This window comes from Streptococcus oralis, assembly GCF_019929345.1.
Taxonomy (GTDB): Bacteria; Bacillota; Bacilli; order Lactobacillales; family Streptococcaceae; genus Streptococcus.
This window is the reverse complement of sequence record NZ_JAHZPJ010000001.1, coordinates 287,780-344,312: the sequence shown is the minus strand read 5'-3', so window position 1 is coordinate 344,312 and position 56,533 is coordinate 287,780. Positions and strand designations below refer to the sequence as shown.

General features: G+C 38.3%; 63 protein-coding genes and 3 pseudogenes (2 of these 66 cut by a window edge). 57 read left to right on the top strand and 9 right to left on the bottom strand.

Going from position 1 to position 56,533, the window contains the following annotated elements; all coding sequences use genetic code 11:
- The 3 genes from K1I97_RS01800 to K1I97_RS01790 form a co-directional block, all read left to right on the top strand.
- Positions 1–2,544 carry the 3' end of a DEAD/DEAH box helicase family protein gene (locus K1I97_RS01800; protein ID WP_223332283.1) on the top strand. 3,681 nt of this gene lie to the left of the window's left edge, so 2,544 of the gene's 6,225 nt are visible here — the last part of the coding sequence; its start codon lies off the left edge, out of view; the stop codon is at positions 2,542–2,544.
- A gap of 74 nt (positions 2,545–2,618) precedes the next feature.
- Positions 2,619–2,903: a DUF5962 family protein gene (locus K1I97_RS01795; protein WP_000969636.1), complete on the top strand. Its 285-nt coding sequence runs from the start codon at positions 2,619–2,621 to the stop codon at positions 2,901–2,903.
- Positions 2,904–2,916: 13 nt separating this feature from the next.
- Positions 2,917–3,213: a DUF5966 family protein gene (locus K1I97_RS01790; protein WP_000998893.1), complete on the top strand. Its 297-nt coding sequence runs from the start codon at positions 2,917–2,919 to the stop codon at positions 3,211–3,213.
- Positions 3,214–3,226: 13 nt separating this feature from the next.
- Here the strand turns inward: K1I97_RS01790 and K1I97_RS01785 are convergent, their stop codons facing one another.
- Complete coding sequence (locus K1I97_RS01785) at positions 3,227–3,424, bottom strand: hypothetical protein (RefSeq protein ID WP_001841477.1); 198 nt, start codon at positions 3,422–3,424, stop codon at positions 3,227–3,229.
- A 159-nt stretch (positions 3,425–3,583) separates the two neighbouring features.
- On the opposite strand from K1I97_RS01785, the gene K1I97_RS01780 reads away from it, so the two are divergent.
- The 21 genes from K1I97_RS01780 (at position 3,584) to gtfB (ending at position 20,880) form a co-directional block, all read left to right on the top strand.
- Complete coding sequence (locus tag K1I97_RS01780; RefSeq protein ID WP_000933084.1) at positions 3,584–4,225, top strand: hypothetical protein; 642 nt, start codon at positions 3,584–3,586, stop codon at positions 4,223–4,225.
- A gap of 9 nt (positions 4,226–4,234) precedes the next feature.
- Positions 4,235–5,320, top strand: a complete 1,086-nt coding sequence (locus K1I97_RS01775; protein ID WP_048773356.1) for a toprim domain-containing protein — start codon at positions 4,235–4,237, stop codon at positions 5,318–5,320.
- Positions 5,321–5,370: 50 nt separating this feature from the next.
- On the top strand, positions 5,371–5,604 hold the full coding sequence (locus tag K1I97_RS01770) for a DUF5965 family protein (RefSeq protein ID WP_000152422.1): 234 nt from the start codon (positions 5,371–5,373) through the stop codon (positions 5,602–5,604).
- Positions 5,601–5,984, top strand: coding sequence for a DUF5945 family protein (locus K1I97_RS01765; protein ID WP_002933294.1), 384 nt, complete (start codon positions 5,601–5,603; stop codon positions 5,982–5,984). Before K1I97_RS01770 ends, K1I97_RS01765 begins: the two co-directional genes overlap by 4 nt.
- A gap of 37 nt (positions 5,985–6,021) precedes the next feature.
- A complete protein-coding gene (locus tag K1I97_RS01760; protein ID WP_048773358.1) occupies positions 6,022–6,294 on the top strand; it encodes a hypothetical protein in 273 nt (90 codons plus the stop codon).
- A 67-nt stretch (positions 6,295–6,361) separates the two neighbouring features.
- Entirely contained in the window at positions 6,362–6,838 is a 477-nt protein-coding gene (gene pezA / locus K1I97_RS01755; RefSeq protein ID WP_048773360.1) for a type II toxin-antitoxin system antitoxin PezA, read from the top strand.
- Positions 6,838–7,608: a type II toxin-antitoxin system toxin PezT gene (pezT, locus tag K1I97_RS01750; protein WP_048773362.1), complete on the top strand. Its 771-nt coding sequence runs from the start codon at positions 6,838–6,840 to the stop codon at positions 7,606–7,608. The genes pezA and pezT overlap by 1 nt, the downstream gene beginning before the upstream one ends.
- 254 nt (positions 7,609–7,862) lie before the next feature.
- Positions 7,863–8,546, top strand: a complete 684-nt coding sequence (locus K1I97_RS01745) for a LexA family transcriptional regulator (protein WP_048773364.1) — start codon at positions 7,863–7,865, stop codon at positions 8,544–8,546.
- A 2-nt stretch (positions 8,547–8,548) separates the two neighbouring features.
- Positions 8,549–9,964 carry a Y-family DNA polymerase gene (locus K1I97_RS01740; protein ID WP_125353086.1) on the top strand — a complete coding sequence of 472 codons (1,416 nt, stop codon included), beginning with the start codon at positions 8,549–8,551 and terminating at the stop codon, positions 9,962–9,964.
- Positions 9,961–10,326, top strand: coding sequence for a hypothetical protein (locus K1I97_RS01735; RefSeq protein WP_048773369.1), 366 nt, complete (start codon positions 9,961–9,963; stop codon positions 10,324–10,326). Before K1I97_RS01740 ends, K1I97_RS01735 begins: the two co-directional genes overlap by 4 nt.
- On the top strand, positions 10,316–10,606 hold the full coding sequence (locus K1I97_RS01730; protein WP_001080187.1) for a DUF5960 family protein: 291 nt from the start codon (positions 10,316–10,318) through the stop codon (positions 10,604–10,606). Before K1I97_RS01735 ends, K1I97_RS01730 begins: the two co-directional genes overlap by 11 nt.
- 294 nt (positions 10,607–10,900) lie before the next feature.
- Positions 10,901–11,260: an SAG1252 family conjugative relaxosome accessory protein gene (locus tag K1I97_RS01725; RefSeq protein ID WP_048773372.1), complete on the top strand. Its 360-nt coding sequence runs from the start codon at positions 10,901–10,903 to the stop codon at positions 11,258–11,260.
- 1 nt (position 11,261) lies between these two features.
- Positions 11,262–11,627, top strand: coding sequence for a MobC family plasmid mobilization relaxosome protein (locus tag K1I97_RS01720; RefSeq protein WP_048773374.1), 366 nt, complete (start codon positions 11,262–11,264; stop codon positions 11,625–11,627).
- A complete protein-coding gene (locus K1I97_RS01715) occupies positions 11,614–13,443 on the top strand; it encodes an SAG1250 family conjugative relaxase (RefSeq protein WP_125353084.1) in 1,830 nt (609 codons plus the stop codon). Before K1I97_RS01720 ends, K1I97_RS01715 begins: the two co-directional genes overlap by 14 nt.
- Before the next feature lie 103 nt (positions 13,444–13,546).
- Positions 13,547–13,774, top strand: a complete 228-nt coding sequence (locus tag K1I97_RS01710) for a helix-turn-helix domain-containing protein (protein ID WP_020998542.1) — start codon at positions 13,547–13,549, stop codon at positions 13,772–13,774.
- A 269-nt stretch (positions 13,775–14,043) separates the two neighbouring features.
- On the top strand, positions 14,044–14,313 hold the full coding sequence (locus K1I97_RS01705; RefSeq protein WP_000450956.1) for a DUF3173 family protein: 270 nt from the start codon (positions 14,044–14,046) through the stop codon (positions 14,311–14,313).
- A complete protein-coding gene (locus K1I97_RS01700; RefSeq protein ID WP_048773378.1) occupies positions 14,285–15,472 on the top strand; it encodes a tyrosine-type recombinase/integrase in 1,188 nt (395 codons plus the stop codon). Before K1I97_RS01705 ends, K1I97_RS01700 begins: the two co-directional genes overlap by 29 nt.
- A gap of 225 nt (positions 15,473–15,697) precedes the next feature.
- Positions 15,698–16,636, top strand: a complete 939-nt coding sequence (locus tag K1I97_RS01695; protein ID WP_223330918.1) for a hypothetical protein — start codon at positions 15,698–15,700, stop codon at positions 16,634–16,636.
- 609 nt (positions 16,637–17,245) lie between these two features.
- The gene (locus tag K1I97_RS01690; protein ID WP_223330919.1) at positions 17,246–17,977 is read left to right on the top strand and encodes a hypothetical protein; all 732 of its coding nucleotides are present in this window, start codon (positions 17,246–17,248) and stop codon (positions 17,975–17,977) included.
- Positions 17,978–17,991: 14 nt separating this feature from the next.
- Positions 17,992–19,521, top strand: coding sequence for an accessory Sec system glycosyltransferase GtfA (gene gtfA, locus K1I97_RS01685; protein ID WP_223330920.1), 1,530 nt, complete (start codon positions 17,992–17,994; stop codon positions 19,519–19,521).
- Between the two features lie 30 nt (positions 19,522–19,551).
- The gene (gene gtfB, locus K1I97_RS01680; protein ID WP_223330921.1) at positions 19,552–20,880 is read left to right on the top strand and encodes an accessory Sec system glycosylation chaperone GtfB; all 1,329 of its coding nucleotides are present in this window, start codon (positions 19,552–19,554) and stop codon (positions 20,878–20,880) included.
- A 234-nt stretch (positions 20,881–21,114) separates the two neighbouring features.
- Here the strand turns inward: gtfB and K1I97_RS01675 are convergent, their stop codons facing one another.
- On the bottom strand, positions 21,115–21,474 hold the full coding sequence (locus K1I97_RS01675; RefSeq protein ID WP_223330922.1) for a DUF3397 domain-containing protein: 360 nt from the start codon (positions 21,472–21,474) through the stop codon (positions 21,115–21,117).
- A 91-nt stretch (positions 21,475–21,565) separates the two neighbouring features.
- Between K1I97_RS01675 and K1I97_RS01670 the strand changes: the two genes are divergently transcribed.
- The 9 genes from K1I97_RS01670 to K1I97_RS01630 all read left to right on the top strand — a co-directional run bounded on the left by K1I97_RS01670 (position 21,566) and on the right by K1I97_RS01630 (position 30,601).
- Positions 21,566–22,522, top strand: coding sequence for a TIGR01212 family radical SAM protein (locus tag K1I97_RS01670; RefSeq protein WP_223330923.1), 957 nt, complete (start codon positions 21,566–21,568; stop codon positions 22,520–22,522).
- Entirely contained in the window at positions 22,506–23,063 is a 558-nt protein-coding gene (locus K1I97_RS01665) for a tRNA (mnm(5)s(2)U34)-methyltransferase (protein WP_223330924.1), read from the top strand. Before K1I97_RS01670 ends, K1I97_RS01665 begins: the two co-directional genes overlap by 17 nt.
- Positions 23,056–23,310, top strand: coding sequence for a hypothetical protein (locus tag K1I97_RS01660; protein ID WP_000361094.1), 255 nt, complete (start codon positions 23,056–23,058; stop codon positions 23,308–23,310). Before K1I97_RS01665 ends, K1I97_RS01660 begins: the two co-directional genes overlap by 8 nt.
- Positions 23,311–23,321: 11 nt before the next feature.
- Positions 23,322–25,376 carry a cation:proton antiporter gene (locus tag K1I97_RS01655; RefSeq protein WP_223330925.1) on the top strand — a complete coding sequence of 685 codons (2,055 nt, stop codon included), beginning with the start codon at positions 23,322–23,324 and terminating at the stop codon, positions 25,374–25,376.
- Positions 25,377–25,405: 29 nt separating this feature from the next.
- Positions 25,406–26,266 (top strand): YihY/virulence factor BrkB family protein, encoded by an 861-nt coding sequence (locus K1I97_RS01650; RefSeq protein WP_223330926.1) that lies wholly within the window; start codon positions 25,406–25,408, stop codon positions 26,264–26,266.
- A 362-nt stretch (positions 26,267–26,628) separates the two neighbouring features.
- Positions 26,629–27,888, top strand: coding sequence for a UDP-N-acetylglucosamine 1-carboxyvinyltransferase (locus K1I97_RS01645; RefSeq protein WP_223330927.1), 1,260 nt, complete (start codon positions 26,629–26,631; stop codon positions 27,886–27,888).
- Between the two features lie 15 nt (positions 27,889–27,903).
- Positions 27,904–28,455 carry a GNAT family N-acetyltransferase gene (locus K1I97_RS01640; RefSeq protein ID WP_223330928.1) on the top strand — a complete coding sequence of 184 codons (552 nt, stop codon included), beginning with the start codon at positions 27,904–27,906 and terminating at the stop codon, positions 28,453–28,455.
- Complete coding sequence (gene spxR, locus K1I97_RS01635; RefSeq protein WP_223330929.1) at positions 28,448–29,725, top strand: CBS-HotDog domain-containing transcription factor SpxR; 1,278 nt, start codon at positions 28,448–28,450, stop codon at positions 29,723–29,725. The genes K1I97_RS01640 and spxR overlap by 8 nt, the downstream gene beginning before the upstream one ends.
- A gap of 15 nt (positions 29,726–29,740) precedes the next feature.
- Positions 29,741–30,601, top strand: a complete 861-nt coding sequence (locus K1I97_RS01630; RefSeq protein WP_000631551.1) for a methionyl aminopeptidase — start codon at positions 29,741–29,743, stop codon at positions 30,599–30,601.
- A 71-nt stretch (positions 30,602–30,672) separates the two neighbouring features.
- Here the strand turns inward: K1I97_RS01630 and K1I97_RS01625 are convergent.
- Positions 30,673–31,358: pseudogene (locus K1I97_RS01625) on the bottom strand (transposase).
- Between the two features lie 344 nt (positions 31,359–31,702).
- On the opposite strand from K1I97_RS01625, the gene K1I97_RS01620 reads away from it, so the two are divergent.
- The 3 genes from K1I97_RS01620 to ftsY are packed head-to-tail and all read left to right on the top strand — an operon-like array spanning position 31,703 to position 34,599.
- Positions 31,703–32,494: a Cof-type HAD-IIB family hydrolase gene (locus K1I97_RS01620; protein ID WP_223330930.1), complete on the top strand. Its 792-nt coding sequence runs from the start codon at positions 31,703–31,705 to the stop codon at positions 32,492–32,494.
- A complete protein-coding gene (locus tag K1I97_RS01615) occupies positions 32,494–33,312 on the top strand; it encodes a Cof-type HAD-IIB family hydrolase (RefSeq protein WP_223330931.1) in 819 nt (272 codons plus the stop codon). The genes K1I97_RS01620 and K1I97_RS01615 overlap by 1 nt, the downstream gene beginning before the upstream one ends.
- Before the next feature lie 3 nt (positions 33,313–33,315).
- Positions 33,316–34,599, top strand: a complete 1,284-nt coding sequence (gene ftsY / locus K1I97_RS01610) for a signal recognition particle-docking protein FtsY (RefSeq protein WP_223330932.1) — start codon at positions 33,316–33,318, stop codon at positions 34,597–34,599.
- A 44-nt stretch (positions 34,600–34,643) separates the two neighbouring features.
- Here the strand turns inward: ftsY and zwf are convergent, their stop codons facing one another.
- From zwf to K1I97_RS01595, 3 genes are all read right to left on the bottom strand, one after another.
- The gene (gene zwf / locus K1I97_RS01605; protein ID WP_223330933.1) at positions 34,644–36,131 is read right to left on the bottom strand and encodes a glucose-6-phosphate dehydrogenase; all 1,488 of its coding nucleotides are present in this window, start codon (positions 36,129–36,131) and stop codon (positions 34,644–34,646) included.
- A gap of 149 nt (positions 36,132–36,280) precedes the next feature.
- Positions 36,281–37,021 (bottom strand): amino acid ABC transporter ATP-binding protein, encoded by a 741-nt coding sequence (locus K1I97_RS01600; protein ID WP_223330934.1) that lies wholly within the window; start codon positions 37,019–37,021, stop codon positions 36,281–36,283.
- Positions 37,021–38,469 (bottom strand): amino acid ABC transporter substrate-binding protein/permease, encoded by a 1,449-nt coding sequence (locus K1I97_RS01595; protein ID WP_223330935.1) that lies wholly within the window; start codon positions 38,467–38,469, stop codon positions 37,021–37,023. Before K1I97_RS01595 ends, K1I97_RS01600 begins: the two co-directional genes overlap by 1 nt.
- A 178-nt stretch (positions 38,470–38,647) precedes the next feature.
- On the opposite strand from K1I97_RS01595, the gene K1I97_RS01590 reads away from it, so the two are divergent.
- From K1I97_RS01590 to K1I97_RS01545, 10 genes and pseudogenes are all read left to right on the top strand, one after another.
- Positions 38,648–39,274: a hypothetical protein gene (locus K1I97_RS01590; RefSeq protein ID WP_223330936.1), complete on the top strand. Its 627-nt coding sequence runs from the start codon at positions 38,648–38,650 to the stop codon at positions 39,272–39,274.
- Entirely contained in the window at positions 39,264–41,252 is a 1,989-nt protein-coding gene (uvrB, locus tag K1I97_RS01585) for an excinuclease ABC subunit UvrB (protein WP_223330937.1), read from the top strand. The genes K1I97_RS01590 and uvrB overlap by 11 nt, the downstream gene beginning before the upstream one ends.
- A 14-nt stretch (positions 41,253–41,266) precedes the next feature.
- Complete coding sequence (locus K1I97_RS01580) at positions 41,267–41,893, top strand: NAD(P)H-dependent oxidoreductase (RefSeq protein ID WP_223330938.1); 627 nt, start codon at positions 41,267–41,269, stop codon at positions 41,891–41,893.
- An 8-nt stretch (positions 41,894–41,901) separates the two neighbouring features.
- Positions 41,902–42,465, top strand: coding sequence for a GNAT family N-acetyltransferase (locus K1I97_RS01575; RefSeq protein ID WP_223330939.1), 564 nt, complete (start codon positions 41,902–41,904; stop codon positions 42,463–42,465).
- Positions 42,431–42,934 carry a GNAT family N-acetyltransferase gene (locus K1I97_RS01570; protein WP_223330940.1) on the top strand — a complete coding sequence of 168 codons (504 nt, stop codon included), beginning with the start codon at positions 42,431–42,433 and terminating at the stop codon, positions 42,932–42,934. The genes K1I97_RS01575 and K1I97_RS01570 overlap by 35 nt, the downstream gene beginning before the upstream one ends.
- An 89-nt stretch (positions 42,935–43,023) precedes the next feature.
- Complete coding sequence (locus tag K1I97_RS01565) at positions 43,024–43,527, top strand: hypothetical protein (RefSeq protein ID WP_223330941.1); 504 nt, start codon at positions 43,024–43,026, stop codon at positions 43,525–43,527.
- A 495-nt stretch (positions 43,528–44,022) separates the two neighbouring features.
- Complete coding sequence (locus K1I97_RS01560; RefSeq protein WP_223330942.1) at positions 44,023–44,598, top strand: hypothetical protein; 576 nt, start codon at positions 44,023–44,025, stop codon at positions 44,596–44,598.
- On the top strand, positions 44,595–45,119 hold the full coding sequence (locus K1I97_RS01555; protein WP_223351601.1) for a hypothetical protein: 525 nt from the start codon (positions 44,595–44,597) through the stop codon (positions 45,117–45,119). Before K1I97_RS01560 ends, K1I97_RS01555 begins: the two co-directional genes overlap by 4 nt.
- Positions 45,097–45,541: pseudogene (locus tag K1I97_RS01550) on the top strand (hypothetical protein). The gene K1I97_RS01555 and the pseudogene K1I97_RS01550 overlap by 23 nt, the downstream one beginning before the upstream one ends.
- 23 nt (positions 45,542–45,564) lie before the next feature.
- Positions 45,565–46,032 (top strand): 8-oxo-dGTP diphosphatase, encoded by a 468-nt coding sequence (locus K1I97_RS01545; RefSeq protein ID WP_223330944.1) that lies wholly within the window; start codon positions 45,565–45,567, stop codon positions 46,030–46,032.
- On the opposite strand, the gene K1I97_RS01540 is transcribed toward K1I97_RS01545, so the two are convergent.
- Entirely contained in the window at positions 46,029–46,544 is a 516-nt protein-coding gene (locus K1I97_RS01540; protein WP_000159158.1) for a transcription repressor NadR, read from the bottom strand. The genes K1I97_RS01545 and K1I97_RS01540 overlap by 4 nt on opposite strands.
- Before the next feature lie 11 nt (positions 46,545–46,555).
- On the bottom strand, positions 46,556–47,083 hold the full coding sequence (locus tag K1I97_RS01535; protein ID WP_000354644.1) for an ECF transporter S component: 528 nt from the start codon (positions 47,081–47,083) through the stop codon (positions 46,556–46,558).
- Between the two features lie 135 nt (positions 47,084–47,218).
- On the opposite strand from K1I97_RS01535, the gene K1I97_RS01530 reads away from it, so the two are divergent.
- Positions 47,219–47,578, top strand: coding sequence for a hypothetical protein (locus K1I97_RS01530; RefSeq protein WP_223330945.1), 360 nt, complete (start codon positions 47,219–47,221; stop codon positions 47,576–47,578).
- Between the two features lie 529 nt (positions 47,579–48,107).
- Here the strand turns inward: K1I97_RS01530 and K1I97_RS01525 are convergent.
- A pseudogene (locus K1I97_RS01525) lies at positions 48,108–48,182 on the bottom strand (AraC family transcriptional regulator); the annotation flags it as partial.
- Here K1I97_RS01525 and K1I97_RS01520 point away from each other — a divergent pair.
- The 10 genes from K1I97_RS01520 to rsmI all read left to right on the top strand — a co-directional run.
- Positions 48,175–49,083 (top strand): LysR family transcriptional regulator, encoded by a 909-nt coding sequence (locus K1I97_RS01520; protein ID WP_223330946.1) that lies wholly within the window; start codon positions 48,175–48,177, stop codon positions 49,081–49,083. The pseudogene K1I97_RS01525 and the gene K1I97_RS01520 sit on opposite strands and share 8 nt — an antisense overlap.
- Positions 49,080–49,547, top strand: a complete 468-nt coding sequence (gene lspA / locus K1I97_RS01515) for a signal peptidase II (RefSeq protein WP_061453520.1) — start codon at positions 49,080–49,082, stop codon at positions 49,545–49,547. The genes K1I97_RS01520 and lspA overlap by 4 nt, the downstream gene beginning before the upstream one ends.
- Positions 49,531–50,430 (top strand): RluA family pseudouridine synthase, encoded by a 900-nt coding sequence (locus tag K1I97_RS01510; RefSeq protein ID WP_223330947.1) that lies wholly within the window; start codon positions 49,531–49,533, stop codon positions 50,428–50,430. The genes lspA and K1I97_RS01510 overlap by 17 nt, the downstream gene beginning before the upstream one ends.
- A 100-nt stretch (positions 50,431–50,530) precedes the next feature.
- A complete protein-coding gene (gene proB / locus K1I97_RS01505; protein WP_223330948.1) occupies positions 50,531–51,640 on the top strand; it encodes a glutamate 5-kinase in 1,110 nt (369 codons plus the stop codon).
- Positions 51,641–51,649: 9 nt separating this feature from the next.
- Entirely contained in the window at positions 51,650–52,912 is a 1,263-nt protein-coding gene (locus K1I97_RS01500) for a glutamate-5-semialdehyde dehydrogenase (protein WP_223330949.1), read from the top strand.
- A gap of 3 nt (positions 52,913–52,915) precedes the next feature.
- Positions 52,916–53,713 carry a pyrroline-5-carboxylate reductase gene (gene proC, locus K1I97_RS01495; protein WP_223330950.1) on the top strand — a complete coding sequence of 266 codons (798 nt, stop codon included), beginning with the start codon at positions 52,916–52,918 and terminating at the stop codon, positions 53,711–53,713.
- Positions 53,714–53,832: 119 nt separating this feature from the next.
- The gene (gene tmk / locus K1I97_RS01490) at positions 53,833–54,471 is read left to right on the top strand and encodes a dTMP kinase (protein WP_084853996.1); all 639 of its coding nucleotides are present in this window, start codon (positions 53,833–53,835) and stop codon (positions 54,469–54,471) included.
- Positions 54,468–55,358 (top strand): DNA polymerase III subunit delta', encoded by an 891-nt coding sequence (locus tag K1I97_RS01485; RefSeq protein ID WP_223330951.1) that lies wholly within the window; start codon positions 54,468–54,470, stop codon positions 55,356–55,358. The genes tmk and K1I97_RS01485 overlap by 4 nt, the downstream gene beginning before the upstream one ends.
- A gap of 36 nt (positions 55,359–55,394) precedes the next feature.
- The gene (gene yabA, locus K1I97_RS01480; RefSeq protein ID WP_000358229.1) at positions 55,395–55,712 is read left to right on the top strand and encodes a DNA replication initiation control protein YabA; all 318 of its coding nucleotides are present in this window, start codon (positions 55,395–55,397) and stop codon (positions 55,710–55,712) included.
- Between the two features lie 2 nt (positions 55,713–55,714).
- A protein-coding gene (gene rsmI / locus K1I97_RS01475) for a 16S rRNA (cytidine(1402)-2'-O)-methyltransferase (protein ID WP_223330952.1) crosses the window boundary here: on the top strand, positions 55,715–56,533 show its 5' portion. The gene runs 60 nt beyond the window's last position; only the first 819 of its 879 coding nucleotides appear in the window; its start codon is at positions 55,715–55,717; its stop codon lies beyond the right edge, outside the window.

The following is a 56,533-nucleotide window of genomic DNA, read 5'->3' as shown; positions in this document are numbered from 1 at the left end:
TATAATCGAACAGTTAGTCGAGAGTATGACGGTAGCCATCTAGTCATTGATGGCTTGGCACAAAACATCAGCCTTCGCCCTCATCAAGAGAATGCCATTCAAAGAATCGTAGAAGAAAAAAGAGCTTTATTAGCTCATGAGGTAGGTTCAGGAAAGACCTTGACCATGCTTGGTGCTGGGTTTAAATTAAAGGAGTTGGGGATGGTTCATAAGCCCTTGTATGTGGTGCCCTCTAGTTTGTCTGCTCAATTTGGCCAAGAGATCATGAAATTTTTCCCTACTAAAAAGGTCTTTGTGACTACTAAGAAAGATTTTGTGAAGGCGAGAAGAAAACAATTTGTGTCACGTATTATTACAGGAGATTACGATGCCATTGTCATTGGGGATTCTCAATTTGAAAAAATCCCTGTCAGTAAAGAAAGACAGATGAACTATATTGAGGATAAACTCAATGAACTACGAGAGATTAAAACACATTCTGAAAACAAGTATACCGTTAAAGAAGCGGAGCAATCAATAAGTGGTCTAGAGAAACAATTGGAAGAACTCCAACGCTTTAATCGTGATAGTTTTATTGATTTTGAGAACTTAGGAATTGATTTTCTCTTTGTGGATGAAGCACATCACTTTAAAAATATTCGTCCAATTACTGGACTTGGGAATGTAGCAGGGATTACTAATACAACTTCTAAGAAGAATGTGGATATGGAGATGAAGGTTCGACAGATTCAGGAAGAACATGATTTTAAAAATATTGTCTTTGCGACAGGAACACCTGTTTCCAATTCTATTAGTGAGTTGTATACTATGATGAACTACATTCAACCGGATATCTTAAAACGCTATCAAGTTGATTATTTTGACTCTTGGGTAGGTGCTTTTGGAGAAATTCAAAACTCTATGGAATTAGCTCCTACAGGAGATAAGTACCAACCTAAGAAACGATTTAAAAAGTTTGTCAATCTACCTGAGTTGATGAAAATCTATAAAGAAACAGCCGACATTCAAACACAAGATATGTTGGATTTACCTGTTCCAGAAGCTCATATTATCCCTATTGAGAGTGAGTTAACTGAAAACCAGAAACTCTATCTAGAAGAATTGGTTATGAGGTCAGATATGGTCAAATGTGGAACAGTTGATCCGAGTCAGGATAACATGTTAAAAATTACGGGTGAGGCACGAAAACTAGCAATTGATATGCGTTTATTGGACTCTAGTTATAGTCTAGCAGATAATCATAAACTGCTTCAGGTAGTGGATAATGTTGAAAGAATTTATCGTGAGGGAATGGAAAATAAGGCTACTCAGATGATTTTTTCAGATATTGGCACACCTAAGAAAAAAGATAATGGCTTTGATGTTTATTCTGAGATTAAGGCTTTATTAGTTGATAGAGGAGTCCCTAGTAAGGAAATTGCCTTTGTACATGATGCCAATAGTGATGAAAAGAAGAATAGTTTGTCTCGAAAGGTCAATGCAGGAGAGGTGCGGATTCTCCTTGCCTCAACTGAAAAAGGAGGAACAGGTTTAAATGTTCAGAGCAAGATGAAAGCAGTTCATCATCTGGATGTACCGTGGAGACCAAGTGACATTCAGCAGCGCAATGGACGGATTATCCGACAGGGAAATGAAAACAAGGAAGTGGATATTTACCACTATATTACCAAAGGTTCGTTTGATAATTATCTATGGGCAACTCAGGAGAACAAACTCCGTTATATTAAGCAAATTATGACTTCTAAGGAGCCGATTCGTGCTGCAGAAGACATTGATGAGCAGACTATGACAGCTTCTGATTTTAAGGCACTAGCAACAGGTAATCCTTATCTCAAATATAAGATGGAACTAGAGAATGATCTAACTCTATTAGAAAATCAAAGACGCGCCTTTCAACGCAGCAAGGATCACTATCGTCATACAATCTCTTACTGTGAAGAAAATATGCCCATTCTTGAGAAACGATTAAGCAAGTATGAAGGCGACATTCAACAGTCTGAAATGTCGAAAGACCAGGCATTTTCTATGACGATAGGCAAGCAAGCTTTTGACCAACGAGCTGAAGCAGGGGAATCCCTACACCGTCTTATCCGTCATAATCAATCTGACAGCAAAGAATTCCGTACCCTGGCAAGTTATCGAGGATTTGACATTAAAATGCTTAGTCTTCCAACAAATCAACCTCTTCCTGAAACCTTCTCTGTTAAGATTGTAGGAGAAAATCAATATTCTGTCAGTTTAGATTTGTATTCTCCTTTGGGGACAATTCAAAGGCTCCAACATACGATTGATCATATTAAAGAGGACCAAGTGAAAACTCAGAACTTATTAGATGAATTAAAGGATAAATGGACTACTGCTGAGGTAGAAATTGAGAAAAATTTTCCAAAGGAAGAGGATTATCAAACTAAAAAGGCCGAATACGATGTACTCGCGCCATTGATTGAAACAGAAACGGATTTAGATATTATAGATCAAGCCTTAAGACAATTCCATGAAAAAGGAAACGAAAAACAGGAACAACTTTCTTTTGAATTGGATTAAAAAATAGATACAAATAGCGGACAAGAAATGAAAAGCGCGGTAGAATAAAGATAGAAAGAAACGAGGTAACGATTATGATGGAAGATACCTATTATCAATTAGAAGAGGCTTTGGTACAGGGATTTCAAACGCCTGAAGAATACCAAGCCTACAAGGAGTTAAAAGAACATTATGAGGAAGTGACGGGGGATTACAGCTTTTCTATACGAGAACTCACTAGCCAATTGGAAATCTCTCTTCAGAATCATCGAGGTGTGGACTTTGAAGAGCATGAAAAAGAGGAGTATTTGGACTTAGTTCAAAAGCTAGAGGAATTTGATTCCTCTCTTGCCACCCATTATCGTCAATTGATTGATTAGGAAGGAGAAAGTCATGAATGATTTACTCCTTATCCCAGTAATTTTTTTAGCAGTAGGAGGAATTCTCATTCTTTTATGGAGACTCTTTCTTATTGCCAGTGGACTTTTCCTTATTGGTTTTATCAGTTTTCTTATTTTCGTGGAGGTCTATGGAATTTATTTGTTCTTTACTGAACCGACTTTATACTTTGATGATATCAGGCAACATGGTTTAACTAGTTTTACGGCTGTGTACCTTTTCATCAATCTGATGTTGGTTCTAGGATTCAGTTGGCGTTTCATAAACTCCAAAACTAAGGAAAGTATGTAAACTTGTTAGATGGTTAAAAAACTTTATCTGAATCTAAATTCGGATAGGGTTTTTTATTTGCCTTGATTCTTTCATATACATCATAGCTAAATTGGAGTAATAATTTATGAAAATCATTATCCTCACTATTATTACTTGTATTTATGGCTTGTTTATGGCGTTCAATATGAGAAAGAGCTCTTCTCAAATTTTCTTCTTTTAATTTGTTCATATTTATATTATAAACTGAAGACAGCTAATTTTGATATTTTTCTCTGAACTGTACGATTTTTCGCCTGAAATGTAGGAATTACCTTTCGTTGTGATGTGATAAAACTTACAAGTTCTTTTTGTTATTCTTGACCTAGTTTTTATAGAAAGAAGGTCTAAGATGTTAAATAAAGTCAAAACTAAAGCCTTAATTAGTGTTGGAGCAGTAGCCGCAACTAGCTTTATTCTCATGATGGGATATACTGCTGGTCAACATTCTACTGCTAAACAAAGTCGCAAAGAAATCGAATTGGCTGCAGCTAAACTTGTAGAGGACAAACAAGCAGAAGATAAAGCCAGCATTTTGTCATCGGATACTGTAAAAGAATTTTTGACTCAGTACTATACGAAAGAAAAACTAGGAGAAAATAATACACGCATTCAACCTTATATGACTGAATCGGCTTATTCTCAAGAATTGACAAGTCAAAACGATGCCATGAACCAAGTGTATAAGGACTATATTTTGGATTATCATTTTGAAAAAGCTGATATCTTTGTCAATCAGACTACGAATCAAGCCATTGCCATGGTCTCTTATAATGTAACCTATGTATCTGATTTAAAGAATGCCAACCAATCAAAGACCAATCAGACAGAAACAAGAACTGTTAAATTGTCCTATTCTAAACTACCTGGTAAGTTATTGGTCAATCAAGTGCAGGTTTGGAAATCTGGGTTAGATGATTTAGATAAGGCCACTCCCAAAACTTTGGAAGAATCCTCATCTGTTCCATCACTGCCAAATACTACGACAAAATGATGATATTGCATGGAAATAGAAGAATGTAAGCAAATTTCAATTCTTGATGTAGCAAGTCGTTTAGGTATCTCCTTTAAACAAGTTTCTAGCAGTGTCTATGAACATCCTGAACACGATTCATTTCGGATTTTTTCAACTACCAATACTTTTAAATGGTTTTCAAGAGATATTCAAGGTGATGTCATTGATTTTGTTCGACTTGTTCAGGGAATTTCCTTTAAAGAAGCTCTATCCTTTCTTTCTGAAGAACCTTTTCAAAAAGAAGCTGTTCAAGAAAAAAGAGAGAGACCATTTTATTATCCTTTAAAGAGAGTAGAAGATTCTAACTGTAGTCTGGCCAGATATTACTTAACAGAATGTAGAGGAATTTCAGACGAAATTATACAAAAGATAATTCAACAAGGTTTGATAGCACAAGCTAGTTGGAAAACAAATGAAACTGTTGAACCTGTTATTGTTTTTAAAAGCTTTGATCATCGTCACAAGCTGCAGGCAGCAAGCTTACAAGGGATTTATAAGAATCCCGCTCTTTCTAGAAAGAGGTTAAAAACGATTCTAAAAGGAAGCCATGGACATATTGGAATATCCTTTGACATTGGTAAACCAAATAGACTGGTCTTTTGTGAATCGTTCATCGACTTGATGAGCTATTACGAACTGCATCAACAAAGTCTATCAGATGTTCGCTTGGTATCTATGGAAGGATTAAAAAGGTCTGTTGTTGCTTATCAAACTTTACGACTGATAGCTGAAGAAAATCAGAAGTTGGAATTTTTGGATACAGTAATACCTTCAAAGTTATTGCCTTTAATCAATACAATTCGTGATACCACCAGCTATTTTGATAATCATCCTGATTTATTGACACTTGCGGTAGATTGTGATGATGCAGGAAAAGATTTTTCTGATAAGTTATCTCAATCAGGATTTCCTGTTTTCCTGGATTTACCTGATAATGAATCTGGGAAAGAAAAAGTAGACTGGAATGATGTCCTTAGAGAAAAGAAATCAGATTTACAATTGATGATCGAGAATGCAAAAGATACATTGAGGAATCAACCAGTAAGACAAACCTCTCAATGTTTAGAATTGTGATAACAAAATCAAGACGTTTTAGCTAATATTAGAATGAAGGAGGATCGTATATGACCATTATTGAACGCTTAGAAGAAAAGGTCACTAGGCAAGAAAGTAAGGTAGCAAGAGAGACAGAAAAACTAGCTGCTTACAAAGAGCAACTGGAGACAGCGATGTTTGCGACGTTCAAAAGACGTCAAAGCATTAGTCACATGAGTTTTGAAGAAGCTCTTGACCATGCCTTCGGTAGAGAAAGACAATTCGATGATTCTGAATTTAGAAAGGATGAAATGAGTGAATGACAAAAGATTGGAATTTTAATCAACCATTAGAAAGTAAATCAGAAAATCAAGAAGATCCAGATAAAATTGCGGCCTTATTTGGTAATCATCAAGGAGGTAATGATGTAAATTATGAAGCAGCTTTTCAAAAGCGTAAACAAGCACCTGTGACGGAATCAAATTCTAGTTCTAAACCCAAAGTTACAGAGGTTAGAACAGGAAAAGAGACAGATATCACTACAAGTTATCAGCAACATCTTAAAAGACTGATTGCGGATAACAATAGCGATATTCAAAGTAGTCAAAAGAAAATTGAAGAGCTACATACGTTGATTGACACAAAGAATAAAGACAATAAGAAATTGCAGTCCATTTACGATGCGATTTCCGAATTACACTAAGCAGTCCTGATAGGCTGCTTTTTTTGAGAGGTTATAGATGTTTACAACATTTTTTAAGAAAAATCAAGACAATAGTGATGTATTTAAGAAGCTAATTCATCGACTATCTGATATGTCTGTCCAAGATCTTGAAAAAATAGACCGACTGCTAGATATCATTTTCACTCCAGAACAAGAATCAGAACAACTAAAAACAGAATCAATTTATAGGGAAGAAACATTGGACGACACATTAAAGGAAGCTAAGAATCAACTTCATAAGGAACAATTGGAGAAGAATTTAGAGAGATTTAGGAAAAATAGTCAATAATGCACCAAAATTGGTGCGTTATACTTTTTTATGCTATAATTGAATTATAAAAATAAAGGAGTTTGCCATGATTGGAAAGAACATAAAATCCTTACGTAAAACACATGACTTAACACAAGACGACTTTGCCCGAATTGTAGGAATTTCTCGAAATAGCTTGAGCCGGTATGAAAATGGAACGAGTTCAGTCTCTACGGAACTAATAGATATCATTTGCCAGAAGTTTAATGTATCTTATGTCGATATTGTTGGAGAAGATAAAATGCTCAATCCTGTTGAAGATTATGAATTAACTTTAAAAATTGAAATTGTGAAAGAAAGAGGTGCTAATCTATTATCTCGACTCTATCGTTATCAAGATAGTCAGGGAATTGGCATTGATGATGAATCTAATCCTTGGATTTTAATGAGTGATGATCTATCTGATTTGATTCATACGAATATCTATCTAGTAGAAACTTTTGATGAAATAGAGAGATATAGTGGCTATTTGGATGGAATTGAACGTATGTTAGAGATATCTGAAAAACGGATGGTAGCCTAATGGAAATCCAAGATTATACCGATAGTGCATTCAAACATGCTTTAGCTCGGAACGTTCGCTCACTGACAAGAGGAAAAAAATCCAGTAAGCAACCTATAGCGATTTTGCTTGGAGGGCAAAGTGGAGCTGGTAAGACTACAATTCATCGTATTAAACAGAAAGAATTTCAAGGAAATATTGTTATCATAGATGGCGATAGTTTTCGCTCTCAACATCCACACTATTTAGAACTGCAGCAAGAATATGGCAAAGATAGTGTTGAATACACCAAAGATTTTGCGGGTAAAATGGTAGAGTCTTTAGTAACAGAATTGAGTCATTTGGGATACAATCTTTTGATAGAGGGAACTTTACGAACGGTTGATGTTCCAAAGAAAACAGCACAACTCTTGAAAAATAAGGGATATGAAGTACAATTAGCCTTGATTGCGACAAAGCCTAAGCTGTCCTATCTGAGCACCCTTATCCGATACGAAGAACTGTACGCTATCAATCCAAATCAAGCACGCGCAACTCCAAAAGAACATCATGATTTCATTGTAAATCATTTAGTTGATAATACACGACAATTGGAAGAAGTAGCTATCTTTGAAAGAATTCAAATTTACCAACGAGATAGAAGTTGTGTATATGATTCAAAAGAAAATACAACTTCAGCAGCAACCGTTCTTCATGACTTACTATTTGGAGAATGGAATCAAGTAGAGAAGGATATGCTTAAATCAGGAGAAGAAAGATTGAAAGATTTAACTAATCGAAATGGTTTGTAGAGTTAGATTTTTAAAATAAAGTCTATTGGATCGTCAATTAAAAAATAACGATCCTTTTTTATATTCTCTATCTTCTTGTTCTTCATATTTTTTCAAAAGTTTTAGCATTCTTCAGTGATGATTTCCTAACAATATAAGTACGAATTTAGAGTAGTTTATGATTATTTTAAATCTTGGGGATTATTAAACTCTTGATTTTTTCCAGCAGCTATGGTATTCTTTTGTTAGTTAATAAACTTACAAAAGGAGAACAAATGTTTTCACCTATTAAATTAAAAGAAAAAAGAGAAAGTCAGGGGTTATCACAATCTCAACTTGCATCCAGTTTGGGAATCAGTAGAGCTTCATACTTTAATTGGGAATTAGGTAAAACAAAGCCTAATCAAAACAATCTAACCAAATTGAGTCAGATTTTGAATGTTGATCCTCGATATTTTGAATCAGAGTATGAAATAGTTGAAACTTATCTCAAGCTAACTGAAAAGAATCAAAAAGCGACACTTCATTATGCAAAAGAATTATTGAACAATCAAAACTCTAAAGTTGTAGAAGTTTCTGAACGATTTGCTTATAAGGTCTATGAAAAATTATCAGCTGGTACAGGAACAGCTTACTTTGATGATGGTAATTACGATACAGTTTACTTCAATCATCAATTTGATTATGACTTTGCATCATGGGTGTTTGGTAATTCAATGGAACCGACATATGAAAATGGTTCTGTAGCCCTTATTAAGCAAACAGGATTTGATTATGATGGAGCTATCTATGCCATCGATTGGGATGGTCAAACCTATATCAAGAAAGTGTATCGTGAAGAAAATGGACTTCGTTTAGTTTCACTCAATCGAAACTATTCAGATAAGTTTGCGCCTTATGATGAGAATCCTCGTATCATAGGGAAAATTGTTGGAAACTTTATGCCTTTAGAGGACTGAGTATGACTTGGTTTGATTATAGTCTCGAACCTAAAAGCGACATTGCCTTTATTGATATGAAATCTTTTTACGCAAGTGTAGAATGTGTAGATAGAGGCCTGCATCCACTTAAGACTTCACTTTGTGTTATGAGTCGTGCAGATAATTCTGCGGGTTTAATTCTTGCCTCCTCTCCTATGTTTAAGAAGGTATTTGGGAAATCAAATGTTGGACGTTCCTATGATTTACCATTTGATGTAAAGACTAGAAAGTTCTCTTACTATAATGCTAGAAAGCAAGGGTTACCGACAACGATAGACTATGTCCGTTATATAGAAGAGTGGGCAAAATCAACAGTGATTGTTCCTCCGAGAATGGATACTTATATTGCAGTCAATATGGAGATTCAAAAAATCTTTCAAGATTTTGCAGCACCAGACGATATTTATCCCTACTCAATTGATGAAGGTTTTATTGATTTAACAAGTTCATTAAATTATTTTGTGCCTGATAAAAGTATTAGTCGAAAAGATAAGTTAGACATCATCTCAGCTGCTATTCAAAAAAAGATTTGGAGAAAAACAGGAATCTATTCAACGGTTGGTATGTCTAATGCCAATCCCTTATTAGCAAAGTTAGCACTAGATAATGAAGCTAAAAAGACTCCGACAATGAGAGCCAATTGGTCCTATGAAGATGTTGAAAAGAAAGTATGGTCTATCCCTAAAATGACAGATTTCTGGGGAATTGGGAATCGGATGGAGAAGAGATTACATAGTTTAGGTATCTTTTCGATTAAAGAATTAGCTAAGGCTAATCCTGACTTGATTAAAAAAGAGCTTGGTATCATGGGCTTAGAGTTATGGTTTCATGCTAATGGGATTGATGAAAGTAATGTTCATAAACCTTATAAGCCAAAGTCAAAAGGAATAGGGAACTCTCAAGTTTTACCTAGAGATTATGTCAAACAAAGAGATATTGAAATCATACTTCGTGAGATGGCAGAACAAGTTGCAGTTAGATTGAGAAGAGCTGGTAAGAAAGCAACTGTAGTTTCTATACACTTAGGGTATTCTAAAGTGGAACAGAAACGATCTATTCATACTCAAATGAAGATTGAACCAACCAATCAAACAGCACTACTTACAAACTATGTTTTAAAGTTATTTCACACTAAATATACTTCAGGAGCTATCAGAAGTGTTGCAGTGAGCTATTCAGGTTTAGTAGATGAATCATTTGGATTGATTTCATTATTTGATGATGTTGAGAAAATAGAAAAAGAAGAAAGGCTCCAGTCCGCAATTGATGCTATTCGAACAGAATTTGGTTTTACTTCACTATTGAAAGGGAATGCCCTGGATCAAGCTTCTAGAACAATCGCAAGAAGTAAACTCATTGGTGGTCATTCAGCTGGAGGATTAGATGGACTAAAATGATGAATCGTTCTTATTTACCTTTTTTGTCTGCAAGAGAGTATCAAGACCGTGGGATGGCTAAGTGGATGGGATTCTTTTTGTCAGAACATTCCAGTTCTCTTTGGGAAGAAAAAAATAGAGAAGACATCTCCATTTCCCTATCAATGGAAGAGAAAGTTCTATTTGTTCGTCAACTTTATACGAATGTATTCCCAGCAACTTTTGTTTGTAAGCTCTCAAATAGAAGAAAAGTAGTATCGGGTATTGTTAAAGAGATTGGGAGAGAGTCTATATCCATTAAATCAGACTCTGGTTTTCTTCGATTAAGATGGGGAGATATACTCGATATACAGATAGAAGGGGTAGATTTATATGAATCGTAAAGAATTATATGATGATAAATTACAGCTAGATTATTTTTCTGATTCTTATTTAAGGTTTGAGTCAGATTTTTACAAGTATTCTGCTTTAGATATACCATTAACATTTATCACTGATGATATTTTACGCACCATGGCTATGTCTCAGAAACATTATTTTAAATTAAACAAAAGCAAATCTTTAGACAATCGTGATCATTACTTTGTTTTTTCTATCAAGATGAACAAAGATAGTAGTGGGATTAGGCAGTATGAATATCAGAGACATTGTTTTAATTTGTAAGAGTCCGATAGGGCTCTTTTTTCTGTGATAATTTTATCAAAAAGTATTTGTTATACTTTTTTTAATTTAGATTTATCTTGGGGGTTTGGGGGCGTGCCACCACATTTTCATATCGTTTGTTTTTTAAACCGTGAGGTTTGAAATGGCAGGCGATATGATTTTTGGGATATTGTGGACACAATATCTGAGCTCGCAAAGCCTTACAAAAATGTTGAATCTATTTTGAAAAATATACTGACAGTGTCTGTAAGCTTACATTGTCAGTACAGGTATCAATGAGGGAGGAAAAGTCATATGAAAAGAGATATACGTAGTATTCGGAAACAATTTCGCTTAACAGAAACGGAAGAAAAACAAATATTAGATTTAATGAGAGAGAAAGGAGAGGATAATTTTTCTGATTTTCTCCGTAAAAGCTTACTATTGTCTGATGGACAAAAACAGATGGAAAAATGGTTCAACATTTGGAAAAATCAAAAGTTGGAACAAATTAGCCGTGATGTTCATGAAATATTAATAATTGCTAAAATAAATCATCAGGTTACTCAAGAACATGTTTCTATTCTGTTAACTTGTATTCAAGAATTAATTAAAGAGGTAGAAAAAACAAGTCCTCTTAGTGAAGATTTTAGTAACAAATACATGAGGTGGTAGAGTGGAACACCGATATAGAACAAATTTAAAAAAAGTCTTTTTATCTGATCTCGAATTAGTCAAATTAAATGAAAATATCTCAAAAAGTAACTGCTTATCCTTTTCAGAATATGCTAGACGAACTCTATTAGATCCTGGTATGAATTTCATCACCATTGATACGAATAGTTATCAAGATTTAATTTTTGAATTAAAACGAATAGGAAATAATATTAATCAAATCGCCAGAAGCATAAATTATTCGAACTTAATAACGGAAGTTGAATTAGATGAATTGAGAAAAGGTATAGAAGAGTTAATAGTAGAAGTGGAGAAAGATTTTCTTATCCAATCTGAAAAATTGAGGAAATTTTATGGTCGTCACTAAACACTTTGCGATACATGGAAAAAATTATCGTAGTAAACTAATCAAATATATTTTGAATCCAAGTAAAACAAAAAACCTAACACTAGTTTCAGATTTTGGCATGAGAAATTATTTAGATTTTCCTAGTTATAAAGAACTAGTGAAGATGTACAATGATAATTTTTTAAGCAATGATACTCTTTATGAAATTCGTCATGATAGGCAAGAAGCAAATCAAAGAAAAATTCATTCTCATCATATCATTCAGTCCTTTTCTCCAGATGACCATCTTACTCCAGAACAAATCAATCAGATTGGTTATGAGACAGTTAAAGAGTTAACAGGTGGTAGATTTCGATTTATCGTGGCAACTCATGTTGATAAAGATCATATCCACAATCACATCATACTAAATTCAATTGATAAGAATTCTGATAAAAAGTTTCTATGGGATTATAAAGCAGAACGTAATCTAAGAATGGTTTCAGATCGTCTTTCAAAAATTGTAGGCGCAAAAATTATAGAAAATCGTTATTCTCATCATCAGTATGAAGTTTATCGAAAAACAAATTACAAATACGAAATAAAACAACGAGTATATTTTCTAATCGAGAACTCGAAAAATTTTGAAGATTTCAAGAAAAAAGCAAAAGCTTTACATTTAAAAATTGATTTTAGACACAAGCATGTTACTTATTTTATGACTGATTCAAATATGAAACAAGTCGTACGTGATAGTAAATTGAGTAGAAAACAACCTTATAATGAAACTTATTTTAAGAAAAAGTTTGTTCAAAGGGAAATCATAAACATCTTAGAATTTTTACTTCCGAAAATGAAGAATATGAATGAATTGATTCAACGAGCAGAATTTTTGGGCTTAAAAATAATTCCGAAAGCAAAACATGTTCTATTTGAATTTGATGGGATTAAGATTTCAGAGCAGGAATTGGTAAAAACGAATCAGTATAGTGTTAGTTATTTTCAAGACTATTTTAATAACAAAAATGAAACTGTTGTCTTAGATAATAAAAATTTAGTTGAACGTTACAATGAAGAAAAGCTAATTAAAGAAAAAAAGTTGCCGACAGAAGATGGGATATGGAAATCATATCAAGATTTCAAGAGAAATAGGGATGCTGTTCATGAGTTTGAAGTAGAGTTGAATCTTAATCAAGTTGAAGAAGTGGTAGAAGATGGAATTTACATTAAGGTACAGTTTGGAATCCGACAAGAAGGACTTATTTTTGTACCAAATATTCAAATCAATATGGAAGAAGAAAAAGTTAAAGTATTTCTCAGAGAAACTAGTTCTTACTATGTATATCATAAAGATTCAGCAGAAAAAAATCGCTTTATGAAAGGTAAAACTTTGATTAGACAATTTAATCTTCAGTATGAATCGCAGTATATGTATAGAAGAATTCCTCTTAGCAAAATTAAAGAAAAAATAGAACAATTAGATTTTCTTATATCTTCAGAAACTAGTTCGAATACTTATGAAGACATAACAAAAGATTTCATTGACCAAATATCATATCTAGAGAATATGATTCAACAAGTCCAAGATAAAATTGATAATTTGTCTAGTTTAGAGGAAATATTGTTGAATGATATGGAAAATGGTTCAGGAAATTTAGAAGATAATATTAATGTCAAAATATCAGTGGACACAATAGAGAAAGATTTGTTCATTTATAAAGGAAGGCTTGAAAAACTGAAGGAACAACATAGGGAAGCTATAAATTTATTTGAGATGTTTAATCGTACGATAAAGAACTACCAGAAAACAAAAAATACGAAATCTATCAAGGAAAATGAGATACATATAGAGTAAACAATTTCCTAAAAAGTATATCTAGAATAGTTTCATGTTCCAATTTGTCACATATTTAAAAATAAGAAAATAACTATATTATACTTGTTTTAGGAGACATTGGATGTTGAAAAGGATTAGAGATTTACGCGAGGATGATGATTTGACACAAGAATATGTTGCAAAAACAATCTTAAATTGTACAAGATCAGCGTATTCTAAAATGGAATCAGGTACCAGGTTAATCTCTATAGATGACCTTATCAAACTTGCAGATTTTTATAATGTAAGTTTAGATTACCTTGTAGGTCGAGTGGATAATAAAGAAGACTATTACTCTAAAAAGTATTAGGTTAAGAAAGCACATTGACAATTGAATAGTCCAAAATGGTACTTTCCTCATTTGTGGAGCAGTTTTGAATGGCTCGCCATGATAAGAGCGATATTAAAACCATCAATAAAATAGAGCGATACTTTATATGCCATGATACAAATGATATACAATGATACTTCTGACCGTTCAGGCTGCCACCGTAAAAGAGCAGCAAGTGAAATTCTTATGATGACTTCATCAGTCATGCCATGGAGGTGAAAAAATCTAAGAAAGGAAGTAGTAAAATCATGGAAACAGTAAACTATAAAGATTTAGTTGCGATTGGTTTTCCAGAGCACACATCGAGAAATATTATTAGACAAGCAAAAAAAATTGCTGTAAAAAAGTTTGAAGAAGCTAGAAAAAATGATAAGAATGCGGTACAATTAGGTTGTTCACCTTTCGATAATAAAAGGTTAGGCATTGCTCCTAAAAATATTGTAGAAAATTTAATTGGTATTTCTTTTTCAGATATAGAAGGTGAGAAAAATGGTTATATCAAAGACAAAGAAATATAAAGGTGTATACAAAGATTCAAAAGGAAAAATTTACTTTCAAATTGAATTAGGAGTTGATCCAATAACTGGGAAAAGAATTCAAAAGAAAGGAAGGAAAAATCAACAGGGACTACCGTTTAATTCTTTTAAGGAAGCTTATGAAGAGATACTTCGTTTAAAACATGAATTTGTGAACTCTACTATTAATAATAGTTTTCTAACTTTTAGAGAGTTTATGGAAGAGATTTATTTAAAATATTATCAACAAAAAGTTCAATTTGTAACTTATCAGACCGCTTTACCACATCATCAGTTATTTATTAAGCAATTTGGTAGTAAAAAATTATCAGATATTAGTACTATTGACTGTGAAAGATTTCGCTTAGCTATTATAGACAAGTATTCTAGTAACTATGCTAAAAATATGTGGTCTAGATTTAAAGCGTGTCTGGGCTATGCAGAAAGATTGGGTTATATTGATAGAGTTCCTTTTAAAGGATTAGATAATCCTAGAGGAAAGCACCCTGATACAAAATTTTGGACATTTGATGAATTTAAGAAGGTAATAAACTCTTTTGATATTAGTGAGTATGAGGGACTCCATAATTACATGACAATCTGGTTATATTTTATGACTGGCTTAAGAGTTAGTGAGGGTATTGCTCTTAAATGGGAAGATATTGATTTTGAACGTAAATGGATTCATGTTCATTCGACAATTGAGAAAGACAAAAACGGTGTATGGTATGCTAAACAACAAACAAAGACAGTAGCAGGGAATCGTAAAATTGATTTAGATGATTTTACGATTACAATACTTAAAAAATGGCGAGAAGTTCAAATAAAGAATGATGATAAAGATTATGTAATATCACGTTTTGGTGCCCCCTTGTGTAAGTCTACAATTTCTAGGATAATAAAAAGGCATGCTAGAGTTGCGGGTGTACCAGAAATTACGGGGAAAGGTTTAAGACATAGTCACGCTTCCTACCTTATAAATGTATTGCATAAGGATACCTTATATGTTTCATATCGATTAGGACATGCTGATAAGTCAACCACGTTGAATACATATAGTCACTGGTATTATTCAGGTGATTCAACAATTTCAGAAGAGATTACAGACAGTTTAGATAATCTTGGATTATCAATTTACCTACCAAATTCCTGCCAAAGTTGAAAATGGAGGAATTAACCCACTAATACTGGGAGAAAATAAGATTAGCAAATTGTTACTCTTAAATAATCGTTTATCGGTTGCTTAGGACTGAAAGTCTAGTATTAAAGCCTTTTCGTATTTGCAAAAGGTGATAAAAAGGGTTTCATTTTAATTGAAAGACCCCTGCAAATACCCCCACAAAAATTTGTGGGGGTATTTGTGAATTTCATTGAGGAATATTAAATTATGGTTAATGTTTATTTTTATAGAAGTGTTCAAGATTATCATAATAATGTCAAAAGTCACAATACTATAAATTATTCAAAAAAAGATTTTATTAGATATCTTATAAATGCAGGCAGATTTAGGAAGCAAAGAATTAGTTTTAATGGAATCAGATTTTATTTGAATTTAGTTCGAATGGCCTTAGCAGAAAATAATGGAAAATTTTATATTACTAGTGATTTTTCAAATTCTGAATCATCAATAAAAACAGCAATTTCATATTTCATAGGTATATTGTCAGCGTATGCCATTGCAGATAAACATTACAATATTCCTTATTTATTTCATTTAAAAGATCCAATTATTACAAACATAACTCGATACAAAGGTTATAATAATATTCCTGATTTTTTTGGTTTTAAAAATGGTTCTAACAATTCTCCTGTTCTACTTGAGGCGAAGGGGACAGTTAAAAGCAAATTAGGAAAAGATGTCATTTCTAATGCAAAAAAACAACTAAATGCAATCAATTCAATTAACTTTATAACTTCTAATGCTTCACATACAATATCAACCTTTGAGAGACATATAACAGGTTCTTATTTTAAAAAAGGAGAGTTACATTTTTGTGATATTGACCCTAAATATACGGGTGATTTAGTGTATAATTTTGATGCTAATTTAGCAATACAGGCATACTATCAAAACATCATGTTACTTTTACAGTCTGGAGAAAGTCATGTCAGAGTTGTAAATGGTATAAAATATCATCTTGTAGATTTTGAAGGCTATACTGTTGGTTTGAATGAATTTGTATTTAATAAGTTACAGAATAGGTCTGAAATTACAGGATTATATGATTCAATTTATAGAAGAGTAGTGGAAACTTATGACTCAAACATTGAGTTTTTAAAGGAGGAATCCATCTCTCTCGGAAGAGATGGAATAATTGTTTTATAACATTTTATAACATTGTTTATAGAAATGATTTTGAAAGATTTATCTCTAAGCCACCATTTCTAATTTCACATAACCATGTAAAGACACAATTATATAAAATCAATATGCTGATTGGTAATCTCCTCCACTTTCTAAATTGAAATGAGGAGTTTGGCTAAAGGATAGAAATTTTTAATTATCGTTGATTTGGCACTCTAAGAATACTCTAGTTAGTATTAAAAGACTTAGAGACTCTATTATTTTTGTGGAGATTTTTCGATACTAGGTACTCAAGAAGAAATCGCCTGGTGTACCGTTTCCAAAATGTTAGACAGCTTTTAAGTAAAAAATTTAGTTCTAAATTGCACAGAGCTAAATTTTTTAGTTTACTTTTAATTCGTTTGTTTGAGTTGAACTATATAAAGTAGCATCGTATTTTTGATATATATTATTTTATAAATTTTGTTTGATTTAGTTGATATTATTTATTGACAAAAAATGGATTATGAAGTATCTCATTGAGTAATGTTATTTAGGAATAGAGGCTAGAAAATAATGGCAATACGTGCTATTTTATGCTACAATGAGTATCAAGGTATATATAGATAAACGAAGAATAGAGGGAGTAAAATGAAGCTAAAAAAAACATTGTTCGGTTATTATCGTGCTAAAGAAGTTGACGATACTATCGAATCTTTAGAGGAAGGTTTTTACAATGAGATTCAGAAAAAAAATGATAAAATTGAATCATTGCGTAAAAAACTAGACTCTATGAGAGAAAAGGAAAAAGAGATAGGTGAGGCTGTTGTTTATGCAAAATCACTTATTATCTCAGCGCACAAAAGCGCTGAGCAAGAAGCAAAAGAAGTTTTAGAAAAAGCGCAAAAGGACTATCTGGATATACGCGAATCTATTCTGGAAGAGATTGATATCTTGACAAAAAAACGCATAGAAGCTGAAAGACTTTATCAATTACAAAGGGAAAAAATAAAAAATCTTCTAAATCAGGTTGATGATTTTCTTGATGATGAAAACTTAAATGAAGAGAGTGAAGTGATCACTCCGATTGATGACTCTTTTGAAGTTGATAACGAAGCTACACCTAATGAACAAGAAAACCAGAGCTTGTTTGAGAAAAAAGAAGAGACACCAAACACTTCCGTATCTCAAATCGAAGTTGTAAAAATTGAGAATATTGTTGCCAAGACAGGTACAGATAACTCAACTCCTGTTAATTATTTTATATCTTCTGACAAAGATATAGTTAAAGAAGATAATATCAAGGAAGACAATAGCAAAGAAGAACAAGCAGTGGAGAATACCAAGCATCTTTCAAGAGTTGAAGAGGATATCTTTTTATAAGAGGGATATGGTTTATGACGATATATAACATCAACTTAGGAATAGGTTGGGCAAGTAGCGGGGTTGAGTATGCACAAATTTATCGTGCAAAATTGCTTCGCAGCGTGGGCTTAGATGCAAAATTCATCTTTATGGATTTTATTTCAGCCGATAATATTGAACATTTGACGAAGAACATCGGCTTTGAGGATTCGGAGGTTATTTGGCTCTATCAGTATTTTACAGACGTTAAAATTGCTCCAACAACCTATACTCTAGCACATGTTTTAGCTAGTTTTGATAGAGAACCTCTAGAAATCGTCCGTAATCCTGAGAATAAGACCTTTCGAGTCATGTTTGGTGATAATGATTTCGTAACGTGCTATTCTTGCGATATGGATAATGAACTGATTGAGCGGGCAGAGATTGTTTCGCGTGGCTGTCTCATTCAGAAAGAATATTATACTTATACCAAAAACTTTATTGAATACTATAGTCCTGTAGATGGTCGGGCTCGTCTTTACCAACGGACTTGGCTCAATGAAGATGGTAGTGTGGCTTACGAAGAGATTATCGATGAAGTAGACGGTAAGCAAGAAACGCAAGTTTATCGTTTTCCAGATCAGGTCTTCTACTCCAAGCAGGAGTTTGTTGCTCATTTCATGAGAAGTTTGAAGTTAACAGACAAGGATTTACTGATTCTAGACCGAGAGACAGATATTGGCCAGCCAATCTTCGCCAATAAGGGGGCTGCCAAACTAGCTGTCATCGTTCATGCAGACCACTTCAGTGAAAATCCCGCAGAAAAAGAGTATATCTTATGGAATAATTACTACGAGTATCAATTTGAATACGCAGAAGAAGTGGACTACATCATCAACTCGACGGATGCTCAAACAGAGCTGCTGAAAGAGCAGTTTGCTCAGTATACCGACATCAAACCGAAGAATATTTTAACTATTCCTGTGGGCAGCTTGGATCAGCTGCGTCAACCAGAAGGTCAGCGTAAACCTTTTGGTTTGATGACAGCTTCTCGTTTGGCCAGTGAAAAGCATATCGATTGGCTGATTCACTCTGTAGTGAAGGCGCATGAGCAATTACCGGAAATCACCTTTGATATTTATGGCACCGGTGGTGAGGAAGCTATGCTGCGGAAGCTGATTGCGGATCTGCAAGCAGAAGAGTATATTCGACTGATGGGGCATCATCATATGGCGGATATTTACAAAAATTATTCCGCTTATCTAACGGCATCTACAAGTGAAGGTTTTGGTCTGACTCTGTTGGAAGCAGTAGGTTCTGGCCTGCCCATCATTGGCTTTGATGTTCGTTATGGTAATCCGACCTTTATCCGCGATGGAGAAAATGGCTACCTGATTCCTAAGGCTCGTCCAGATGATCTAGAGGCCATGACGACAGAGTACGCAGAAAAGATTGTTCAGCTATTAACTCAACATTCTCAGGAAGATTTGTCCCGTGTATCCTATGAGGTAGCTGAGCCTTACCTTGATGAGCATATTGCCCAGCGCTGGTCTGATCTTGTCCAATCGGCTCAGACCAACTAAGTAGGATTCAGAAAGAAAGGCATAACCACTATGATTTGTTTGTTTGACCGCTATGATCAAGCAAGTTTTGATTTGTTACGTTCATTAAAAGCAACAGGACTTGATTGTCCTGTTGTTGTTGTACAAGACGATGGCTATCTTTCACCAGATGTCGAGTCTCCTTACAGTTATTTCACGGGAGATTTGGATACACCAGAAGGCCGGCCGATTTATTTTAATCTTGTCCCTAAACCGCACCTATGGGAGATTCGCTCCAGCAATGTAAATGGCGAAATCTTGGATATGGGCAAGAAGCGTGCCAATATTTTCTATCGCCAACCGACACATGAAAGACGTGTTCGGGCTGTCGAATGGCTGGATACAGAGGGGCAGGTTCGAGCAGCAGATATCTACAATCGTAAAGGACGGCTTTTTGCACAAATAACCTACGACCAGACACAACGTCCGACCCATACTCGTTATTTTGACCAGAGCAATGTCGTGGTCATTATGGAGAATCATCTGACTGGTGATATCATCCTGACACTGGAGGGCAAGCGTCATATTTTTAAATCCAAACAAGAATTTGTCATCTTTTATTTGCAATATCGTGGATATGATACAGATCGTATTATTTATAATTCGCTAGCAACCCCCTTCTTGGTGGCCTATTCTCTTTCTCCTAAAAATGGTCGTGCAGAGGATGTTCTTTTCTGGCAAGAGCCTATCGGAGAAGAGTTACCAGGTAATATGGTAGCGGCTATGAAGCTGAATGATCGAAATGTTCGTATTGTTGTCCAAGACAAGCAGGTATATGAAAAAATTCAAAACTTGGTGGCTCCTGAAGAAAAAAGTTATTTCCACAATCTTGGTTATATTTATGATTACCAACGCCTTAATAACATGAATCCGGAAGCTCTGATTTTGACCAATAGCGATCAGCTTGAGAAGATTGAAGAGCTTGTGACCAAGTTACCAAATGTTCATTTTCATATTGGAGCGATTACAGAAATGTCCAGCCATCTAATGGAACTAAATCATTTCGTAAATGTTTCGCTCTATCCAAATATTCGTCCGGGCAAGGTTGCAGAGCTTTTTGAGAGATGTGACTTGTATCTAGATATCAATATCAGCGATGAAATCCTCAATGCTTGTCGCACAGCTTTTGAGAACAACATGCTGATTCTCAGTTTCACAAATACTTGTCATAGTCGTCGATTTATTGCGGATGATCACATTTACGCGCCAGAAAATGTTTCAGGCATGGTGGATAAGATTCAAAGTGTCCTTGCCCACTCATCAGAGATGGAAGCAGCACTTACTAGACAGAAACAGGCTGCTAATCAGGCTAGTTTGGAGCAATATAGAGCTATCTTTTAATTGTAAGATACCTTATATTGGCTGCAAAATGGATTTTAGAGAGGATGATGGTCCTCTCTTTTTTGTGTGAAGAAACGAGAAGAGTTTTTAGGATTATTTTATTTGAAAGGCTTCATAAATGGACGAGGAGGCAGCTGTTATTCTTTTGGGAATATACGAAAATTCCCCGCACGGCCACTAGGGAAATAATTTCCTAGTAGCTATACGAGGAGTAGGATAATGAGATTTGAGAAATCATGTTAGCAAGATTAACTCTATAATCATAGCGATATAGAGAACTAAGGTTAGGAGAAAACCGGCTCTCCAGAAGAATTTGATAAATTTAGGGTAGTAAAAGCTTCGTTTTTTGACGAGGAAAAAGACTACAAGGAGGATGGCTAGGAGAGAAAGTGCAACACCAAGTCGCGGTAAAAAGTTGTGGGTAAAGGCTTTGGCAGTGATAAGGTAATACTCAAATACCAAAAGTGGAAAAGCTAGATCCGCAAAGTTCAGTCCTATTTTTTTCACTTTAAAAAGTTTTGTTACAATGATGGAGACCACGAGGGTTAATACCAACAATAAAGTAGCTGCTATTTTCATTAAAATCATACCCATATTGTATCATAAAAAAACGCTAAAGGAAATGGGAAACAAGGGAATTTATAGGAAAGTCAAGCTTTTGAGATTGTGGGTGTTTTTTGTTATAATGAAAGTTATGAAATCTTACAATACCTTGAATGATTATTATCGAAAACTTTTTGGAGAAAAGACTTTTAAAGTTCCTATCGATGCGGGGTTTGACTGTCCAAATCGCGATGGAACTGTGGCTCATGGGGGCTGTACCTTTTGTACGGTTTCTGGTTCTGGAGATGCCATCGTGGCACCGGATGCCCCTATCCGTGAGCAATTTTATAAGGAAATTGACTTTATGCACCGTAAGTGGCCAGACGTTAAAAAGTATCTAGTTTATTTCCAAAACTTTACCAACACCCATGAAAAGGTGGAAGTGATTCGGGAGCGATATGAGCAGGCTATCAACGAGCCAGGTGTAGTAGGGATCAATATCGGAACACGGCCAGACTGTTTACCCGATGAAACCATCGAATATTTGGCTGAGTTGTCGGAGCGTATGCATGTGACGGTAGAATTGGGCCTGCAGACCACTTATGAAGCAACCTCTGACCTGATTAACCGTGCCCATTCTTATGAATTGTACGTGGAAACGGTCAAGCGCTTGAGGAAATATCCCAAGATTGAGATTGTTTCCCATTTGATCAACGGGCTGCCTGGGGAAACTCATGAGATGATGGTTGAAAATGTTCGTCGCTGTGTCACAGATAATGATATTCAAGGAATTAAACTGCACTTGCTTCACCTCATGACCAATACACGGATGCAGCGAGATTACCATGAGGGACGCTTGCAACTGATGAGTCAGGATGAGTATGTCAAGGTCATTTGTGATCAACTGGAAATCATCCCCAAGCATATCGTCATCCATCGAATCACAGGAGATGCACCTAGAGATATGCTGATTGGTCCCATGTGGAGCCTCAATAAATGGGAAGTTTTGAATAGCATAGAGAATGAGATGCAACGCCGCGGAAGTGTGCAAGGATGCAAGGCTGTAAAACAGGAGTTTAAAAATGAAAAGACCACTTGAGATGGCACATGATTTTTTGGCGGAAGTTGTGACTCAGGATGATATCGTAGTGGATGCGACCATGGGCAATGGCCATGATACCCTTTTTCTAGCCAAGTTAGCCAAGCAAGTCTATGCCTTTGATATCCAGGAGCAGGCTTTGGAGAAAACCCAAGAGCGTTTGGATCAGGCTGGAATGACAAATGTCCAGTTAATCTTGCAAGGTCATGAGACACTAGACCAGTTTGTGACAGAAGCTAAGGCAGGGATTTTTAATCTGGGTTATCTGCCTTCTGCTGACAAATCCGTCATCACCCAACCTCAGACTACTATCGAAGCATTAGAGAAGCTGTGCCATTTGCTTGTCAAGGGGGGACGGATTGCTATCATGATCTACTATGGTCATGAAGGAGGAGATACTGAGAGGGATGCTGTATTGGATTTTGTTAGCCAGTTGAACCAACAAGAGTATACAGCTGCCATTTATCGGACTCTCAACCAAGTTAACAATCCACCGTTTTTAGTTATGATTGAGAAATTAGAAAGATATAGACATGGATAAGCAATACCTACGTGAGAAGTTAGAGGCAATGCGCCAAAATTTTGTTGAGTCAACGCATCACGAGCGAGCAGTCGGGGTGCTCGACGAAGCACATATGAGCAAGAAAATGCTTAAAATTAAGAAAAAATTAGTGGCTCTTGAAATGGAACGGTGCCAGAAAAAAATTGAGCACAAAGACTGTTCTAAGATTGATCAGAAAATCCAAGAGCAAAAGGAGATTTTTGAATCTTGTTGTAAAAAAGATTAAGGAGGAATTGTATGGAATTACTCATTTACTTGATTCTATTTTTATTTGTCTTAATCATTTCAACTACGACCAATAAACTTCTCCCTTTTTTGCCCCTTCCTCTTGTACAAATCCTTTTGGGGATTGGGATTGGCTTATTTGTTCCTGATGCGGATTTTCATCTCAATACAGAGCTGTTTCTGGCCATGGTTATTGGCCCCTTACTTTTCCGAGAGGCAGAAGAAGCGGATATTACGTCCATTTTGAAGCATTGGCGGATTGTCGTCTTTCTGATTTTCCCTGTGATTTTTATCTCGACTTTAAGCTTGGGGGGCATGGCTCACTTCCTTTGGATGACTCTTCCTTTAGCTGCCTGTTTAGCAGTTGGAGCGGCACTTGGCCCAACAGATTTGGTTGCCTTTGCATCTCTGTCTGAACGTTTTCGTTTTCCCAAACGGGTTTCTAATATCCTAAAAGGGGAAGGACTCTTGAATGACGCTTCTGGTTTGGTTGCCTTTCAGATGGCTCTTGCTGCTTGGACAACAGGAACTTTTTCTATTGGTCAGGCTGGAAAGTCCTTGGTTCTCTCTATTCTGGGTGGCTTTATAGTTGGTTTTGTAACGGCTATGGTCAATCGTTTCTTGCATACATTTCTACTGAGTGTAAGAGCGATAGATATAGCCAGTGAACTATTGCTAGAGCTAAGTTTGCCACTCATGACCTTTTTTATCGCAGAAGAGTTTCATGTTTCAGGGATTATCGCAGTAGTGGTTGCAGGTATTTTGAAGGCCAGTCGCTTTAAGAAAATTACGCTCCTTGAGGCTCAGGTGGACACCGTGACGGAGACCGTTTGGCACACCGTGACCTTTATGCTAAACGGATCAGTCTTTGTTCTCTTGGGAATGGAATTAGAGTTGATAGCGGAGCCAATTTTGTCTAATTCTCTCTACAATCCCCTTCTTTTACTGCTTTCAGTTGTCGTGCTGACCTTCTTGCTCTTTGCGATCCGCTTTGTCATGATTGCTGGTTTTTACTTTGTGAGGACGCGTCGACTTAAGAAAAAAATTCATAAGTACATGAAAGATATGCTTCTTTTGACCTTCTCTGGTGTCAAAGGGACAGTATCTATCGCGACTATTCTCCTCATACCAAGTCATTTGGAGCAGGAATATCCTCTGTTACTCTTCCTAGTAGCAGGCGTTACATTGTTAAGTTTTTTAACAGGTTTATTAGTCCTCCCTCACTTATCTGAGGAACAAGAGGAAAGCAAGGATCATTTGATGCATATTGCGATTTTGAATGATGTAGCTGCAGAATTAGAAAAAGAACTGGACCATCACAAGAATAAACTTCCTCTTTATGCAGCTATTGATAATTATCATGGTCGGATTGAAAACCTCATCCTTAGTCTGGAAAATAAGAGAGTCCAAGAGGACTGGGAGTCCCTCAAGCTTCTTATCTTGAGTATTGAGAGTGACGGTTTGGAGCAAGCCTACGAAGAAAATAGAATCAGTGAGCGTGGCTATCGAGTTTACCAACGTTACCTAAAAAACATGGAGCAGAGTATCAATCGGAATTTCGCTTCTAGAGTGACTTATTACTTCCTAGTTTCTTTACGGATACTGCGCTTTCTACTCCATGAAATGTTTACCTTTGGCAAAACTTTCCGTAGTTGGATGAATGAAGAATCTCGTAAACTACTAGCAGTTGACTATGATCAGATTTCAGAGTTGTATTTGGAAAATACAGAGCTGATTATCGAGAGTTTGGAAAACCTCAAAGGGGTTTACAAGAGTTCTCTGATTAGCTTTATGCAAGAGTCTCGTCTACGCGAGACGGCCATTATCGGAAGTGGTGCCTTTGTTGAGCGGGTTATCAATCGCATCAAGCCAAACAATATCGATGAAATGCTACGAGGCTACTATCTCGAACGTAAGACAATCTTTGAATACGAAGAAGCTAAACTGATAACAGCCAAGTATGCCAAAAAATTACGCCAAAATGTGAATAACTTAGAGAATTATTCTCTGAAAGAGGCCGCAAATACTTTACCTTATGATATGCTAGATTTAATCAGAAGAACTTAGATGATGAAGAAAATGACGGAGGATGGAACATGAAAAAGTGGTGGAAAGAGCTGATGGACAGGCCCTTATTGAAAGCTTTTTTGCATTATTATCAAGCATCTGATAGCGAGTTGACCAGTGTTGCGGTTGCCTACTATTGGTTGATTTCAATCTTTCCTTTGCTAATGATAATGGTCAATATTTTGCCTTATTTTCAGATTCCGGTCTCAAATTTCTTACTGACAATCAAGGAATTTTTACCTGATACAGTGTATGATGTGGTCGCCAAGATTGTCCGAGAAGTTCTGACTCAACCATCGACTGGTTTGCTGAGTTTTGCTGTTTTATCTGCCCTCTGGACCTTTTCGAAATCAATGGATTTCCTTCAAAAAGCCTTTAATAAAGCCTATGGGGTGACCAAAAGTCGAGGAATTATCTCCCATCAGTTGATGAGTTTGCTTGTTAGCCTCGGCTTGCAGATTCTTTTTGCCTTGGCCTTGTTTTTGAGTATGTTTGGTCGTATGTTGCTCAACCTCCTCAAAACCTACTGGCAATCAGACAGTCCGCTGTTCTCTTACCTGCAAGACTTTACAGGCCCTCTTGTCTATGCCTTGATCTTTGCCATTCTAGTCATGATTTACTATTTCCTTCCAAAAGTAAAAGCACCACGAATTCGCTATGTTTTACCAGGAAGTGTCTTTGTCTTGCTGACTCTTATCTTTTTATTGAATATCTTTTCTGTTTATTTTAACAACTATGTCAATCACCTAGTGGATGTCCGTTTTTTCAGTTCCATCATCGTGGTAGTCATGATGTTCTGGTTTATTCTTATTGCAAAGATTTTGATTATCGGAGCAATTATCAATGCCAGTGTGCAGAGCTTAAGAGATCCGAGCTTTAGAATAGATTAACTTATTAGATTAAAAAAAAATTAAGTTTTAAGAATCTGTGAAAATTTTATGATGAGGTTAGATACTCAGCCTTTAAAATTGAATCTTCCAACTGACTTAAGGATAGACCTTCATTTTAAATAGAGCGAGAAGATTTTTTGTCAAATGGAAGTGAATTAATAACAGAAATGTGATGTAATGATACAATAAAAGAAAGGTGTTTGACATGTAATATCACTATTCGTTTGAGAAGTGGTTATTGCAGAATGGACTATAGAAGATAAAATGAAGACTAATTTTAATGAACAGGAATGGGAAAAATAAGAGAACTATGGTATAATAGAATGTAAAGACCTTTTTAGTAAATTTTGAAAGAGTATAACATGAGAAAAATTGTCATAAATGGTGGACTTCCATTGCAAGGTGAGATCACCATTAGTGGTGCTAAAAATAGTGTTGTAGCATTAATTCCTGCTATTATACTGGCAGATGATATCGTCACCTTGGATTGTGTCCCAGATATTTCAGACGTTGCTAGTCTTGTCGAAATTATGGAAATCATGGGAGCGAAAGTAAAACGCTACGATGATGTTTTGGAGATTGATCCTAGAGGCGTTCAAAATATTCCTATGCCTTATGGCAAGATCAATAGCCTTCGTGCATCTTATTATTTCTATGGAAGTCTGTTAGGTCGCTTTGGTGAAGCTACAGTTGGACTTCCTGGTGGATGTGATTTGGGACCTCGTCCGATTGACCTTCACTTAAAAGCTTTTGAAGCCATGGGTGCTAAGGTCAGCTATGAGGGAGATAATATGAATTTATCTGCCCAAGGTACGGGGCTTCATGGCGCAAGTATTTACATGGATACCGTCAGCGTTGGTGCAACGATTAACACCATGATTGCTGCAGTAAAAGCTAAGGGACGTACTGTCATTGAAAATGCGGCTCGTGAACCGGAAATTATCGATGTTGCTACCCTTTTGAACAACATGGGAGCCCACATTCGTGGCGCGGGGACTGATATTATCATTATTGATGGTGTTGAGAAACTTCATGGAACACGTCATCAAGTTATTCCAGACCGTATCGAAGCTGGAACCTATATTTCACTTGCTGCAGCGGTTGGTAAAGGAATTCGTATTAACAACGTTCTCTATGAACACTTAGAAGGCTTTATCGCTAAACTAGAAGAAATGGGCGTTCGCATGACAGTCTCTGAGGATAGTATCTTCGTTGAAGAACAGTCTGATTTGAAGGCTATTAATATCAAAACAGCTCCCTATCCAGGGTTTGCAACCGATTTGCAACAACCAATCACACCACTTTTACTAACTGCCCAAGGTCGTGGTACCATTATTGATACCATTTACGAAAAACGTGTCAATCATGTTTTTGAGTTAGCAAAAATGGATGCGGATATTACGACTACAAATGACCATATTTTCTACACTGGTGGGCGAACTCTACATGGTGCCAAGGTGAAAGCTACAGATCTTCGTGCTGGTGCTGCACTTGTCATCGCTGGTTTGATGGCTCAAGGCCAGACTGAAATTACAAATATTGAGTTTATCCTTCGTGGCTACTCAGATATTATTGAAAAATTACGTAGTCTTGGAGCGGATATTACACTCGTCGAAGACTAAACCGTTGAGGTGATTATGAATATTTGGACCAAATTAGCAATGTTTTCTTTCTTTGAAACGGAGCGCTTGTATTTGCGTCCTTTCTTTTTTAGTGACAGTCAAGCGTTTTACGATATTGCTTCAAACCCTGAGAATCTGCAGTTTATTTTTCCCAGTCAAGCAAGTTTGGAAGAAAGTCAGTACGCACTTGCTAACTATTTTATGAAGAATCCTCTAGGTGTTTGGGCAATCTGTAAGCAAGACAATCAGGAAATGATTGGCTCCATTAAATTTGAAAAGATTGATGAAATCAAAAAAGAAGCAGAAATTGGATATTTCTTAAGGAAGGATTCTTGGTCACAAGGTTTTATGACAGAGGCTGTTACCAGGCTTTGTCAACTTTCTTTTGAAGAATTTGGTTTAAAACAATTATCCATCATCACCCATCTGGAGAATCAAGCTAGTCAAAAAGTAGCCTTAAAATCGGGCTTTAGCCTCGTACGACAGTTTAAGGGGAGCGATCGCTATACACGAAAAATGAGGGACTATCTTGAATTTCGATACATAAAAGGAGAATTCAATGAGTAAACACCAGGAAATCTTAAGTTATCTGGAAGAGTTGCCAATAGGAAAACGTGTCAGCGTTCGTAGCATTTCCAATCACCTAGGTGTTAGTGATGGAACAGCCTACCGAGCTATCAAAGAAGCTGAAAATCGTGGAATTGTAGAAACCCGTCCTCGTAGTGGAACCATTCGTGTTAAATCTCAGAAAGTGGCTATTGAGAGACTAACCTATGCTGAAATTGCTGAAGTCACCTCCTCTGAAGTTTTAGCTGGTCAGGAAGGGCTTGAGAGAGAGTTTAGCAAATTCTCCATTGGGGCTATGACAGAGCAGAATATCTTGTCCTATCTGAATGATGGTGGTTTATTAATCGTCGGAGACCGTACTCGTATTCAACTTCTGGCTTTGGAAAATGAAAATGCGGTCCTCGTAACCGGTGGATTTCATGTGCACGAGGATGTACTGAAACTTGCTAATCAGAAAGGAATTCCTGTTTTACGAAGCAAGCATGATACCTTTACAGTTGCGACCATGATCAACAGAGCCTTGTCAAATGTGCAGATTAAGACAGATATTTTAACAGTTGAAAAGCTCTATCGTCCTAGTCATGAGTATGGTTTTTTGAGAGAAACGGATACAGTAAAAGACTATCTAGACTTGGTCCGTAAGAACAGAAGTAGTCGTTTCCCAGTCATTAATCAGCACCAAGTGGTTGTGGGGGTTGTTACCATGCGTGATGCGGGGGACAAATCCCCTAGCACGACGATTGATAAGGTGATGACGCGCAGCATTTTCGTGACAGGATTAGCGACCAATATTGCCAATGTCAGTCAACGGATGATAGCAGAAGACTTTGAGATGGTTCCGGTAGTGAGAAGCAATCAAACTTTGCTCGGGGTGATTACAAGACGAGATGTCATGGATAAGATGAGTCGCTCTCAGGTTTCGGCTTTGCCGACTTTTTCAGAGCAAATCGGGCAAAAGTTGTCTTATCATCACGACGAAGTTGTGATTACAGTTGAGCCCTTTATGCTTGAGAAAAACGGAGTTTTGGCAAATGGTGTTCTTGCTGAAATTTTAACCCACATGACACAGGATTTGGTGGCAAATAGCAGACGCAATTTAATCATTGAGCAGATGCTAATTTACTTCTTACAAGCTGTTCAGATAGATGATACTTTGCGGATTCAGGCACGTATTATTCACCACACGAGACGTTCGGCTATTATTGATTATGATATTTATCATGGTCATCAGATTGTATCAAAAGCAAACGTTACAGTTAAAATCAATTAGAATCTAGGAGAAAAAATGATAACTTTAAAATCAGCACGTGAAATCGAAGCCATGGACAAGGCTGGTGATTTCCTAGCAAGTATCCATATCGGCTTACGTGATTTGATTAAGCCAGGCGTGGATATGTGGGAAGTTGAAGAGTACGTTCGTCGACGTTGTAAAGAGGAAAATTTCCTTCCTCTACAGATTGGCGTGGATGGCGCAGTCATGGATTATCCCTATGCCACTTGTTGCTCTCTCAATGACGAAGTTGCTCATGCTTTTCCACGTCATTACATCTTGAAAGATGGAGATTTGCTCAAGGTTGATATGGTTTTGGGAGGCCCTATTGCCAAATCAGACCTCAATGTCTCTAAACTCAACTTCAACAATGTTGAACAAATGAAAAAATACACCCAAAACTATACTGGCGGTCTAGCAGATTCATGTTGGGCTTATGCGGTTGGTACACCATCTGAAGAAGTGAAAAACCTGATGGACGTAACCAAGGAAGCTATGTATATAGGGATTGAGCAAGCTGTTGTCGGCAATCGTATCGGTGATATCGGTGCAGCCATTCAGGAATATGCCGAAAGTCGCGGTTACGGTGTCGTACGTGATTTGGTTGGTCACGGTGTCGGTCCAACTATGCACGAAGAGCCAATGGTTCCTAACTACGGTATTGCAGGTCGTGGACTCCGTCTCCGTGAAGGAATGGTACTAACCATTGAACCCATGATCAATACTGGTGACTGGGAAATTGATACAGATATGAAGACTGGCTGGGCTCATAAGACTATAGATGGCGGCCTATCTTGTCAATATGAACACCAGTTCGTTATTACCAAAGATGGACCTGTTATCTTGACCAGTCAAGGTGAAGAAGGAACGTATTAAAAATTGTACTGACTCCCAAAAAGTTAGACAGAAAAATCAGCTCTTTGTCAACTGTAGTGAGTTGAAGTCAGCTAAGATCTAGAAAGGACGAAATTCGTCCTTTCTTTTTTGATGTTCAAAGCGATGAAAATACGGTTTTTGAAATTTTCAAAATTCCGAAAACCAAAGACATCTTGTTTGATAAGTTTGATGAAATTATTAGTAGCTTCCAATTTTGCGTTGGAATAGGGTAATTGAAGGGCGTTGATAATCTTGTCTTTATCCTTAAGAAAGGTTTTAAAGACAGTCTGAAAAAGAGGATGAATCTGCTTTAGATTGTCCTTAATGAGTCCGAATATATAATCTCTGGAAGGCGAGAAAAATCATGTTTAAAGTGAAAGTCATTGAGCTTTCGGATAAAAGTTGAAGTTGAAATGGCCAGCTGATGAGAAATATCGGTCATAGAAGTTTTTTCAATCAACTTCTGAGCAATCTTTTGGTTGATAATACGAGGAATTTGGTGATTTTTCTTGACGAGAGAAGTTTCAGCGACCATCATTTTCGAACAATGATAGTACTTGAAACGACGCTTTTCCAGAAGAATTCTGGTAGGTATACCAGTTGTTTCAAAGTAAGGAATTTTGGAAGGTTTTTGGAAGTCATATTTCTTCATTTGATTTCCGCAATCAGGACAAGACGGGGCGTCGTAGTCCGTTTTAGCAATAATTTCCTTTTCTACAACAAAATAGGTTCCATAGGAAATTTGCCTACTGCAAATATTATAGAGACTTTTCAAGTTCTAGATTACCTATAAAATATTGTCCGTTTATCTTTTTTGTTTTGTAAGAATTATCAAGAAAAATTCTCTTAGTAGGAGAGTTTTTCTGTGTTTCAACTACGATAGTATAGAGTTTAAGTTAGATGGCTGATCAGTTTTTTGTTATTTCATGATAGTGTTACGAATATTTATTGGTCTATTGGGTTAAATTAAAAACATTACTTTCTATTTCATTTATCGAAAAGACCTACTATCCAATAGCAAATCCTACTGTACTAGTCCTTTTTCAGTTTATCTATGGTATAATAGAGGATAGATTTATCAATTGGAGTACGAAGGATTTTATGATTAAACTTGTAGCAACTGATATGGATGGAACCTTTCTAGATGGAGAGGGTCGGTTTGATATGGAACGACTCAAAAACTTACTTGTTTCCTACAAGGAAAAGGGGATTTATTTTGCTGTGGCTTCGGGTCGCGGTATCTTGTCCCTGAAAAAGCTATTTGCGGATGTACGTGATGAAGTGATTTTTATAGCTGAAAATGGGAGCTATGTTGAGTTTCATGGAGAGGATATGTACGAGGCTACTATGTCTCGGGATTTTTACTTGAGTACTTTTGAAGCTTTAAAGAAATCGCCTTATTTTGATGAAAGTAAAATGCTACTGACTGGGAAAAAAGCTTGTTATGTATTGGATACAGTGGATGAGACCTATCTCATGTTTAGTCGTCACTACAATGAAAACATTCAAAAAGTAGCGAGTTTGGAAGATATCACGGATGAGATTTTTAAATTCACTACTAACTTTACAGAAGATACGATAGAAGCTGGTGAGGCCTGGGTTAACGAAAATGTTTCTGGTGTGAAAGCCATGACAACAGGTTTTGAATCCATCGATATTGTTTTGGACTATGTTGATAAGGGTGTGGCTATTGTTGAGCTGGCAAAAAAACTTGGTCTGACCATGGATCAGGTTATGGCTTTTGGCGATAATCTCAATGACCTTCATATGATGCAGGTCGTCGGGCATCCAATCGCTCCTGAAAATGCGCGACCAGAGATTTTAGAATTAGCAGAAGCAGTGATTGGTCACCATAAGGACCAGTCAGTGATGGCTTATATGGAGGGCTTGTAATGACAGATATTAAATTGATTGCACTCGATTTAGATGGAACCTTGCTGACAACGGATAAAAAGCTAACAGATCGTACCAAGGCGGTCCTCAAGGCTGCGCGTGACCGTGGCATCAAGGTCGTACTGACAACGGGACGTCCTCTAAAGGCTATGGATTTCTTTCTCCATGAGCTAGGGACTGACGGTCAGGAGGATGAGTACACGATCACCTTTAATGGTGGTCTGGTGCAGAAAAACACGGGAGAGATTCTCGATAAAACAGTCTTTTCAATCGACGATGTGGCACGCTTGTACGAGGAAACTGAAAAACTCGGACTACCGTTAGACGCCATTTCAGAAGGAACCGTCTATCAAATCCAGTCTGACCAAGAAAGTATCTATGCTAAGTTCAATCCAGCCCTGACTTTCGTACCTGTCGCTTTTGAGGATCTATCTAGTCAGATGACGTATAATAAATGTGTGACTGCTTTTGCCCAAGAACCTTTGGATGCAGCGATTCAACAGATTTCTCCAGAATTGTTTGATCAATATGAAATCTTCAAATCGCGTGAAATGCTATTGGAATGGTCCCCTAAAAACGTCCACAAGGCAACAGGTTTAGCGAAATTAATTAAACACTTGGGAATCGATCAAAGTCAAGTGATGGCTTGTGGGGACGAGGCCAATGACCTTTCCATGATTGAGTGGGCAGGTCTGGGAGTTGCCATGCAAAATGCAGTTCCAGCAGTTAAGGCAGTTGCCAATGTTATTACCCCAATGACCAACGACGAGGAAGCCGTTGCCTGGGCTATCGAAGAATACGTGCTAAAGGAGAATTAGAATATGGGATTATTTGACCGTCTATTCGGAAAAAAAGAAGAGCCGAAAATCGAAGATGTTGTAAAAGAAGCACTGGAAAATCTTGATTTGTCAGAAGAGGTTGAAGAAAGTCAAGCGGCAGTCGAAGAAACAGCGACGGACAAAGTGGAAGAAACACCAGCTCAAGAAGAACTTCCTCAGATCTCAACAGAAGAAGTTATTGAACCAGAAGCAGTCGAGGGAACTGCTCAGGAAGAGCTTGAGCTAGAATCTGATGAGCTAGAGCAAAGCCAAGAGACTGAAGAAGTTTTAGAAGAAGAAAGCCAAGAAACTGAAGAGGAACTAGCGTCTGAAGTCATAGAAGAACTTCCTCAGGTTGAAGAAAACGTTCAGGAAAAATATGACCGCAGTCTCAAGAAAACTCGTACAGGATTCGGAGCTCGCTTGAATGCCTTCTTTGCCAACTTCCGTTCAGTCGATGAAGAGTTCTTCGAGGAATTGGAAGAACTGCTCATCATGAGTGATGTCGGTGTGCAGGTCGCTTCAAACTTAACAGAAGAACTACGCTATGAAGCTAAACTCGAAAACGCTAAGAAACCAGACGCACTCCGTCGTGTCATTATCGAGAAATTGGTTGAGCTCTACGAAAAGGATGGCAACTATGATGAACAAATCCATTTCCAAGATGGTTTGACAGTCATGCTCTTTGTTGGTGTTAATGGTGTTGGGAAGACAACTTCTATCGGGAAACTAGCTCATCGCTACAAACAAGCTGGCAAGAAAGTCATGTTGGTTGCGGCAGATACCTTCCGTGCTGGAGCTGTTGCCCAGCTAGCTGAATGGGGCCGTCGTGTTGATGTTCCTGTGGTGACGGGGCCTGAAAAGGCTGATCCCGCAAGTGTGGTCTTTGATGGGATGGAACGTGCTGTAGCAGAAGGAATTGATATCCTTATGATTGATACAGCAGGTCGTCTGCAAAACAAGGACAATCTTATGGCCGAGTTGGAAAAGATTGGCCGTATTATCAAGCGTGTCGTTCCTGAAGCACCTCATGAAACCTTCCTGGCACTCGATGCCTCAACTGGACAGAATGCCCTGGTACAAGCTAAGGAATTTTCTAAGATAACACCATTGACTGGAATTGTTTTGACAAAAATTGACGGAACTGCCCGTGGTGGTGTCGTTCTGGCAATTCGTGAAGAACTCAATATCCCTGTAAAATTGATTGGTTTCGGTGAAAAAATTGATGATATCGGGGAATTTAACTCAGAAAACTTTATGAAAGGTCTCTTAGAAGGCTTGATTTAATACAAAATAAATATCCTGCAAAATTGACTTGCAGGATATTTTTGCTATTCTAAACGGCCATCTTCACGATAGGCGATATCTGGTTGCCAGGTCCATTTGGCTCCATACTTCTCAAGTAAGTCAAAGCTAGCTTGTGGTCCCATGCTTCCAGCTTTATAATCGTAGAGTGGAGCACCGTTTTCAGCCCAGAGCTCTTCGATACGGTCAATCAATTTCCAAGAAGCACTTACCTCATCCCAGTGGCTAAAATTGGTTGAGTTGTTGTTCAAGACATCGTAGATTAATTTCTCGTATGGATCTGGTGAGGCTCCAGTAGCAGTAGCGTCAGTACGGTAATCCAGAGAGCTTGGTGCCAGGTTAAATTCTTCACCGACTTGTTTCCCATTGAGGCTGAGAGAGAATCCCTCTGTTGGCTGGATGTAGATGGTCAAGATATTTGGTGCCAAAGGCTCACCAAAGATAGAGTCCATTTGCTTAAAGACGATATTGACGTGAGTGCCTTTTTCTGTCAGGCGTTTCCCTGTACGGAAGAAGAAAGGAACACCACGGAAGCGATCGCTGTCTACAAAGAAAGCACCAGAGGCAAAGGTTTCTGTTGTAGATTCAGGGTTAACGTTTGGCTCGCTACGATAGGAAATGTATTTCATGCCATCGATTTTACCAGAGCGATACTGACCACGGATAAACTGTTCTTTCAATTCTTCCTCAGTTGGATGATAGAGGTTTTTAAAGACCTTTATCTTTTCAGCACGAATCTCATCCTTTGTAAAGCTAGCTGGTTTGTCCATGGCTAGAAGAGAGAGGAGTTGGAGTGTATGGTTTTGCACCATATCACGAAGGGCACCAGATTGATCATAGTAGCCACCGCGTTCTTCGACACCCAAGCGTTCTGCAAAGGTAATCTGAACATTATCGATGTGTTCGCGATTCCAAACATTCTCAAAGATCATGTTGGCAAAACGAACAGCAAAGATACTCTGAATCATCTCTTTACCTAGGTAATGGTCGATACGGTAGATTTGCTCCTCATCAAAGGCCGCAAGGAGCTCTTCATTGAGTTTGCTAGCTGTTTCGTAGTCTGTACCAAATGGTTTCTCGACGATCAAGCGCTCAAAACCTTTGCCATCTACAATGTTTTCAGATTTGAGGTGCTTTGCAATAGTTCCAAAGAACTGAGGTGCCATAGACAAGAAGAAGAGCTTGTTGTGTTCAGCTTGGTATTTTTCGTTAAGTTCAGCTTGTAATTGACGTAGAGCAATGTAGTGTTCCGTATCATTTACATCATGGCTTTGATAGTAGAAGTGGCTAGCAAATTCTTGGGCTTGCTCGGTACTATCTGCCAAATCAAGGATGGACTCGACAACTACAGATTCAAAATATTCCTTACTCCAAGGTCTACGAGCTGTTCCGATAACTGCAAAATTCTCAGAGAGATTGCCTGATTTATAGAGTCTGAAAAGGGAAGGGTAGAGTTTGCGTTTAGCTAAATCTCCACTCGCACCGAAAATTGTAACAATAACCTTTGATGACATCTAGCTACCTAATTTCTATATTTTTTCCTAGTTGGACTAGGGATGAGATTTCCTCATTATCATAGTTTTTATTTTATCATAATTTTCAAAAAAATCAAAAAATCCAATACGTAATTAAAAAACTGTAAGGAGAACCTTACAGTTTTGTTTTATACATTTAAGACCTTTTCCAAGAATTCTTTTAGACGAGGGTGTTGTGGATTATCAAAGATTTGATCAGGTGTTCCATCTTCCAGGAATTCACCATCAGCCGTAAAGATAACACGGTTGGCTACCTGACGAGCAAATCCCATCTCGTGGGTTACGATAATCATGGTCATGCCTTGTTCCGCCAATTCCTTCATAACATTCAGTACATCTCCAACCATTTCAGGGTCAAGAGCGGAAGTTGGCTCATCAAAGAGCATGATATCAGGATTCATGGCAAGTCCACGAGCAATAGCTACACGCTGTTTCTGACCACCTGAAAGGCTATCTGGGTTAGCATTAGCCTTGTCAGCAAGACCGACTTTCTCCAGCAACTCCATCCCCAATTTTTCAGCTTCTTCTTTGGTCATTCGTTTGTGTTCAATAGGTGCAAAAGTGATATTTTCTAGGACGGACATGTGTGGGAAGAGGTTGAAGTGTTGGAAGACCATTCCAACGTTTTCGCGAACATGGTCGACATTGGTTGATTTTTCAGTCAAATCATAACCATTCACAGTGATGTGGCCACTCGTTACCTCCTCGAGAAGGTTAAGGCTACGGAGAAATGTGGATTTACCAGAACCGGAAGGACCGATGATACAGACAACATCTCCTTCATAGAACTTAGTAGTAATACCTTTTAAAACTTCGTTTTTTCCATAATACTTATGCAAATCATTTACATCAATTTTTAGTTTTGCCATTAACGAATCCTCTTTTCTAAGCGTTTCGCTAGTCTAGTCAAAAGCGTGATAATCACAAGATAGAAGATAGCAAGGATTGCATACATCTTGAAACTTTGGTAGTTACGGGCGATGATAATCTTACCAGTTTGGAAGAGTTCAACCAGACCGATAGCAGATACGATGGTTGTATCTTTAAGAGCGATAACGAATTGGTTGACGAAGTTTGGCAACATCAATTTAGTCGCTTGTGGCAAGATAATCTTACGCATGGTTTTTCCATAAGAAATACCAAGACTGCGGCTGGCTTCCATTTGCCCAACTGGAACAGCTTGAATCCCACCACGAACAATTTCAGCGATATAAGCAGCTGCATTAAGTGAGAGGGCTATGGTACCAGCTACAAAGTCGTTAATCGGACTTTGTTGGCCTGTAATGGACTCGATGAAGTTTGGAATTCCCCAGAAGATGAAGGCTGCAAGAATCATCAACGGAATACCACGAATAACGTCAACGAAAATCTCAGAGATCAGACGAAGAGATTTGTATGGGCTAACGCTAAACATACCGAAGATAATACCGATGACAATGGCAATCGCAAATGAAATGAGGGCTAAAGCAAGTGTGATTCCAAGTCCACTAAGGAGTTGTTTGTAGTTGTTTTGAAGCAAGCCCCAGATGGTCGTTTCGTCAACTGTACTTGTAGAAGTAGTTGCTGCTCCGCTAGCTAGATACTTGTCAAGAATCTTTTGGAATTCTCCGTTAGCTTTGAGGTTCGCAAGCCCCTTATTGAACATCTGGATCAATTCTGGATTGCTGCCTTTCTTAACGGCAAAGGCTGTTTCACCGATTGGGGTTCCAGCGATTGGCGTTTTCAATTTTTGCCCTTGGCTGATAGAATATTTGAGAACGGGCTCATCATCCATCACGGCATCGATAGCTCCAGTGTTGAGGCTGTCATACATAGATGAGCCATCTGAAAAAGTTTTAATCTTGTAGCCGTATTTGCTTTGATTTTCAGTAAGGAACGTTTGAGAAGCAGTTCCGTTTTTTACACCAACTGTCTTATCCTTGAGATCTTCATAAGAAGCAATGGTACTGGATTCTTTTACACCGAGAATCGTATTAGCAGTGTAGTAGGAATCAGAGAAATCAAATGTGGCTTTACGAGCGTCCGTAACAGACATACCAGCGATGATACCGTCTGCTTGTCCGGCCTGAACAGCACTGATCGCTGCATCAAACCCTGGGTTAGTAATCTCAATTTCGAAACCTTGATCTTTGGCAATAGCTTTAATCAAGTCCATGTCAATACCAGTGTACTCGTTGTTTGAATTTTGAAATACAAAAGGTGCAAAAGATGAATCACTTGCAATAATATACTTTGATTTAACAGTGTCAGCTTTTGCTATTCCTAGTGAGAAAATGGGAAATAAAATAAGCAAACATGCTAGGATTTTTTTCTTCATTTTTAGTCTCCTTTCAGGGTATTTTCAAATTATACCAGAAAACAGAAATTACGGCAACCTTTTTGTGTTTTATATGTCAGAAGATGTGACGTAAGCATAACAAAGATTGAAAATTGAGAAACAGAAAGTCTATCCTTTTTATGGTAAAATAGAAGGAGTACTTAGAAAGGAGAAAAAGATGATTGTTAAGTTTGACAGAGGCCTGCTTAAGGTTCAAATTGCATGGGGTCTGTTTTATTCTCTCAGTTCATTGTGCTTGATTATTCCTTACCTTTTAAATGATTTTTGGTATGAGAATTATTTTGGTAAAATCTTTTTCCTTTTCCTTCTTCTGCTTCCACTATATACCTGTATTTCAGCGGTAGATGGAATCATGAATTTTAGAAAAACAAAGAAATTGATAGAAGTAGATGAGCAGACCTTCACCTATTATGGGAAACTTTTTGGCCGAAAAACCTTTGAAATTCCCTTATCTGATATCGACCTTGTCATGAAAGATTGGTCAAGTCCCATAGCCGATATCAAGCGTTCATCATCCTTTCTTTATTTTTTGAAGCGGATTGAATACTTTTTTGACTACCGATCCGAATTGGATGATAAAAAAAGATACCGGGTTCTGATGATACTATTCAAAGATAGTGAGACGGCCATCAAATTCGATAAAAAACTTGGTTTTCAGTTGCCAAAGAAAAGAAAATATGTTGTAAAGAACCAAATCATACGAATTCGCGTGGATAGAGGAGAGGTTTTCTCAGACCAAGAAATGAATGACTATATAAACGAAAGGAACGGTCATGATAGATAGAAAAGTAAATAACAAATTTAAACTCGTCTCCAAATACCAACCATCGGGAGACCAACCCCAAGCAATCGAGCAGTTGGTCGATAATATCGAGGGTGGAGAGAAAGCTCAAATACTCATGGGGGCGACTGGTACTGGGAAGACCTATACCATGAGTCAGGTTATTGCCAAAGTCAATAAACCTACTTTGGTCATTGCCCATAACAAAACCCTAGCCGGTCAGCTCTATGGGGAGTTTAAGGAATTTTTCCCTGAAAATGCTGTTGAGTACTTTGTGTCCTACTATGACTATTACCAACCAGAGGCCTATGTCCCTTCGAGCGATACTTATATTGAAAAGGATAGCTCTGTCAATGACGAGATTGACAAGCTCCGCCACTCAGCGACTTCTGCTCTTTTGGAGCGTAACGATGTCATCGTTGTTGCCTCTGTCTCTTGTATCTATGGTCTGGGTTCGCCAAAGGAATACGCTGATAGTGTCGTTAGTCTTCGTCCAGGTCTTGAAATTTCTCGTGATAAACTCTTGAATGACTTGGTAGATATTCAGTTTGAACGCAATGATATTGATTTCCAACGGGGAAGATTTCGCGTACGTGGGGATGTGGTGGAGATTTTCCCAGCTTCCCGTGATGAACACGCTTTTCGAGTAGAGTTTTTCGGGGATGAGATTGACCGTATCCGTGAAGTTGAGGCTTTGACAGGTCAGGTATTGGGAGAAGTGGATCATTTGGCGATTTTCCCTGCCACTCACTTTGTGACCAATGACGAGCACATGGAAATTGCTATTGCGAAGATTCAGGCGGAGTTGGAGGAGCAGTTAGCTGTCTTTGAGAAGGAAGGTAAACTGCTAGAAGCCCAGCGTTTGAAGCAACGGACAGAGTATGATATTGAAATGTTGCGTGAGATGGGCTATACCAACGGGGTTGAAAACTACTCACGTCATATGGATGGTCGTAGCGAAGGAGAGCCTCCTTATACGCTTCTCGACTTCTTCCCAGATGATTTCTTGATCATGATTGATGAAAGTCACATGACCATGGGGCAAATAAAGGGTATGTACAATGGAGACCGTTCGCGTAAGGAAATGCTGGTTAATTATGGTTTCCGTTTGCCGTCTGCATTGGATAATCGTCCTTTACGCCGTGAGGAGTTTGAAAGTCATGTGCATCAGATTGTATACGTTTCAGCGACACCGGGTGACTATGAAAATGAACAGACCGAGACAGTGATTGAGCAAATCATTCGTCCAACAGGACTCTTGGATCCTGAAGTGGAAGTGCGCCCGACTATGGGACAGATTGATGATCTTTTGGGTGAAATCAATGCCCGTGTTGAAAAGAATGAACGAACTTTTATTACAACCTTAACCAAGAAGATGGCAGAGGACTTAACCGACTACTTCAAGGAAATGGGCATCAAGGTCAAGTACATGCACTCGGATATTAAGACCTTGGAACGAACGGAGATTATCCGTGACCTACGTTTGGGTGTCTTTGATGTCTTGGTTGGAATTAACCTGCTCCGTGAAGGGATTGACGTTCCTGAGGTAAGCTTGGTTGCCATTCTCGATGCTGATAAGGAAGGTTTCCTGCGTAACGAACGTGGCCTCATCCAGACCATTGGGCGTGCTGCCCGTAACAGCGAAGGACATGTCATCATGTATGCCGACACAATGACCCAGTCTATGCAACGTGCCATCGATGAAACGGCACGTCGTCGGAAAATCCAGATGGCTTATAATGAAGAGCATGGTATCGTACCACAGACAATCAAGAAAGAAATCCGTGACCTAATCGCCGTAACCAAGGCAGTTGCCAAGGAAGAGGATAAGGAAGTCGATATTAATAGCCTCAACAAACAAGAGCGTAAGGAACTCGTCAAAAAACTCGAAAAACAAATGCAAGAAGCCGTCGAAGTACTTGATTTTGAACTGGCAGCACAGATACGTGATATGATGTTGGAAGTCAAGTCGTTGGATTAGATAGGAGAAAACGAATGAAAATTTTAGTCATCAATGGACATCCTGACAAGGGAAGTTTCTGTCAAGAAATTTTTCGAACGATTGTAGAAAATATTGACTCAAATCATCATGAGCTTGAATCTATTAATCTAAATGAGATAGATTTTGATTCCGTATTACGTTATGGTTATCGAAAACGTATGGAAGAGGACTCCTTCATACTTCGCTCTCAGGAATTAATCCAGTGGGCAGATCATTTCATTTTTGTCTATCCAATTTGGTGGAGTAGTATGCCTAGTTTATTGAAGGGTTGGATCGATCGTGTTTTCACGCCAGGAATTGCTTACTCTGCCAATAATAAAGGAAGTTTTATTTGGAACTACTTAAGAGGTCAGCAGTTTAAAAAGTTACTAAAAGGAAAAACAGCCAGTATTTACGCAACATCAATGGCACCAACATGGTGGTACAAAGTATTTTCAGGTCCTATCAATATTCCAGACAGTTATGGAATATCAGTATTAAAGAATGCTGTCCTGAATCATTGCGGTATCAAAACAAAGAAAGTTTCAATTTTGGGTGAGTTAGGGCGTGAGGTGAATACAAATTCTACAAGACAAAAATATCTGCAAAAAGTTGCTGAGGAAGTCAAGGCGTTGGATTAGGAAAAAGTATGGTTTATTTAAGAAAGCTAATTGAAGAAGATTTGGTGTCTTTGTGGGAAATTGCTTATTCACAATCTAATCCAATTTGGAAGCAGTATGATGCTCCCTATTATGACGATTATCAGCATTTTCCTAATTTTCAAGAATTTAAACTACAAAAATCAGAATCTACTCTAAACAACTCAAATCGCCTTGGTATTTTTGTTGATGATAAATTAGTTGGGACTGTTTCGCGCTACTGGGTATGTAAACAAACAAGATGGATGGAATTGGGGATTTGTATTTATGATAACAAATTTTGGAACTCTGGCATTGGAAAAGCTGCTATGCTACAATGGATAGATCGGACATTTAAGGATTACTTGGTGTTGGAGCATCTTGGTTTGACAACTTGGTCAGGAAATCTTGGTATGGTAAAACTTGCTGAAAAATTAAGAATGAAAAAAGAAGCTCATATTCCAAAAGTTCGTTATTACCAAGGCAAATATTTTGATAGTATTAAATATGGTATTCTAAGAGAAGAATGGAGTAGAATAAATGAACCTAACTATCAAACAGATGGAAACTCCTGAAGAGATAGAAGGTAAGTCCCTCATTCATTGGCAGACGTGGAGAGAGGCTTATGATGACCTTTTACCTGCAGAATTTCAGGAGACGATGACATTAGAAAGATGTCGATTCTTTAGTCAAAAATATCCAGAAAATACATTGATTGCGATAGATGATATGACGGTAGTTGGTTTTATCAGTTATGGAAACTTTCGTGATGAGACTATTCAAGCTGGCGAAATTATTGCCTTATATGTTTTAAAAGACTATTATGGAAAAGGTATTGCTCAGAAGTTAATGAAGGAAGCTCTGACGGCTCTTGAACAGTTCTCTGAAATATTCTTATGGGTATTAAAAGAGAATCAGCGAGCCATTGCTTTCTATCAAAAAATGGGTTTTTCTTTTGATGACCAAGAAAAAATACTTGAACTTGGAAAACCTATCACTGAAATTAGAATGGTATGTAAGAGTTCATTAAGATCAGAGAGTTAAATGCTGAGGCAATTGCGATTTATTTTCAGATTGCACCATCAACAAATGATTACGTTTTAGAAAATATTTTTGAATAGAAAGAAGTTATTATGAAATTGAAAGAGACGAAGTATAAGAAGTCATCATGGTTAGATTCAGTACGTTTTTGGTTACAAGGGCATCGATTTGTCAAATTTATGCTTGATATTATCTTTTATATCATCTTGTTCCTAGTTATAGAATTTACAACTTCACAGAATAGAAGCATTCCAGCTGATTTTCGGTACCGAGAGCTTTTATTTCCCTTGCAATTGAATCTTTTTATCTTGGGTTATAGGCTTTATGCTCTCTTTTTATCAGTGAAAACAGACAAAGAAAAGACCCTTAAAAAATTCTGTGAACCCTTTATTTACATCAATATTCTTAGCTCCATTTTTCAACTGATTGGAGTGAGAAAGAGAGGAAGAGTCGTCCTGTCGCCTTTGTTTTCACTTGACTCAGCTTATATCTGGTTCCCTATTGCCATCTACCTTCTAGTCTTGATTTTAACTTTGGCAATCTTCTTTCTCTCTAAAGGTTCAAAAAAAGGAGTAGATGAAAATGAAGATGAGTAGACAAATGAAGTACAAGACAAAAGAAAAGTCTTCTTGGACTAAGAGGTTTTCTCTTTGGATGGAAAGGCACCGAAGGATTGGTCAACTCCTGGATACGAGTGTGTTATTTGGATCTTTGTATGTATCATTTCTTGCCGCCTCTTTCATTGGTTATCAACTCCCAAGCTTAAACTATCTTTCTCCCTTAAGCTTCAATCTTTTCTTTCTGATCTTCTCAACCTATTGCCTTGTCTTTCATTCTGGAAGTGATACACTTAAGAAATGGCGTTACTTTTCATGGATATTTATTGGTTTCAATGGTTCTCTTTTTCCTTTTCATCTCTTGGTAGGACTGAATTGGCTAGGACGTCGTAAGTCAACGAATTTCCCTCCCATAATTTCTATGGATCCAGCATATGTCTGGGTCCCTATTGTAAGTTATCTCTTTTTCTTTTTCTTGGGGCTGGGCATTCTGCTTTTGGTTATACGGACAGAAAAGAGAAGAAGGAGACGTAAATGGAACGAAAGATTAAGAAACGAATGAGAAAGAATGACAGTACACAGAAAAAATCAAAAAAACACTATAAGCCAAATAGAAAAATGAGCTGGCTAGATAAAGTAAAATTGTGGTTGTTACAACATTCAAAAATAGCTTTTCTATTAGATAGTAGTATATTTTTTTTATCAGCTTTTGGGGTATTCTATTTGTTGTTTGGAACAACTCTTATTCCAAAACCCTATCAAAACTTCAATTATGTCTTTCCGCTCTTTCTGAATCTTATATTCTTAGTGAACATGCTTTATCAAGGTGTTTTTAGAGATAATTTTGATGGAATGCTGACAGTACAAGATTTTGCAGACCCATTCTTGTACCTAAATGGAGTAGGTTTGTTGTTTCACTCATTTTTCGGAATAATGGGTAGAAATAGAAAGTCTATTCCTCCCTTGCTAACCTTAGATCACCGCTACATCTGGTTTCCAATTCTTACTTATATAACCTTCTTCCTAGTGGCTGCTTTGATTATTTTAATTTCCAAGGATATCGGAAAGAAAAAGGGAAAAGAAGAAAATAGGGAAAATTCACTCAAATGAAAAAGAATAAAAGATATTCAAATACAAAAAAGAATCTGTCAATGAAAGAAAGTTTTCATCTTTGGCTAGATGCTCATAAATTTTTAGGATTCTTCTTGGTCCTCGGTCTTATCCTAGCAATAGGACTAAGTTTGAATCTAATTTTTGAAAGTCTTCCTATTCCTTCGCCATACAGAGATATCAACTATAGTTTTCCACTATATATAAATCTTTTTTGTCTGGTCTATAGATTATTTGACTATTGGTTCCTAGACTTGACTAGGACAAGAATGACGATAAAAAGATATGCAGATTTATTTATCTATCTTAATAGTATCGGTTTAATAGTCCATCTCTTTATTGGGATTGGTGGGAAAAATAGTAAAGGGATTTTACCTTCTCTCTTATCTCTAGATCACCGCTATATTTGGTTTCCTATAGCAACCTATCTAATCTTTTTCATCATTCCAGCGATATTGATGGTTATTTTGAAATATAAGGACAAAAAGAGGAAAAATCATGACAAAAGAAAATCTAACTAAGTTAATTTCGTTTAAGACACTCTATTTGGCTTTGCTGACCTTTGTGGTTTTTCATTTGATCTTGTTGTTTTTTTGGCCTATCTTTTACTCCGATTTTGTGGAATAGTTGGTTTTTCATTCTTTGTTTGACCTTCTTAATCCATCCCTGGAGAATCTTTTATAGAACAAGAGATGCTAAATGGTATCACCTTATTTTTCAAATATTTAGTGGATTGGTGACATTTTGCCTTTGGTTTGCAGCATTCTTTGTTTTATCAGTTATCTCGGATCCAGCCATCCCTATCAATATAGACTATCGCATACAAGATAAGGAAATCATCATTGCTAGAGGTTTTTTGGCCCGTACTACTTATGAACATCATGAATTGATCAATCCCTTTATCATGAAGTCAGAAGTAGAATACAACGAAGATACATTTTAATAACTTAGAAAGCGAGCAAATCTATGTCCCGTGCCCAAGCAACCATTTTAACCAATATCTGTCTAATCGAAGACCTTAAAAATCAGCGGGTAGTCATGCAATATCGCTCTCCTGAAAACAATCGCTGGTCTGGTTATGCCTTTCCTGGAGGCCATGTAGAAAATGGAGAGTCTTTCGCAGAGTCTGTCATTCGTGAGATTTATGAAGAAACAGGTCTAACGATTCAGAATCCACAACTAGTCGGCATTAAAAACTGGCCCTTAGATACAGGTGAGCGCTACATCGTTTTTTGCTATAAGGCGACAGAGTTTACTGGAAATCTGCAATCATCTGAAGAAGGAGAAGTATCTTGGGTGCAAAAAGACCAGATTCCAAACTTGGAACTGGCCTATGATATGTTGCCTTTGATGGAAATGATGGAAGCACCTGACAAGTCTGAGTTCTTCTATCGCCACCGTACAGAGGACGGCTGGGAGAAAGAAATTTTCTAGTCTTTTACTAAATAACCTAACTGATCCAAGGCCTCCTCGATATAGTGGAGGTCTTGTTGTGTCTCGGCTTCAACAAGGTGGTAATGGATGCCGTCTGTCAATTCAGAAAGGGGTCTAAAGTCTGAATTCTCAACTTGTTCCAGAAAGTGCTGGACATCTCGGCGGCAGGTGAGTTTGAGTAGGGTTTCAATTTCGCCATAAACGGGATGATCAATTAAGATATTTTGAACGCGTCCGCCATTATCTACAATGGCTAGTAGTTCCTGACCGATTTCTTCCAGTTCATGTTTCACTTTAAAGAGCTTGTGCACGTAGGGGCTGGCATCATTTTCTTTGTAGATATAGCCACGATTGGTGGATAGGATAGGAGCGCCATCCGCTCGGAGAATAGCGATGTCCTGTACAATGACTTGGCGCGTAACATGGAAGTGCTCAGCCAAGGTTTGACCATTGAGAGCTTTTGGCGCCTCTTTTAAGAGTTTGAGAAGAGCTTGTTTGCGATCCTTTGTCATAGTTTTTCCTTTTAGCGACGTTTTCGAAGCACTTTATAGACAGCTAGTGCTAATGTATAGTCTACCATACTATGGACAATTGTGCCAAAGCCAACTAGGACGAAGAGAACATAAAACATATTTTCAACGTTTGTCCCTGAAGTAGCATAGAAGATGATACAAGCTATTACTTCAGCGATAGCATGAACAACACCCAAAACAAAGTTAAAAATCCAAGATGCCTTTGGTTTATCCAAGGTTTCAGGGAATTTCTTTAAGTACAAAGCCCCCAAAGTACCAAAAACGATGTGAGAGAAGGCGCGGAGTACAATAACAGGCGGATAGCCTGCCATAAGGAAACCGAGGCTAGAAGCAATAATCACAAAAGCAGCCATCAAAGGCGAAAGAAACATGGCGATAAAGATGGGGATATGACTTCCCAAGGTGTAAGAAGCAGGTGGGATAACGATTTTAAAAGGCATAATGATTGGAATCAAAATCGCGATTGCAGTGAGTAGGGCAGTCATGGTCATAAACTGCGTTTTTTTCCGTATATCCATAAGAACCTCCATTTATCTGTATATACACAAGTATAGTACAATAAATCTCCAATCAAGTCAAGAAACATTATTGATTTTTCAGGAAAATTTGGTTAAAATGTGGTAAAGAATAATAGGAACTGAGGAGAAATTGTGATGATACTTTTTGTTTACCTAATCGTGGTAATCGTGATGATGTCAAAACAGAAAAGTGAAGGGAAAGTAGTCTCAGGTTGGACTCGTTTTCTAGTTTATAGTTTATTAGTCCTTTCGCTACTCTCTCTATTAGCAAGTAGCCTGGCTGTTTCGCTTTTTAACCTTCCTTTATTAGGTTTTCTTTTGATGGCAGCAATACTAAAAATTTCCTATTTCGTCAGATTGGTGATTGCATTTGGTTTGATTTTTCTATCACTAACCCTATATTTGGATAGCCAGAAAAGCCAGCAACCTACCCCTCTTTCGTATCATCTCCTGCGCTTTGGCTTTCACATTCTATTGATGTTCCTCATGTTTTAAATACAAACTGCCAGTGATTCCTATACTAAAAGTTAGATATGAAAGATTAGTTTTTTGCCAACTATAGTTGATCAATATCAGTTAACATTTGGGGAGGATCAAGTTGATTCTCTTCTTTTGTTATTTAAAGTGGTAAGTATTCTAGTTTTAAAGTTGCCACCGTTTTGAACTATAAAGGTGCCACATTTGATAAGACTGTCAGTAGTGGTTAGGTTTGCGTTTGAGTAGAGAGAATTCAGTTTATTCACAGTCCAACTTTTATCTTTTAAAATGTTTTGAATAGAGGATGAATCTTCCTTAGCTTGTCCTGTCCTCTTGAGGTTCCAGTTCAATTGTTTCTTGATTTGATAGAAAATACGGTTCATAGCACAGTTAAGGTGTTGGAATGAAATCGTTTAGGAGACTGTCTATAACTTTGAAAGCTATTATCATAATAAACAAGTCCTCAAAGAATATACTCTCGTGCTGAACCTCTGGTTCTGTATTCTTAAATAATAAACCTTAGGTCAAGCTGTAATTGCATTAGGTTCCTTTTCCTTTTTGGAAAAGTTCTGAAATATGGTATAATGAACAGATAGAGAAGTTGGGGGTAAAAGATGAACATTCAACAATTACGCTATGTTGTGGCCATTGCCAATAGTGGTACTTTCCGTGAAGCTGCAGAAAAGATGTATGTCAGTCAGCCGAGTCTATCTATTTCTGTGCGCGATTTGGAAAAAGAGTTAGGCTTTAAGATTTTCCGTCGGACGAGTTCGGGAACGTTTTTGACCCGTCGTGGAATGGAATTTTATGAGAAAGCGCAGGAGTTGGTCAAAGGCTTTGATGTTTTTCAAAATCAGTATGCCAATCCTGAGGAAGAAAAGGATGAATTTTCCATTGCCAGTCAGCACTATGACTTCTTGCCACCAACCATTACGGCCTTTTCAGAACGTTATCCTGATTATAAGAACTTTCGTATTTTTGAGTCTACTACAGTTCAAATCTTAGACGAAGTTGCCCAAGGACACAGTGAGATTGGGATCATCTACCTCAACAACCAAAACCAAAAGGGCATCATGCAACGGGTTGAAAAGTTAGGCTTGGAAGTTATTGAACTAATTGCTTTCCCGACTCACATTTATCTTCGTGAAGGACATCCTTTAGCAAAGAAAGAAGAACTGGTCATGGAGGATTTAGCTGATTTACCAACAGTTCGCTTTACTCAGGAAAAGGACGAGTACCTTTACTATTCAGAGAACTTTGTCGATACCAGCGCGAGCTCGCAGATGTTTAATGTGACCGACCGTGCTACCTTAAACGGTATTTTAGAGCGGACAGATGCCTATGCGACTGGGTCTGGATTCTTAGATAGTGATAGTGTCAATGGCATTACAGTTATTCGTCTCAGGGATAATCTAGACAACCGCATGGTCTATGTCAAACGGGAAGAAGTGGAGCTGAGTCAAGCTGGGACACTCTTCGTTGAGGTTATGCAAGAATATTTTGATCAGAAGAGGAAATCATGAAAAAAAGAGGAATAGTGGCAGTGATTGTACTGCTTTTGATTGGGCTGGATCAGTTGGTCAAGAATTATGTTGTCCAGCAGATTCCACTGGGTGAAGTGCGTTCGTGGATCCCCAATCTCGTTAGCTTGACCTACCTGCAAAATAGAGGGGCAGCCTTCTCCATGTTACAAGACCAGCAGTGGTTTTTTGCTGTCATTACACTCGTTGTTATGGCGGGTGCCATTTGGTATCTACATAAGCACATGGAGGACTCACTTTGGATGGTTTTTGGACTGACCTTGATTATTGCTGGTGGTCTAGGCAACTTTATTGACAGAATGAGTCAAGGTTTTGTGGTGGATATGTTTCACCTAGACTTTATCAACTTTGCGATTTTCAACGTGGCTGATAGCTATTTGACAGTTGGGGTCATTGTTTTATTGATTGCAATGCTTAAAGAGGAAGTAAATGGAAATAAAAATTGAAACGGGTGGGCAACGTTTAGACAAGGCCCTGTCGGACCTGACAGAATTGTCACGCAGTCTCGCTAATGAACAAATCAAGGCTGGACAAGTTTTGGTCAATGGCCAAGTCAAGAAAGCAAAATACACTGTTCAAGAGGGGGATGTCGTCACTTATCATGTGCCAGAACCAGAGGTTTTGGAGTATGTTGCCGAGAACCTTCCTCTGGAAATTATCTACCAAGATGAGGACGTAGCTGTTGTCAACAAGCCTCAGGGGATGGTGGTGCATCCGAGTGCTGGTCATACTAGCGGAACCTTGGTCAATGCCCTCATGTACCATATCAAGGACTTGTCAGGTATCAATGGGGTTCTCCGTCCTGGTATCGTTCACCGTATTGATAAGGATACGTCTGGTCTCCTTATGATTGCTAAGAATGACGAGGCACACTTGGCACTTGCCCAAGAACTCAAGGACAAGAAGTCTCTACGTAAATACTGGGCGATTGTTCATGGCAATCTTCCCAATGATCGTGGTGTGATTGAAGCGCCGATTGGCCGGAGCGAAAAAGATCGTAAGAAACAGGCAGTGACTGCTAAAGGGAAGCCAGCAGTGACTCGTTTTCAAGTCTTGGAACGTTTTGGAGATTATAGCTTAGTGGAGTTGCAACTGGAAACAGGGCGTACCCACCAAATCCGTGTTCATATGGCTTATATTGGCCATCCAGTCGCTGGTGATGAGGTCTATGGTCCTCGAAAAACGCTGAAAGGACATGGGCAATTTCTCCATGCTAAGACTCTAGGTTTTACCCATCCGAGAACAGGTGAAACCTTGGAGTTCACAGCAGATATTCCAGAGATTTTTAATGAAACTCTGGAAAGATTGCGTAAAACTAAGAATAAATAAAAGAGTTGAGATGGCTGTCTCAACCTTTTTTATTTCAAGTCTTTTCTATTTTAAAGCATTCATGTTATAATGGATAAATATGAAGAATCGGAGTGAGAATATGAAGTACAAACGAATCGTCTTTAAGGTAGGGACTTCCTCCTTAACAAATGAAGACGGGAGTTTATCAAGGAGTAAAGTAAAGGCAATTACCCAGCAATTGGCTATGCTGCATGAGGCTGGACATGAGTTGATTTTAGTGTCATCTGGGGCAGTTGCCGCTGGATTTGGAGCTTTGGGATTTAAAAAACGTCCGACCAAGATTGCAGATAAACAAGCTTCGGCTGCAGTTGGTCAGGGACTTTTGTTGGAGGAATATACAACCAACCTCCTCATGCGCCAGATCGTTTCTGCACAAATCTTGCTGACACAGGATGATTTTGTAGATAAACGTCGTTATAAGAACGCCCACCAGGCCTTGTCTGTATTGCTTCATCGTGGTGCCATTCCTATCATCAACGAGAATGACAGTGTCGTTATTGACGAACTCAAGGTGGGTGATAATGACACTCTGAGTGCCCAGGTAGCGGCGATGGTTCAAGCGGATCTTTTGGTTCTCTTGACTGATGTGGACGGTCTCTATACTGGAAATCCCAACTCAGATCCAAGAGCTAAACGTCTTGAGAAAATCGAGACTATCAATCGTGAGATTATTGATATGGCTGGTGGAGCAGGTTCTTCAAACGGAACTGGGGGTATGCTAACAAAAATCAAAGCAGCTACGATCGCAACGGAGTCAGGGGTGCCAGTCTATATCTGCTCTTCCTTGAAATCAGATGCCTTGATTGAGGCAGCTGAAGAAACTAGGGATGGATCCTTCTTTGTTGCGCAAGAGAAGGGACTTCGTACCCAGAAACAATGGCTGGCCTTCTATGCTCAAAGTCAGGGAACGATTTGGGTAGATGGTGGAGCTGCAGAGGCACTTTCAAAAAACGGGAAAAGTCTCCTTTTATCAGGCGTGGTAGAAGTGGAAGGAAACTTCTCTTACCACGATATTGTCACAGTGGCTGATAAAGAAACGGGTCAATCTCTTGGAAAGGGACGTGTCCAATTTGGCGTCTCAGCCCTAGAAGATATGCTCCGTTCTCAAAAAGCTAAGGGAGTCTTGATTCACCGTGATGACTGGATTTCCATCACTCCTGAAATCCAGCTGCTCTTTACAGAATTTTAGAGGTGAACGATGGTAAGTACACAAGAACAATTTGAACAGGTACAAGCTGTTAAAAAATCAATCAATACTGCCAGTGAAGCAGTGAAAAACCAAGCCTTACTAGCCATGGCTGATCACTTATTGGCTGCTACTGAGGAGATTTTAGCGGCCAATGCCCTTGATATGGTAGCAGCCAAGGGGAAAATTTCGGATGTCATGGTGGATCGTCTTTATTTGGATGCGGAACGTATAGAAGCGATGGCAAGAGGGATTCGTGAAGTGGTTGCTTTACCAGATCCTATCGGTGAAGTTTTAGAAACCAATCATCTTGAAAATGGCTTGATTATCACCAAGAAACGTGTGGCTATGGGGGTTATCGGTATTATCTATGAAAGCCGTCCAAATGTGACGTCTGATGCGGCTGCCTTGGCTCTCAAGAGTGGCAATGCAGTCGTTCTTCGTAGTGGTAAGGACGCCTACCAAACCGCTCATGCTATTGTCACAGCTTTGAAGAAGGGTTTGGAGACGACTACCATTCATGCAGATGTGATTCAACTGGTGGAAGATACCAGCCGAGAAAGTAGCTATGCTATGATGAAGGCCAAGGGTTATCTAGACCTTCTTATTCCTCGTGGAGGTGCTGGCTTGATTAATGCCGTGGTTGAAAATGCTATTGTACCTGTTATCGAGACAGGAACTGGAATTGTTCATGTCTATGTGGACAAGGATGCCGATGAAGACAAGGCTCTATCTATCATCAACAATGCTAAAACCAGTCGTCCTTCTGTTTGTAATGCCATGGAGGTTCTCCTCGTTCATGATGACAAGGCAGCAAGCTTCCTTCCTCGCTTGGAGCAAGTTCTGGTTGCAGATCGAAAAGAAGCTGAACTGGAACCAATTCAATTCCGTCTGGATAGCAAAGCAAGTCAGTTTCTTTCAGGTCGAGTAGCTGAGGCTCAAGACTTTGACACCGAGTTTTTAGACTATATCCTAGCGGTTAAGGTCGTGAGCAGTTTAGAAGAAGCGGTTGCGCATATTGAAGCCCATAGTACTCATCATTCGGATGCGATTGTGACGGAAAATGCCGAAACTGCAGCCTACTTTACAGATCAAGTGGACTCTGCAGCAGTTTATGTCAATGCCTCAACGCGTTTCACTGATGGTGGGCAATTTGGTCTTGGATGTGAAATGGGGATTTCTACTCAGAAACTGCATGCGCGTGGTCCAATGGGCTTGAAGGAATTAACTAGCTACAAGTATGTGGTTACTGGTGACGGACAGATAAGGGAGTAAGAGATGAAGATTGGATTTATCGGTTTGGGGAATATGGGTGCTAGTTTGGCTAAGGCTGTTTTGCAGGCCAAGATGGGAGCTCAGATTCTCCTTGCCAATCGCAGTCAAGCGAAAGTAGATGCTTTCATCGCCAACTTCGGCGGTCAGGCTTCCAGCAATGAAGAAATTTTTACAGAAGCAGACGTGATTTTTCTAGGAGTAAAGCCAGCCCAGTTTTCTGAACTGCTTGCTCAATATCAGACCATCCTTGAAAAACGAGAAAGTCTTCTTTTGATTTCCATGGCAGCTGGATTGACCTTGGAAAAACTAGCGAGTCTTCTGCCAAGTCACCACCGAATCATTCGCATCATGCCCAATACTCCAGTAGCTATCGGGCAAGGAGTGATTAGTTATGCCATGTCAGCAAACTGCTGTGCTGAGGACAGGGAACTCTTTTGTCAATTATTGGCCAAGGCTGGCCTATTGGTTGAGCTGGGAGATGGCTTAATCGATGCGGCGACAGGTCTCGCAGGTTGTGGACCAGCTTTTGTCTATCTCTTTATCGAGGCTTTGGCAGATGCGGGTGTTCAATCAGGATTGCCAAGAGAAATGGCTTTGAAAATGGCAGCCCAAACAGTGGTTGGCGCTGGACAAATGGTCCTCGAAAGTCAGCAACATCCTGGAGTCTTGAAAGACCAAGTTTGCAGCCCAGGAGGTTCGACTATCGCCGGTGTAGCAAGTCTGGAAGAACATGCCTTTAGAGGCACAGTCATGGATGCAGTTTATCATGCCTATAAACGAACACAAGAACTAGGTAAATAAGAGGTTGGATGACTCCCGGCCTCTTTTGTGGTTGATTGAATGGAGAAGACACAAAAAGATTGTCACAAAAACCTATTTTTTGATAGAATAGAAGGTAGAAAAAAAGAAATGAGTTAGATATGTCAAAAGGATTTTTAGTCTCTCTTGAGGGACCGGAGGGAGCAGGCAAGACCAGTGTTTTAGAGGCTCTACTCCCAATTTTAGAGGAAAAAGGAGTAGAAGTGTTGACGACCCGTGAGCCAGGTGGAGTCTTGATTGGGGAAAAGATTCGTCAAGTGATTTTGGATCCAAGTCATACTCAGATGGATCCTAAAACAGAGCTTCTTCTCTATATCGCCAGTCGCAGACAGCACTTGGTGGAAAAAGTTCTTCCAGCCCTTGAAGCTGGCAAGTTGGTCATTATGGACCGCTTCATCGATAGTTCTGTTGCTTATCAAGGATTTGGTCGTGGCTTGGATATTGACGCCATTGATTGGCTCAATCAGTTTGCGACAGATGGCCTTAAACCCGATTTGACACTCTATTTTGACATTGAAGTGGAAGAGGGGCTGGCTCGCATTGCTGCCAATAGTGACCGCGAGGTCAATCGTTTGGACTTGGAAGGTTTGGACTTGCACAAAAAAGTTCGTCAAGGTTACCTTTCTCTTCTGGACAAAGAAGGAAATCGCATTGTCAAGATTGATGCCAGTCTTCCTTTGGAGCAAGTTGTGGAAGCTACCAAGGCTGTCTTGTTTGAGAGAATGGGCTTGGCCAAATGAAACAAGATCAACTAAAGGCTTGGCAACCAGACCAGTTTGACTGCTTTGTCCGTATTCTAGAACAAAACCAGCTCAATCACGCCTATCTTTTTTCAGGTTTCTTTGGAAGCTTGGAAATGGCGCAGTTTTTGGCTAAGAGCCTCTTTTGTACGGATAAAGTAGGCGTTCTACCATGTGAGAAATGCCGAAACTGCAAGCTGATTGAGCAGGAAGAATTTCCCGATGTTACTTTAATCAAGCCAGTCAATCAGGTCATCAAGACAGAACGCATTCGGGAATTGGTGGGTCAGTTTTCCCAAGCAGGGATTGAAAGTCAGCAACAGGTCTTTATTATCGAGCAGGCGGAGAAAATGCATCCCAACGCAGCCAATTCTCTGCTCAAGGTCATCGAAGAACCCCAGAGTGAGGTTTATATTTTCTTCTTGACTAGCGATGAGGAAAAGATTTTACCAACTATCCGAAGTCGGACCCAAATTTTCCACTTTAAAAAGCAAGAAGAAAAACTCATCTTGCTCTTAGAACAAATGGGACTGGTTAAGAAAAAAGCAACTCTCTTAGCTCAGTTTGCTCAATCGCGAGCTGAAGCAGAAAAGTTGGCAAATCAGGCAAGTTTTTGGATCTTAGTCGATGAAAGTGAACGCTTGCTAACCTGGTTATTAGCTAAGAAAAAAGAAAGTTATCTGCAAGTTGCTAAATTAGCCAGCTTGGCAGATGACAAGGAAAAACAAGATCAGGTCTTGCGAATCCTCGAAGTGCTCTGTGGACAGGACCTCTTGCAAGCAAGGATTCGACAGATTTTACAAGATTTGCTAGAAGCTAGAAAAATGTGGCAGGCTAATGTCAGTTTTCAAAATGCCATGGAATATCTGGTCTTGAAAGAAATATAAACTCAATGAAGGATAAAGAAAGGAAAGGGCTGGTTTATGGACAAGAAAGAATTATTTGATGCGCTGGATGATTTTTCCCAACAGTTATTGGTGACCTTGGCTGATGTGGAAGCCATCAAGAAAAATCTCAAGAGCCTGGTAGAGGAAAATACAGCTCTTCGCTTGGAAAATAGTAAGTTGCGCGAACGCTTAGGCGAGGTAGAAGCAGATACACCCGTTAAGGCCAAGCATGTTCGTGAAAGCGTCCGTCGAATCTATAAAGACGGGTTTCACGTATGTAATGATTTTTATGGACAACGCCGAGAGCAGGACGAGGAATGTATGTTCTGTGACGAGTTGTTATACAGGGAGTAGGCATGCAGATTCAAAAAAGTTTTAAGGGGCAGTCTCCCTATGGCAAGCTTTATCTAGTGGCAACGCCGATTGGCAATCTAGATGATATGACCTTTCGTGCCATCCAGACCTTGAAAGAGGTGGACTGTATTGCTGCTGAGGACACGCGCAATACGGGTCTCTTGCTCAAGCATTTTGACATTCCGACCAAGCAGATCAGTTTTCATGAGCACAATGCCAAGGAAAAAATTCCTGATTTGATTGGTTTCCTGAAGGCGGGACAAAGTATTGCTCAGGTATCCGATGCGGGTCTGCCTAGTATCTCAGATCCAGGGCATGATTTGGTTAAGGTAGCTATTGAGGAAGAGATTGCAGTTGTCACAGTTCCGGGTGCTAGTGCAGGAATTTCTGCTTTGATTGCCAGTGGCCTAGCACCACAACCACATATCTTTTACGGTTTCTTACCGAGAAAATCAGGCCAGCAAAAGCAATTTTTCGACTTGAAAAAAGATTATCCAGAAACTCAGATTTTCTATGAATCACCCCATCGTGTAGCGGATACGCTAGAAAATATGCTAGCAGTATACGGCGATCGCTCGGTGGTCTTGGTCAGAGAATTGACCAAAATCTATGAAGAATACCAACGAGGAAAGATTTCAGAGCTACTAGAAAGTATTGCTGAAACGCCACTCAAGGGCGAATGCCTTCTCATCGTTGAAGGCGCCAGTCAGGATGTGGAGGAAAAGGACGACGAGGACTTGTTCTTAGAAATCCAAGCTCGTATCCAGCAAGGTATGAAGAAAAATCAAGCCATCAAGGAAGTTGCGAAACTCTACCAGTGG

Coding starts and splice junctions, on each gene's coding strand:
- pezT (WP_048773362.1), top strand. CDS start 6,838: ATGGAAATCCAAGATTATACCGATAGTGCATTCAAACATGCTTTAGCT.
- K1I97_RS01780 (WP_000933084.1), top strand. CDS start 3,584: ATGTTAAATAAAGTCAAAACTAAAGCCTTAATTAGTGTTGGAGCAGTA.
- K1I97_RS01580 (WP_223330938.1), top strand. CDS start 41,267: ATGAAAATTTTAGTCATCAATGGACATCCTGACAAGGGAAGTTTCTGT.
- K1I97_RS01650 (WP_223330926.1), top strand. CDS start 25,406: ATGAAAAAGTGGTGGAAAGAGCTGATGGACAGGCCCTTATTGAAAGCT.
- K1I97_RS01695 (WP_223330918.1), top strand. CDS start 15,698: ATGGTTAATGTTTATTTTTATAGAAGTGTTCAAGATTATCATAATAAT.
- K1I97_RS01745 (WP_048773364.1), top strand. CDS start 7,863: ATGTTTTCACCTATTAAATTAAAAGAAAAAAGAGAAAGTCAGGGGTTA.
- pezA (WP_048773360.1), top strand. CDS start 6,362: ATGATTGGAAAGAACATAAAATCCTTACGTAAAACACATGACTTAACA.
- uvrB (WP_223330937.1), top strand. CDS start 39,264: ATGATAGATAGAAAAGTAAATAACAAATTTAAACTCGTCTCCAAATAC.
- K1I97_RS01540 (WP_000159158.1), bottom strand. CDS start 46,544: ATGACAAAGGATCGCAAACAAGCTCTTCTCAAACTCTTAAAAGAGGCG.
- K1I97_RS01575 (WP_223330939.1), top strand. CDS start 41,902: ATGGTTTATTTAAGAAAGCTAATTGAAGAAGATTTGGTGTCTTTGTGG.
- K1I97_RS01630 (WP_000631551.1), top strand. CDS start 29,741: ATGATAACTTTAAAATCAGCACGTGAAATCGAAGCCATGGACAAGGCT.
- K1I97_RS01770 (WP_000152422.1), top strand. CDS start 5,371: ATGACCATTATTGAACGCTTAGAAGAAAAGGTCACTAGGCAAGAAAGT.
- K1I97_RS01740 (WP_125353086.1), top strand. CDS start 8,549: ATGACTTGGTTTGATTATAGTCTCGAACCTAAAAGCGACATTGCCTTT.
- yabA (WP_000358229.1), top strand. CDS start 55,395: ATGGACAAGAAAGAATTATTTGATGCGCTGGATGATTTTTCCCAACAG.
- K1I97_RS01795 (WP_000969636.1), top strand. CDS start 2,619: ATGATGGAAGATACCTATTATCAATTAGAAGAGGCTTTGGTACAGGGA.
- K1I97_RS01735 (WP_048773369.1), top strand. CDS start 9,961: ATGATGAATCGTTCTTATTTACCTTTTTTGTCTGCAAGAGAGTATCAA.
- K1I97_RS01545 (WP_223330944.1), top strand. CDS start 45,565: ATGTCCCGTGCCCAAGCAACCATTTTAACCAATATCTGTCTAATCGAA.
- spxR (WP_223330929.1), top strand. CDS start 28,448: ATGAGTAAACACCAGGAAATCTTAAGTTATCTGGAAGAGTTGCCAATA.
- proC (WP_223330950.1), top strand. CDS start 52,916: ATGAAGATTGGATTTATCGGTTTGGGGAATATGGGTGCTAGTTTGGCT.
- K1I97_RS01615 (WP_223330931.1), top strand. CDS start 32,494: ATGACAGATATTAAATTGATTGCACTCGATTTAGATGGAACCTTGCTG.
- lspA (WP_061453520.1), top strand. CDS start 49,080: ATGAAAAAAAGAGGAATAGTGGCAGTGATTGTACTGCTTTTGATTGGG.
- K1I97_RS01500 (WP_223330949.1), top strand. CDS start 51,650: ATGGTAAGTACACAAGAACAATTTGAACAGGTACAAGCTGTTAAAAAA.
- K1I97_RS01715 (WP_125353084.1), top strand. CDS start 11,614: ATGGTCGTCACTAAACACTTTGCGATACATGGAAAAAATTATCGTAGT.
- K1I97_RS01640 (WP_223330928.1), top strand. CDS start 27,904: ATGAATATTTGGACCAAATTAGCAATGTTTTCTTTCTTTGAAACGGAG.
- K1I97_RS01560 (WP_223330942.1), top strand. CDS start 44,023: ATGGAACGAAAGATTAAGAAACGAATGAGAAAGAATGACAGTACACAG.
- K1I97_RS01555 (WP_223351601.1), top strand. CDS start 44,595: ATGAAAAAGAATAAAAGATATTCAAATACAAAAAAGAATCTGTCAATG.
- K1I97_RS01655 (WP_223330925.1), top strand. CDS start 23,322: ATGGAATTACTCATTTACTTGATTCTATTTTTATTTGTCTTAATCATT.
- K1I97_RS01535 (WP_000354644.1), bottom strand. CDS start 47,083: ATGGATATACGGAAAAAAACGCAGTTTATGACCATGACTGCCCTACTC.
- K1I97_RS01665 (WP_223330924.1), top strand. CDS start 22,506: ATGAAAAGACCACTTGAGATGGCACATGATTTTTTGGCGGAAGTTGTG.
- K1I97_RS01510 (WP_223330947.1), top strand. CDS start 49,531: ATGGAAATAAAAATTGAAACGGGTGGGCAACGTTTAGACAAGGCCCTG.
- K1I97_RS01690 (WP_223330919.1), top strand. CDS start 17,246: ATGAAGCTAAAAAAAACATTGTTCGGTTATTATCGTGCTAAAGAAGTT.
- K1I97_RS01565 (WP_223330941.1), top strand. CDS start 43,024: ATGAAATTGAAAGAGACGAAGTATAAGAAGTCATCATGGTTAGATTCA.
- gtfA (WP_223330920.1), top strand. CDS start 17,992: ATGACGATATATAACATCAACTTAGGAATAGGTTGGGCAAGTAGCGGG.
- K1I97_RS01775 (WP_048773356.1), top strand. CDS start 4,235: ATGGAAATAGAAGAATGTAAGCAAATTTCAATTCTTGATGTAGCAAGT.
- gtfB (WP_223330921.1), top strand. CDS start 19,552: ATGATTTGTTTGTTTGACCGCTATGATCAAGCAAGTTTTGATTTGTTA.
- K1I97_RS01590 (WP_223330936.1), top strand. CDS start 38,648: ATGATTGTTAAGTTTGACAGAGGCCTGCTTAAGGTTCAAATTGCATGG.
- K1I97_RS01785 (WP_001841477.1), bottom strand. CDS start 3,424: ATGAACAAATTAAAAGAAGAAAATTTGAGAAGAGCTCTTTCTCATATT.
- K1I97_RS01485 (WP_223330951.1), top strand. CDS start 54,468: ATGAAACAAGATCAACTAAAGGCTTGGCAACCAGACCAGTTTGACTGC.
- K1I97_RS01520 (WP_223330946.1), top strand. CDS start 48,175: ATGAACATTCAACAATTACGCTATGTTGTGGCCATTGCCAATAGTGGT.
- K1I97_RS01645 (WP_223330927.1), top strand. CDS start 26,629: ATGAGAAAAATTGTCATAAATGGTGGACTTCCATTGCAAGGTGAGATC.
- tmk (WP_084853996.1), top strand. CDS start 53,833: ATGTCAAAAGGATTTTTAGTCTCTCTTGAGGGACCGGAGGGAGCAGGC.
- K1I97_RS01675 (WP_223330922.1), bottom strand. CDS start 21,474: ATGGGTATGATTTTAATGAAAATAGCAGCTACTTTATTGTTGGTATTA.
- K1I97_RS01725 (WP_048773372.1), top strand. CDS start 10,901: ATGAAAAGAGATATACGTAGTATTCGGAAACAATTTCGCTTAACAGAA.
- K1I97_RS01595 (WP_223330935.1), bottom strand. CDS start 38,469: ATGAAGAAAAAAATCCTAGCATGTTTGCTTATTTTATTTCCCATTTTC.
- ftsY (WP_223330932.1), top strand. CDS start 33,316: ATGGGATTATTTGACCGTCTATTCGGAAAAAAAGAAGAGCCGAAAATC.
- K1I97_RS01670 (WP_223330923.1), top strand. CDS start 21,566: ATGAAAGTTATGAAATCTTACAATACCTTGAATGATTATTATCGAAAA.
- proB (WP_223330948.1), top strand. CDS start 50,531: ATGAAGTACAAACGAATCGTCTTTAAGGTAGGGACTTCCTCCTTAACA.
- K1I97_RS01700 (WP_048773378.1), top strand. CDS start 14,285: ATGGTTATATCAAAGACAAAGAAATATAAAGGTGTATACAAAGATTCA.
- K1I97_RS01705 (WP_000450956.1), top strand. CDS start 14,044: ATGGAAACAGTAAACTATAAAGATTTAGTTGCGATTGGTTTTCCAGAG.
- zwf (WP_223330933.1), bottom strand. CDS start 36,131: ATGTCATCAAAGGTTATTGTTACAATTTTCGGTGCGAGTGGAGATTTA.
- K1I97_RS01760 (WP_048773358.1), top strand. CDS start 6,022: ATGTTTACAACATTTTTTAAGAAAAATCAAGACAATAGTGATGTATTT.
- K1I97_RS01710 (WP_020998542.1), top strand. CDS start 13,547: ATGTTGAAAAGGATTAGAGATTTACGCGAGGATGATGATTTGACACAA.
- K1I97_RS01620 (WP_223330930.1), top strand. CDS start 31,703: ATGATTAAACTTGTAGCAACTGATATGGATGGAACCTTTCTAGATGGA.
- K1I97_RS01530 (WP_223330945.1), top strand. CDS start 47,219: ATGATACTTTTTGTTTACCTAATCGTGGTAATCGTGATGATGTCAAAA.
- K1I97_RS01790 (WP_000998893.1), top strand. CDS start 2,917: ATGAATGATTTACTCCTTATCCCAGTAATTTTTTTAGCAGTAGGAGGA.
- K1I97_RS01765 (WP_002933294.1), top strand. CDS start 5,601: ATGACAAAAGATTGGAATTTTAATCAACCATTAGAAAGTAAATCAGAA.
- K1I97_RS01600 (WP_223330934.1), bottom strand. CDS start 37,021: ATGGCAAAACTAAAAATTGATGTAAATGATTTGCATAAGTATTATGGA.
- K1I97_RS01570 (WP_223330940.1), top strand. CDS start 42,431: ATGAACCTAACTATCAAACAGATGGAAACTCCTGAAGAGATAGAAGGT.
- K1I97_RS01660 (WP_000361094.1), top strand. CDS start 23,056: ATGGATAAGCAATACCTACGTGAGAAGTTAGAGGCAATGCGCCAAAAT.
- K1I97_RS01730 (WP_001080187.1), top strand. CDS start 10,316: ATGAATCGTAAAGAATTATATGATGATAAATTACAGCTAGATTATTTT.